This window comes from Variovorax sp. CF079 (genome assembly GCF_900101545.1).
In the GTDB taxonomy this organism is placed as follows: Bacteria; Pseudomonadota; Gammaproteobacteria; order Burkholderiales; family Burkholderiaceae_C; genus Variovorax.
The window spans coordinates 53,501-108,968 of the sequence record NZ_FMZU01000006.1 but is presented as its reverse complement, the minus strand read 5'-3'; the positions used below and the strand labels follow the sequence as shown (position 1 = coordinate 108,968).

Sequence of the window (55,468 nt, the reverse complement as noted above, 5' to 3'; positions counted from 1 at the left end):
CAGAGTCGCGAACTACGACCTTCTTCGGGGTTTCTTCACCGGCCAGGATCCGAAGCAATTCCTGTTCTTCACTCGCACGCCCAATGGCATCGAGGCTGGCAAGGCGCTTCTACAGCGTTTGAAGGAACGCTCGGAGAACCGTGACAAGGAGATCACCATCACCGCGTACGTGGCGCAGTTACGAGCGCTGAGCGCCTGGGGCCAGAAAGAACCTGCCGATCTTTCAGTGGTCAAGCATCCCGTGCTCATCGTCAATGGTGACGATGACCGGATGGTCCCAACGACGAACTCGCGCGACCTGGCGCGGCGGCTTCCGAACAGCACCCTGCTCATCTATCCCGATGCCGGTCATGGCGGAGTATTCCAGTTCCATGCCGACTTTGTGCCCAAGGCGCTCGAATTCCTTGCTCGATAGAAATCTGAGGACAGCTGTTATTCAGGGGCCTGGTCGCCGCAGACAACATTGATGCTTTAGGCTCTCACGAAGGTGAGCCGCGCCTCGTGCGCCAGCCCATCGCGAACGATGTCTCGGGCATCGTCGTCTGCAAACTCGAAGAGTGCATCGGGGATATCGTCCTCCTCGAGCGCGAAGAGGATCTCGATGGCCCCTTGCTGGGCTTCGGAGAAGGTGCCGACCTGGATCAAGCGGTTGAACTTCGCAGCAGTCTCCTTCGGCGCCAGCTGGCGCAACTCGAGCAACTCGAGCACGAGCTCGGTCTGCGATGGGGTGAGGGGCTTCGGGGCAGCGGAAGGTCCCCCTTCTCCTTGTCCAAGTACTGAATCACGCCAAAGATTCCACCATGGGCGCAGGTTCAGACCCGGGCGCCGGCGATCGACATTAGGCCGACTCCGGCGCGACTCCACCCGCTGCGCGCGCATCATCCTCGCCGGCATCGAGACCATCCACACGATCCGCAAAGGCCGGCTTGCGACCCGAAGGGCGCGTTACGCCCGCGGCCAGCCAGTTCTACGCACTCGCCCTCTGATTTGCTCCCGGCTTTGCCGCTTCCTTCCCTTGGCCTCCTCCGCATACTGCGACGGAGCAGCCATTGGCACTGCCTGGCCGCCGGATTCGACGATTGGCGTAGTGGCTTCTGGCGTGCTTCCTGCGGCAGGCCATGGCGGGGGCCCAGGTGTGACGACGCGCGGGCGCTGGGCCGCCAACCGCACGCGCGCTCCTGCCGAACGCGCCACCGGGGCAGGCGTTGCGTCGACGAACCGACGGCGGATGGTGATTGCATCGCGGGCGCGCTGCGAGGGCCTCGCTGCACCCAGCAAGACGACGGTCACCGTCCGTCCACGGGCTTCGGCACGCATGGCCAAGCAGCGACCTGCATCGTTGGTAAAGCCCGTCTTCGACAAGAGCACATGCCACCCCGGTGCGCCGACGAGCCGGTTGGTGTTGCGCACGGTCCAGCGCCGACCGCCGACCAGCACGGTATGGCTGCGCTGGCTCGTGATATGCGAGATTACGGGATAACGCGCGGCTGCGCGCAGCACCTTGACCATGTCCTGCGCGCTCGACACGTTGTTCGGCGACAACCCCGTCGGCTCCTCGATCAACGTGCTGGTCAGGCCGAGTGAGTGAATCTTCCGCCGCGTGGCCGCAGCGAACGCCGCCAACCCTCCGGGATAGTGGCGAACCAGTGCCGAGGTCGCGCGGTTGTCAGAGGCGAGGAGCGCCAGTTCGAGCAAGTTGCCACGCGGCACCACGGATCCGACCGGGATGCCCCCGCGGCTGTGCCTGAAGCGGTCCGTGTCCGCCGCCTCGATCCGCAGACTCTCGTACGGGTCCTGCTGCGCATCGAGCACCACCATCGCCGTGATCAGCTTCGTCAGCGACGCAATCGGCGCGGCGCTCGCGGCGTCCTTGCTCAGCAGCACCTCGCCGCTGGCGTCGTCTACGACCATGACATGCGCCGAGGCAAATTCGGTGCCTGCCCGCCCGGTGGAACAGACCAAGAGCAGGCTCCAGGCGAGGGCGTAACGCAGGAGCATGATCGGGTACTCCTCGGCCGGAATAAGGCCGATGTCCTATTAACGCGAGGGTGGCGAATTGGACTACAACGGCGGCGTGGCAGCCATCGCCGATCAGCGCAAATTCCCAGTATGTCCCAGCGAGTATCTGCCAGGCTGCGGCCACACCGTCAGCCCGTGCGGTTCGCGACCGACCTTAATCTTGTCGACGCTGCCCGTCGTGGTGTCAAAGCGGTACACCACATCGTCGTACCGGCCGGAGAGCCACAGGTGTTTTCCGTCGGCGCTGACGTTGCCCATGTCAGGGCTGCCGCCTCCCGGCACGGGCCAGGTCTTGGTGACGGTACGGGTCGCGAAATCAATGACCGAGACGCTGCCCTTGCCGCCCGGCGTGCCGTGGATCTTGTTGGTGCCACGGTTGGCCACGTACAGGCTTGTGCCGTCGCGGCTGGGGTACAGGCCATGCGCGCCGATACCGGTGGCTATGAAGCCGATCTGCTTGAACGATTCGCCATCGACCACATGGACACCGTCGTCCATCATGTCGGCCACGAAAAAAACCTTGCCGTCCGGCGATACCCGTATGTCTTGCGGCATGCCATGGGTAGTACGGATTTCGCCACCAACCTGGCCCGGGGCGGGTATCTTGGCGGGCTTCTTGCCGGGTGTCGCGATCCGCGCGAGGACATCCGGCCGATCGAAGTATTTGCTCAGCTTGAGGGTGCCCACGATGCTGCGATTCACTAGGTCGATCTTGGTGACCGCCCCGTCAAACTCGCAGGTGAACAGCGCGAACCTGCCGTCGATCGAGAAGTCGGCGTGATTGATGCCGTCGCACTTCGGCGTGGCAATCGAATACTGCAACTTCATGCTGCGTGGGTCACGAAAGTCCAGACGCTTGTACGCCTCGGCCACCACGATGGCCGATTGACCGTCTGGAGACCAGTACATGTTGTACGGGTCTTCCACCGGGATCGGTTGACCCGGTTTGCCGGTATTGGGATCGATCGGCGTCAGGCTGCCATCGCGCCGACCTTCTGCATTGTTGGCTACCCACAGCGTGCGCAAATCCCACGCAGGCACCACGTGCTGCGGGTTGACGCCCACCTTGAACGTATCGACCACTTTCAGCGTGGCCGGATCGATCACCGACACGGTATTGGACGTGTGGTTGGGCACATACACCCGCTCCAGGGCCCCAGCGACCGCCGGGCTCATGCGGTTGGCACCCGTCTCGCTGTAAAGATTGCTCCGGTCGGGTACAGCCGGCATGCCCGGCACCGTCGCCACGGGGCTGTTCTGCGTGGAAGCGCCGGATGGCGGCGCGTTCGCCGGGGTCGCGACGGCCTGGTTTGTGACCCACCAAGCGGCCGCCGACACGGCGACCATCCCGGAAACGACGACAACGGGATTCTTGCGCATGCTCAAGCCCTCCACCGGTTCACACATCATGGAATGAAAGTGGCGCGCTCAACGCGAAGCACCCCGCGCGGTGCGAATGGCGGCCACCGTTTTCGCCACAATCAAATCGACGCCCAACTGACCCAGCGCAGCGCTGGAGGCGCGCGGATCGCCAGCGACGCCATTGGCCGCGCCTTCGAGCGGGTCACGTGCCATTTGATCTGGCCTGACCAACGTGGCGTCGATGGCCATCATGAGCGAAGTATCGGCCGTGCCCGCATGCATGCCGATCTGCGCATCGCTCAATCCTTTGGCTTTGAGTGCCTGCACGTAGTCGGTTTGCGTGATCCGGTAGTAGTCCCCGATGAAGTGGGCACGGGCAGGCGTCGCCGCCCAATCGTGATTCAGGCGCGTCGCCAGCGCCTTGAGCTGGGCCTGATAGCCGCCGTGATCACCGATCAGCACCATGTCGACGAAGCCATGCTGCTTGAAGCTGCGCGCGGCGCCATCCAGTACGCTCTTGAAGGCGTCTTCCGGCACCGAAATCGTGCCGGCAAAGCGCATGTGTCCAGCAGGCGGGGATATGCTGCCTTCGGGCACATAGGTCAGCACCGGCGCGACCAAGGTATGACCCAACGATGTGGCAATCCTGCCTGCCAGCACCTTGACCCGCACATTGTGCTTGCCCAGCGCCATGTGTGGTCCGCTCTGCTCGGTGCCGCCGACCGGAATGATGATCGTGGTCGTGCCGGCGTGGATGGCATCGCGGATCTCGGTCGAGGTCAACTCCTCGAGATAGACGCTGCTGGAGGCGGACCACGCAGCGGGGCTGAAAACGGCCACCCAAAGAGTGAGCAAGGCAAACAACGTACGCATCAATAGTTGGTGTCTAGTGGTTGATGAAGGGATCTCCACTCCCCACTGTGGCACAAGAGAAGCCTTGTGCTTGCTCGATCGCAACAGGGAAAGTGTGGATAGCTTCCGCGCGAAAAGGCTCATTGTGAAGCGGCGATAGACTCTGCGACCGCTGCCTGAGTGCTTGTCCAGTTCCTCTCACTCCCGCATCGTGTACACGATGACCAGATAACTGACCGGGACCTCCTGGATTTCCTCGATCCCATGCAGTGGTCCGTCGGATGGTCCATTCCTTGGTGTAAGCGAGCGCCGAGTCAGCGTCGAGCTTCCAGTTCAGGTGAGTGACGCTTTTCTTCAGCACGTCGATGGCATGGGGTCATGCATCGTCCCTCATGAGCAGCCTTGCATCGCCGTCAACACAGATCACGATCATCTGCCTCAGTCATGGCGAATGGCTATCGTCTTCAAGACGGTGAATCCATGCAGCGCCTCGAGACCCTTTTCCCTTCCGTATCCGCTGGACTTCATGCCACCGAATGGAAGCTCCACGCCACCCCCCGCCCCATAGTTGTTGACAAACACCTGTCCACATCGCAGTTTCCGTGCGAGCCGCATCTGCCTGCCCCCGTCTCGCGTCCAAATGCCTGCAACGAGGCCATAGTCGGTCCCGTTGGCAAGCCGGATCGCATCGGCCTCATCGTCGAAGGGCATGGCTGCGAGTACCGGCCCGAAGATCTCCTCCTGCGCGAGACTGTGTTCGTGCGGCACATCTCGCAACAGCACTGCCTCCTGGTAGAAGCCAGCGGCGGCAGCATCCGCGTGCAACTGGCCTTTCGCCATGACCCGTATGCCATCTGCCTCCGCCCTCTGGATGAATCCTTTTACCTGTTCGAACTGCTTGCGGTTGATCAGCGGCCCCATCTCGAGCTCCAGCACCGGGGGCCCCGCTCGCAGCGCGGCGAACCGATCCGCGAGGCGACTGAGGACTTCCTCGTAGATGCTCCGCTGCACAAGCAGGCGGCTGCCGGCTGAACATGTCTGTCCGGCGTTCTGTACGATTGCGTCGACGATCACCGGCAGTGCCGTTTCGATGTCGGCGTCCTCGAAGACCAGTTGAGGCGACTTGCCCCCGAGTTCGAGCGTTACAGGGCAATGGCGCTTGGCGGCGGCGGCGGCCACCAGTCGGCCGGTCTGCGCGGACCCCGTAAAGGAGATGTGGTCGATCCCCTCATGAGCCGTCAGGCACGCGCCAACCTCGTGTCCGTAGCCCGTCACTACATTGATGGCGCCTGGAGGGAAGCGGATTTCCGCCGCGATCTCCGCCAGCCTCAGCAGCGAAAGGCTCGCATCTTCAGCAGGTTTGACCACGCATGCATTCCCTGCCGCCAGCGAGGCAACCACCGTTCGACCGAATATCTGCATCGGATAGTTCCACGGGATGATGTGCGCAGTCACCCCGTGAGGTTCCCTGAGTGTGAGTACGGTATAGCCTCGTTCGTACGGCAGCGTTTCACCATGCAACTTGTCGCAGGCGCCTGCGTAGTATTCGAAATAGCGGGCCAAGGCGACGACGTCGGCACGCGCCGTTTTCATGGACTTTCCCGTATCGCAAGCTTCGAGCGAAGCCAGTTCCTCCGCTCGCTCGGATACAGCTGCCGAGAACTTGTAGAGCAGCCGCCCACGCTGCGCCGCGCTCAGGATGCCCCATGGCCCGTCGAACGTTTCCCCGACGGCGGCCCGGGCCGCGGCGATGGCAGCCCCCGCGTCGGGTTCTCCGCCTCGAGCGATCTCGCCCATGGTTTGGCCGTTGGACGGATCGACGACGGGAATGTAATCGCCCGTGCTCGGGACAATCCAGGTGTTGCCAATGTAGTGCTGCATGCGCATGGTTCGACTCCCAGACAGAGGTTTGCGACAAGCAAAACCCCTACTCGACTTTCTGCCCGGCATCCCGCGGTTCAATCCAGGCGCCGGCCTCACTGCAATGACTACGCTGGTCACCCGGCGAGCCCCGACCTTCAAATGGGTTCAACGCGTTCAGTCAGCAGCGATGCCAACTCGGGCACCAGGGCACGCGGGCCCGCTTCCTGGACTCCAAGCCTGAGCGTCGAGGCGACCGAATCCGCGATTTCGTGAAAGGCTCGCTGATCGGAAGCCATCTCGACGTAATACCGCAAGTCTTTCAGCGCGTTGGACATGTAGAACTGGAGTCCCGTCGGATCACGATCGATGATGTAGGGTCTCATGCGGTCAAGCGCGGCTCCGCCACCCCCGCCACCCGAGAGGACCTCAACGAACAGCGAGGGATCGATTGCTACCCGCGCCGCACATGCCGCGGCCTCTGCGATCACTGCGGCCGCGCCGAGCGAGACAAAGTTGTGCAGCAACTTTAGCGCGTGCCCGGCGCCCACAGGCCCCGCGTGCACGATGCTCTCCGCGAAGCATTCGAGCACCGGCCTTACCCCAGCGAGCACCTCGGCATCCCCTCCGACCAGAAGATTGAGTCTTCCTTCGCGTGCGTGTTGCGCTGTGCGGGTCATGGGCGCATCAATGAAGCTGGACCCGACAGCCGTCACAGCTTCCGCCATGCGGGCCGTGGAGGCAGGAACAGAGGTTGAACAGTCGATCACGACCGATCCCGCGCGCAATCCCTCCAAGACGCCCCCACCCTGCGTGAGGACCGCTTCGACCTCGGGTGAGCCGGTCACGCAAAGGATCACGATATCGCTTGCTTCGGCGAGGGCCTTGAGGCTCGGGGTCGTCTTGGCACCCTGCTGCGTCAACTCTTCCAAGGGCTGATTGCCCGGATGCTCCAGCGCGGTCAGCGTGTAGCCATGGGCAACCACGTTTCTCGCGATCCCGTGGCCCATCAGGCCGACACCAACGATCCCTACCCGATCCTTCACGTCCGTTCCTTCTTCCGGGCTAGCCAGAATTTCGGGGAGACAGATGTGCAATCGAGGCGATCTCGACCAATGCGTCCGGCTTTACCAAACCGCACTGAATGCAGAATCGAGCGGGCTTTGTCCCGGGAAAGAACTCTGCATAGACGGAGTTCACCGCAGCATAGTTCGCCCAATCGGTCAGGAATACGTAGTTGAAGGCGACGTCATCCATCGACCCGCCGGCGACCTCTATGATGGATCGAATAGTCTCGAGAACGTGGCGTGTTTGCGCTGCCGCATTGCCAACGTGTACGACGTTGTTGTTTGCATCCAGGGGCAACACGCCCGACGTGTAGACGACGCCGTCGGCCCTGGTGCCAGGCGAGAATGGCGCGATAGGGTTCCCGGAGCCGACGGGGACAAGAACTTCTTTTGGCATGGCGATCGTGGTGTAAGCGTGAGATCAGTTAAGCGCCGTCGGCTGATGCCGTTTGCTGAGCCTTGAGCCAGTCGTCCGCGCGAGGTAGTCCTCGCGGATTCGATCGGTGCAGCTCGTAATACGGGACCAGGGGACTGAATATTTCGTAGAGCCGAACCAGTTCGGCTACCGGATCTGCGTTCAGATCGATGCGCAGATCGATCAGCGGTCCCTCTCGATTGCCGAAAACCGCCATGTCCGAGGATCGTTGTCCGCCGTGCTGGCCTCCAGCATCCCGGCCCCCCTCCAGGCTTGCGAGCAGTCGGCGGGCAAATGGCAGGTCTTTGGATGCCTCGTACGCGGCAGCCATTGCCTCTATCGTTGCGGCGCTGGTCAACACATTGCCCAGCACAGCAAAGTTGTCGCCGATGATGTGGCCTGCGTATGGGAAGCAGCTCTCGCCAGTGAACGCAGCTATCCGGCCGTGGTTGTCGATCGCAGCCAGCTGGCGATTCGCAATGAACTCGTCGCTGCCAATCATTGCTTTCATGGCTGCTTGCGCATCCAATCCATTCTGGATCATGACCGCGCCAACTTTCTGGCATCGCCCTACGGTGCTGATGCCCAGGCAGAGTCCCATCATTGGTATGTGGCGGTAAAGGTCGAGTCCGCCCGCTGCGATCGTACGAGTGGTCTTGGCGACGCCGAAGTGACCGGTCTGCGGGTCACGCGCGACGATTGCGAATGTCATGCAGTCTTCCCAAGAAGTTGGATTACTCGCCGAATTTCACCGGCGTTGTTTCGAGCGTTTTCCGGATGGTTTCGGCGTCTCGCGCTGTGATTCGTGCCATCTCTGACGCAGCCAACGGCTGAAGGCCAAGTCCGAAGCCAGACAGCCGCTCCTTCATTTCCGGCTCCGCCAGCACTTTCGCCAGCGTCTCGCTGAACTTGACGACCGCTTCTGCCGGAATGCCCGCTGGCGCGAAGAATCCGAAGTTGATGTCTTGAACGTAGCCCGGGATGAATTTGGCGATCGGGTCGACGCCTGGAACCAAACTGGATGACGATGCCGAGGTCACGGCTATCGCCCTCAGCTTTCCGGCTCTGATGTTCTCGGTGATCACCGGCGACGGGGTGCTGAAGAAAGCCTTGATATCGCCAGCCAGCGCCGCCTGGACCACCGGCGCGGTACCTCGAAATGGCACGTACACCAGCCTGACGTTTGCACTTCGCGCAAGTACAGCTGTTGCGATTTCTACGATTGGGCCACCGCCTCCGATGTCGAGCCCCGCGGGCTGCTTTCGCGCCCATTCGATGAATCCCGGGAAATCCGCGACAGGCGTGCTAGCGTGGACGAATAACCCCATGGGGGTGCTTCCGATCCCCATGACCGGCACGACGGATCTCAATGGATCGAAGTTCTGGTCCTTGCTTACCAGTGGCACCTGGACCACGCCAGTCACCGTCGTGTACAAAAACGTGTATCCGTCGGCCTGGGCATTGGAGGCTGCGAGTATGCCGACCGCGCCAGCTCCTCCACTTCGGTTTTCAACGAAGACTTGCTGCCCGAGGATCGCGCTCATACGCTGCGCGAGGTAGCGAGCAATCGCGTCGCCGGGGCCGCCAGCAGGAAAGTTGAGGATGATCCTGACTGGCTTGCGAGGCCAGAGCTCTGCTCGCGCGATGGCGGAGCAGGCGACCCCCATGGTTGCCACCAGGATGCTGCGGCGATTTAGCAACATGATTCCTCCGACAGGCGTGTTGACAAAGTTAAGCTGACGTCGTCCAGCAGATAGCCACAAACTTGCTCACCAGCTTCGATCCGGCAACTGGAGTCATCTCCAACGAGTTCAGAAGCTTGCGGATTCAGAATTAGTATTCTGATTCTGTTATTGGTGAGTGTCAAGCCGTTTCGACCTGACTCAGGCGACCCGGAACACGACTGGCACAAAAGTTCTATACAAAGTGACACGATGCGACCTTCCCAAATCCCGTTAGCTGAGATCGAAGCATGGGCCTCCCAGGGGTGCCTGCCGGAGATGAAGCCCTCACGGCAAAAGCGCAGTGCGAATACAGCTGCCGCACTGATCGAAGCTGGCCGCAAATTGCTCCACGACCGCTCTCTGGAAGATTTGTCCATCGAGGCCGTTTGCGCGAGCGCGAAGACGACTGTGGGTGCGTTCTATGGTCGATTCGAGGATAAGCAGCACTTCTTCCTGACGTTGCAGCGCGTGCAGACGATGCGAACGGAGCAGTCGATCCGGGAATTTGTTGCTCGCCACCCGCCTGGCGCGTCCTCGCTCGACGCCCTTTGCCGTGCCATCGTGGACGAGGCGATTGGAAACTTCCGGTCGAACCTCGGCGTGATGCGTGCCTCTTTGCAGCACAGCAAAGAGGGTATGTGGGAAGTCATCAAAAAGTCGGGAGATCGCTATCGCGTGATCTTGGTCGAGCTACTGAGCCCTTACCTGTCATCAGTCCCGCCTGGTGAGCGTCGCCTTCGGATCCTGTTTGCTTATCAGGCGCTGGCCGGGGTGCTCGTCCACGCGGTGCTCAACAACCCTGGACCGCTGGGCCTTGATGATGACCAGATCCGTGATGAGCTTTTTCGGCTGGTAAAGGCCTACCTGCTTGCCGAGTAGTCGTTCGGCAGACGAGACCCGGCAAGCGAGCGCTGCGATCGGAGCTGAAATCCTGCGGCGGAGCTACAGTGCCCCTGGCCACTACGCTGCAAGACTACCCTCGCCTTACGGGACATGAACACCGCTTCTTGCGCACCGCATGACTTTGAGCCACAATCAGAATGATAATTCTCATTCTTTTTTGCGACTATGCACCAAGTCAATCAAGGAAGGGGCAAGTGGCCCGCCAGCAGCACCTCCAGGAAGGGGGCGCCAAACGTAATCGTGGTACTGACTGACGACGTTGGATACGGGGCGTGCAGCACCTTCGGCGGCCCAATCGCCACCGAGAACCTTGACGCTCTAGCCTTAGGCGGGCTACGTTTTACTCAGTTCCACACCACTGCCATGTGCTCACCAACGCGCGCGGCGCTCCTGACAGGACGCAATCCGCATCGGGTGAGCATGGGGAGGGTAACCGCACGTCCGTCGTACTACGACGGCTACACCAGCGTCATTCCAAAATCTGCCGGGACCATCGCCGACGTGCTGCGGGCTCATGGCTACAGCACCGCCATGTTTGGGAAAGGCCACATCACACCGGAATGGGAGATGGGTCCGCTCGGGCCTTACGATCGATGGCCCACGGGCATGGGGTTCGACTATTTCTACGGATTCCTTGGCTTTGACACAAACATGTGGTCGCCAGATCTGGTAGAGAACACGTCTCATGTGCAACCCCCTAGGGGTGACACTCGCCACTTCGACGAGATCATGGCGGATCGCGCAATCGATTGGATCGCGCAGCAGAAAGCCGTCGCCCCGGAAAAGCCGTTTTTTGTCTACTACGCCACTGGTACGGCACATTCACCCCATCATGCGCCGCAGAAATGGCTTCAGAAGTACCGTGGGAAATTCGACATCGGGTGGGATGCCGTCCGCTCGGAAACCTTCGAACGCCAGAAAGCCTCGGGAGTTATTCCCGAAAGTGCGCTTCTCACGCCTCGGCCAGACAACCTGCCAGCCTGGGCCTCGCTCTCCGCCCAACAAAAGGCTCTTGCCACGCGGCTGATGGAGGCATACGCCGCTGCTCTGGATCACTTTGATTACCAATTTGGCCGCGTGGTCCAGACGTTGAAGGACTGGAAAGAGTTCGACAACACCTTGATTCTGTTCATTCAAGGCGATAACGGCGGCAGCGCGGAAGGAGGGTTCAACGGCTTGCTGTTTGAGCAGTCCTGGGCGAATGGCTTTGATGAGAAGCTTGAAGACCAGCTAGAGCTGATCGACAAGATCGGTGGACCTGATGCATACAACCATTTCCCCGCCGCTTGGGGATGGGCGATTAACTCCCCGTTCCAGTACTACAAGCAGGTTGCATCCCATTTCGGAGGTACACGAAATGGCCTGGTAGTTTCCTGGCCGAGCCGGTTGAGCGATCGAGGCTCGATTCGGACACAGTTCCATCACGTGGTGGATGTTCACAGCACGGTTCTGGCTGCTGCCGGCATCGAGCCGCCCAAGACCATCAACGGGGTTGTCCAAGACTCCCTGGACGGGGTGAGCATGCTGTATGCGTTCGATAGTCCCGAGGCAACTTCCAGTCGAAAAACCCAGATCTTCGAATCGATGCAGAACTTCGGGATCTATCACGACGGGTGGATGGCGTGCACTACTCCCGAGAATGATCCGTGGGAAAGTTTTGCTCTGAGAAGAACCAGAGCACCCGACGACCGACGGTGGGAGCTCTATGATTTGCGTGACGACTATAGCCAGTCGATTGATTTGGCGAACCAAAGCCCGCAGAAACTTCAGGAGCTCAAAGAGCTCTTTTGGATGTTGGCGGCAGAAGGCAAAATTCTTCCCATTCATTCGCCAACAGAAGGCGCCGAGGGACGACCCAGCCATGGAGCATCACGCAACTCATTCAAGTTTCGTCGCCGCTTGCGAAATCTGCACGCCGACGCAGCGCCTCACACAGTAGGCCGTTCGTTTCGCATAAGCTGCGACGTCGTCGTGGGGGCGAATGGTGGGCACGGAGTACTCGCATGTCACGGCAGCTCGATCAACGGCTACGCTTTCTATTTCCTGCACGGCGTCCCGGTTTTCTACTACAACGCGATTTTTCCAAGTAGCTGCAGTGTGACTGGCGTGAAGCTTTCACCTGGTCGCCACACATTGATCGGCAAGGTCGATCTAGACGAGAGGAAACCTGGCTCAGCTGCATCAATCTCTATTGAAGTTGATGGGTTCTTAGTGGCAACCGGGCGCATCGATCGGACGTTAAAGTCCTTTCTCAATCAGAATGGCTTCAACATCGGAGGCGACAGTGTGAGTCCCGTGTCGCCTGACTACCGGCTGGAAGAGAGCGAATTTGATGGCGAGCTCCCTTACCTGATCGTGGACCTAGACTAGCGAATTCGCCGCCAGGAATCGAACCTGGATCTCAGCCTTCGGAGGGCCGAATTCTATCCGTTGAAATACAGCGAGATGGGGCTCCGGCCAGCGACCGGAGCCGGTCATTATCGCCCATCAGGCGGCGGCCTTGCAGGCTGCGTCGACAACCATCGACGGGCGCTCGAACCCCAGGCCAGCCAGGTAGACGCGGAAGATGTGGCGGCCGGCCGGCACGAGATCGAAGGCCTCGGGCTCCAGCAGCCAGTCCTGGATCAGCCCGCTGATCACTGCATGCAGGCCGTAGGCCGCGGTCTTGACCGGAATCGGCAGCTGAATGTCCGCCTGGCGCGCCGCGTGCTGCAGCGCATTGCCGAAATCGACCACGCATTCGTTGCGCGCGCTGCGATGGCGCTGCAGCACCGCGTCCATGTCGCTGGTGTATTCGACCTTGAGCGTGGCGACCTCGAACACGCGCCGCACCTGCGGATCGCTGACCATCAGGCTCAGGGCCTGGACCATCACCCGCTCGATCGCCGCCAGCGGATCCTCGCCTGTCGTGCTCGCCTCACGCGTCGCCGCCTCCAGCGGCAGCGTGACGCGTTCCATCATCGCGTTGAAGAGGTCCGCCTTGTCCTTGAAGTGCCAGTAGATCGCGCCACGCGTGGCGCCGGCCTGCTGCGCGATCTGCTGCAGCGAGGTCTGCGAAACGCCTTGGCTTTGAAACAGCACTTCGGCAGCATCGAGCAGCCGGTGCCGTGTCGCCTGCGCCTCTTCCTTGGTACGTCGGACCACTATGCCCCCTTATGGATATGAGGTTAATGACTATACATGCATGAATGTATGTAAACTAGAGGACCTCCCGATGGCCTGACTCGCCGTGATGCTTTAGGCACCCGCGCCGCGACGTACCGTCCCCCTTCTTTGCTCAAAGGAATCGCATGCCTGTACTGCATGTCTCGCGTCATTCGTTGTTTTCGCCGCGCGGCGCGGCCGTCACGGCCGCGGTCGCTGCGGTGCTTGCGCTCGCGGCCTGCGGCAAGAGCGGAGCACCGGCCGCCGCCGCCCAGGGTGGCGGCGGCGCACCGCCGCCGCCCGAAGTCGGCGTGGTGGTCGCCACGCCGACCGATGTCGGACTGGTGACCGAGCTGCCCGGCCGGCTCGAAGCTTCGCGCGTGGCTGAAGTGCGCGCCCGTGCCGCCGGCATCCTGCAGCAGCGGCAGTTCCGCGAAGGCAGCGACGTGAAGGCGGGCCAGCCGCTGTTCCGCATCGACCCCGCGCCCTACGCCGCTGCCGCGCAGAGCGCCGAGGCGAGCCTGGCGCGCGCCGAAGCCAATGCGGTGCAGGCCAAGGCACTGGCCGAGCGCTACAAGCCGCTGGTGGAAGCCAACGCGGTCAGCAAGCAGGAATATCTCAATGCCGTGGCCGCGGCCAAGACCGCCGAAGCGGATGTCGCGGTGGGCCGCGCCTCGGTGCAGACCGCCAGAATCAATCTCGGCTACGCGAGCGTGACGGCGCCGATTTCCGGCCGCATCGGCCGCGCGCTGGTGACCGAAGGCGCACTGGTGGGCCAGGGCGATGCGACCGCGCTGGCCGTGGTCCAGCAGATCGACCCGATGTACGTGAACTTCACCCAATCGGCCAGCGACGTGCTCAGACTGCGCCGCGCGATGGAGGCCGGCCAGTTCAAACGCGCCAGCGGCGCCGACGCGGCCAGCGTGCGCATCCTGCTGGAAGACGGCAGCGAGTACGCGCTGCCGGGCAAGCTGCTGTTCTCCGACCTGACGGTCGATTCCACCACCGGCCAGGTCACGCTGCGCGCCGAAGTCCCGAATCCGAAGGGCGAGCTGCTGCCCGGCCTTTACGTGCGCGTGAAGGTGGAGCAGGCCCAGGTCAGCAACGCGATCACCGTGCCGCAGCAGGCGGTCACGCGCACCCAGCAGGGCGACACGCTGACGGTGGTCGATGCCGAGGGCAAGATGCACAAGCGCACGGTGAAGATCAGCGCGGCCCAGAACAACCAGTGGATCGTGCTCGATGGCCTGAAGGCCGGCGAGCAGGTCATGGTCGACGGCTTCCAGAAGCTGATGATGATGCCGCCCGGCGCGCCGGTGAAGGCAGTGCCCTGGAAAGCGCCGACGCCGGCTTCCGCCGGCTCTGCGAACGCTGCTCCTGCTGCCGCGGCAGCCGCTTCGGCTCCCGCCGCGAAGCAGTAAGGAGCGTCCCCGCATGGCCAAATTCTTCATCGACCGCCCGATCTTCGCGTGGGTGATCGCGCTGTTCGTCATCGTGGTGGGCGCCGTGTCCATCACGCAGCTGCCGATCGCGCAGTACCCGCCGGTGGCACCGCCGGCCATCGTCGTCAACGTCGCCTATCCCGGCGCCTCGGCCCAGACGCTGGAGGACAGCGTGCTCTCGGTCATCGAGCGCGAGATGAACGGCTCGCCGGGCCTCATCTACATGGAATCGGTGGCACAGGCGGACGGCACCGGCACCATCACCATCACCTTCGAGACCGGCACCAACGCCGATCTCGCCCAGGTGGACGTGCAAAACCGGCTGTCGCGCGCCACGCCGCGGCTGCCGGCGGCCGTGACGCAGCAGGGCGTGCGCGTGGACAAGTCGCGCAACAACTTCCTGCTGTTCACGATGCTGTCCTCCGACAACCCGGCGATCGACACCACGGCGCTGGGCGACTACGCATCGCGCAACGTGGTGCCCGAGCTGCAGCGCGTGGCCGGGGTAGGCCAGGCCCAGCTCTTCGGCACCGAGCGCGCGATGCGCATCTGGATCGACCCGGCCAGGCTGCAGGGCTACAACCTGTCGGCGGCCGAGGTCAACGCGGCGATCCGCGCGCAGAACGCGCAGGTGTCCTCCGGCACGATCGGCGACTTGCCCAACGTGGCGGGCCAGGCGATCGCGGCCACCGTGGTGGTCAACGGCCAGCTCACCACAACCTCCCAGTTCGGCGACATCGTGCTGCGCGCCAACACCGACGGCTCCGCCGTCCGGCTCAAGGACGTGGCGCGCATCGAGCTCGGCGGCCAGGGCTATGCCACCTCGGCACGCCTCAACGGCGAGCAGGCGGTGGGCATCGGCGTGCAGCTCGCTCCCGGCGGCAACGCGCTGCAGTCGGCCAAGGCAATCCGCGCCAAGATGACCGAGCTCGCGCGCTACTTCCCGCAGGGCGTGAAGTGGACCATCCCCTACGACAGCTCTCGCTTCGTGAACATCTCCATCACAGAGGTGGTGAAGACGCTGTTCGAGGCGGTGGCGCTGGTGTTCCTGGTGATGTTCCTGTTCCTGCAGAACTGGCGCTACACGCTCATCCCGACAGTGGTGGTGCCGATCGCGCTGCTGGGCACCTTCGGCATCCTGCTGGCGCTGGGCTTCTCGATCAACGTGCTGACCATGTTCGGCATGGTGCTGGTGATCGGCATCGTGGTGGACGACGCGATCGTGGTGGTGGAGAACGTCGAGCGCATCATGAGCGAGGAAGGCCTCTCGCCGCTGGAAGCCACGCGCAAGGCGATGCGCCAGATCTCCGGCGCCATCATCGGCGTGACGGTGGTGCTGATCTCGGTGTTCGTGCCGCTGGCCTTCTTCGCCGGCTCCACCGGCAACATTTATCGCCAGTTCTCGGCGGTGATGGTGGCCTCGATCGGCTTCTCGGCCTTCATGGCGCTGTCGCTCACGCCGGCCCTGTGCGCCACGCTGCTGAAGCCGGTGGAGGCCGGCCACCACCACGAGAAGCGCGGCTTCTTCGGCTGGTTCAACCGCAGCTTCGCCCGCACCGCCAAGGGCTATGAGAGCCTGGTGGCGCGCATCCTCAAGCGCGCGGCGCGCTACCTGGTGATCTACGTGGCCATCATCGGCGCGGTGGTGCTGGTGTACCGGCAGCTGCCCACCTCCTTCCTGCCGCAGGAAGACCAGGGCTACATCATCGTCAACGTGCAGCTGCCGCCGGGTGCGACGAAGGAGCGCATGCTGTCGGTGATGCAGGATGTCGAGAAGTACATCCTGAAGCAGCCCGAGGTGGAGAGCATGGTCGGGGTGCTGGGCTTCAGCTTCTCGGGCCAGGGCCAGAACGCCGGCCTCGCCTTCGTGACCCTGAAGGACTGGGAGCAACGGCACGACCCGAGCCATTCGGCCGAGGCGGTGGCCGGCCGCGCCTTCGGGGCGCTGTCGGGCATCCGCGATGCCTTCATCTACCCGCTGTCGCCGCCGCCCATCCCCGAGCTCGGCAACGCCAGCGGCTTCAGCTTCCGCCTGCAGGACCGTGGCGGCGCGGGCCACGAGGCGCTGGTCAACGCGCGCAACCAGCTGCTCGGCATGGCCGGCAAGAGCCCGATCCTGACGCAGGTGCGCCCGGACGGCCTGGAAGACGCGCCGCAACTGCAGATCGACCTCGACCGCGACAAGGCGAACGCGCTGGGCGTGAGCTTCGACGCCATCAACAGCACGATGTCGACGGCGCTGGGCTCGACCTACGTGAACGACTTCCCGAACCAGGGGCGCCTGCAGCGGGTGGTGGTGCAGGCCGACGCGCCGGCGCGCATGCAACCTGACGACCTGCTCAGGCTCAACGCCAGCAACACCAAGGGCGAGCCGGTGCCGCTGTCGGCCTTCGCGAGCACGCGCTGGATCACCGGCGCGCAGCAGACGGTGCGCTACAACGGCTACCCCGCGGTCCGCATCTCGGGCTCGGCGGCGCCGGGCTACAGCTCGGGCGCCGCGATGGCGGAGATCGAAAAGCTCGCCGCGCAGCTGCCGCCGGGCTTCGGCTACGAATGGACCGGCCAGTCGCGCGAAGAGAAGCTCGCCGGCGCGCAGGCGATCATCCTCTACGCCTTCTCGATCCTGGCCGTGTTCCTGTGCCTGGCCGCGCTCTACGAGAGCTGGACGATTCCGCTGTCCGTGATCATGGTGGTGCCGCTGGGCGTGCTGGGCGTGCTGCTCGCGACCTTGCTGCGCGCCTATTCGAACGACGTGTACTTCCAGGTCGGCCTGATCACCATCATCGGCCTGTCGGCGAAGAACGCGATTCTGATCGTCGAATTCGCCAAGGACCTGCAGGCGCAGGGCAAGGGCGTGGTCGAGTCGGCGCTGGCCGCCGCCCATCTGCGGTTCCGCCCGATCATCATGACCTCGCTGGCCTTCGGCCTCGGCGTGCTGCCGCTGGTGCTGGCCACGGGCGCGGGCTCGGCGAGCCAGCGCGCGATCGGCACCGGCGTGATCGGCGGCATGGTGACCGGCACCGCGCTCGCGGTGATTTTCGTGCCGGTGTTCTTCGTGGTCGTGCGTAGCCTGTTCAAGGGCAGCGAGCGCCAGCACGAGGTCGACAAGCGCCACGCGCAAGCCGCGGGCATCGAGGAAGCCCCAGCCCATGACTAAAAAGAAATTCGTCTCCACCGCGCTGACCGGCGCCGCAGCCATGGTGCTGGCCGGCTGCTCGCTCATCCCGGCGTACGAGCGCCCTGCCGCGCCCGTGCCGGCCGTCTACCCGGGCGCGCAGCCCGCCAGCAGCGCGCAATCGCCCGCCTCCACGCTCGCCTGGCAGGACTTCTTCACCGACCCGCGCCTCGCCAAGCTGATCGAGACCGCGCTGGCCAACAACCGCGACCTGCGCGTGTCCGTGCTCAACATCGAGCAGGCGCGCGCGCAGTTCCAGATCCAGCGCGCGGCCCAGTTTCCCGCGCTCGATCTCACGGCCAGCGGCTCGCGTTCGAGCCCGAACGCGCTCCAGGCGATAGGCGTGGGCGGCAGCGTGGCATCGAGCTATTCGGTCAACCTCGGCATCACCGCCTGGGAACTCGACTTCTTCGGCCGCGTCGCCAGCCTCAAGGAGCAGGCGCTGGCGCAGTACCTCGCCACCGAGGAATCGCGCAAGGCGGCGCACATCAGCCTGATCGGCGCGGTCGCCAGCGGCTGGCTCACGCTGATCGCGGATGACCAGCTGCTCGAGCTCACGCGCCAGACCCTGGTAACGCGCGAGGAGTCGCAGAAGCTCACGCGCATGCGCTTCGACAGCGGCGTGGTCTCGGAGATCGACCTCCGCCTGGCCGACACGCTGGCCGAATCCGCGCGTGCGTCCTACGCCGAGCAGCAGCGCCTGCGCATGCAGGACGAGAACGCACTGGCCCTGCTGCTCGGCGCGCCGGTGCCGGCCGCGGCCACCGAAGGCGGCCGCGGTCTCGATGCGATCGCGCCGATGCCGGACCTGCCGGCCGGCCTGCCCTCCGACCTGCTGGGCGAGCGGCCCGACATCCGCGCCGCCGAACAGCAGCTGATCGCGGCCAATGCCAACATCGGCGCGGCGCGCGCGGCCTTCTTCCCGCGCGTCACGCTGACCTCGTCGATCGGCACCGCGAGCAGCGAGTTCTCGGGCCTCTTCGACAAGGGCTCCAAGGCGTGGTCCTTCGCACCGCAGATCACGTTGCCGATCTTCGATGCGGGCCGCAACCAGGCCGGGCTGGATTCGGCACGGGCCGGCCGCGAGATCGCGGTGGCGCAGTACGAGAAGTCGATCCAGACGGCCTTCCGCGAGGTCGCCGACGCGCTCGCCGGCCGCGCCACGCTCGGCGAGCAGCTGCGGGCCCTGCGCGCGCAATCGAACGCCGAGGAGGTCCGCTTCAAGCTCTCCGATTTGCGCTACCGCAACGGCATCGCGAGCGCACTCGACCTGCTCGATTCGCAGCGCTCGCTCTACAGCGTGCAGCAGGCGGCGGTGCAGACCCGGCTGCTGCAGTTGCAGAGCCAGGTTGCGCTCTACAAGACACTGGGCGGCGGCTGGGCTACACGATGAGAGGGTCAGAGAGGCGCCCCCGGGGCGCCTCTCTATAATCTCCGGTTGATTTCGAAAACGCCCCCGAAGAGCCCCCGATATTGAGGACGCCAATGAGCGACGACCCGCACTACCAGGCCACAGAAGACGCCCACACCGGCCCGATCAAGAACCCGAAACAGCTGCTCCTCGCGGTCTTCTTCTCGTTCATCGCTCCCATCCTGATCATCGCGGGCCTCGTCTCCTACGTGGTCTCCGGCACCCATCCCTCGGGCGATGCGCAAGGCGACAACATGTCGCTCTACGGCGTGTCGAAGGAAGCGCGCGATCGCGAGATCGCCGAACGCCTCAAGAAGGTCGGCTCGATCGAGATCCGCGATGCCAACCGGCCGCTCGCCGCCGGCGAAGCCGTGTTCAAGGCGCAATGCGTGGCCTGCCACGGCGCGCCCGGCATCCCGACCGCTCCGCACCTCAACGATGCCGCGGCCTGGGGCCCGCGCATCGGCCAGGGCTACGCCACGCTGCTCGAGCATGCGCTCAAGGGCAAGGGCGCCATGCCCCCGCAGGGCGGCGGCGACTTCGAGGATGTCGAGATCGGCCGTGCGGTGGCCTACCTGGCCAATTCGGGCGGCGCCAAGTTCCCGGTGCCGGACCGTCCCGCGGCAGCGGCACCCGAGGGTGCGGCGTCCAATGCCGCGGCTGCAACAGCGGCCAAGTAAGAAAGCCCATCTCCTCGAACAAAGAGCCCGCATGCGGGCTCTTTTTCATTGGCGCGCGAGATGGATTCAGCGCGCCGGCTGCTTGACCGGCTGGCCCGCCGCCGGGCTCATGACATGGCCGAAGCGCGCAGGCAGTTCCGCGGCGCGCACGTTCTCCGGCGCCCAGCGCCCCGCTTCGACCGCCTCGGCCGCCACGCCGACGTCCTGCGTATGGACCAGCCCGAGGCCGAGCGGCGCCACCAGGTAGAGCTTGCCCTCCTCGTCGAGCAGGCAGGCCGAGGGCTCTACGCCCAAGCCGCTGTGCGAACGGACCGAGAAGTCCTCGGCCACGCGCCAGATCCATGGCGCGGCTTCGAGCTCGACGTACACGCGCTGCGGGCCGTTCTGGAAGAACCACTGGCCGCGCTCGTCGTGTTCGTAGTTGCGCTGGATGAAATCGATCAGCTTGTCGTGCTTGAGCAGCGAGCCCTTGGCCACCGGAAAAGGCCCCATGGCCTGGGTGCGGTCGTCACGCATGTACCAGTTGCCGCGCGCGTCCAGGCCGAGCCAGCCGTAGCAGTGCGGCACGTTGGGCCACTTGGCGAGCGCCTGTTTGACGATGTCGTCCATGGCGCTCATTCTGGCGCGGATCGGGCCGCGCGGCTGTAGTTCAAGCGCTCAAATGCTGTGCAAGCCAGCCGCCGACTCGCTCCGGCATGCCGCGCACATGGCCGGGCGGCGCGCCCAGCGGAAAACCCACATGGCCGCCATGGGCCGGCTGCCACAACGTGACGTGGCGGCCGACCTCGTCCTGGCGCGGCAGGCTGGCCGCCGGCACGAAGGGGTCGTTGGTGGCATTCACCGCCAGCGCGGGAATGCGGATCGCGTGCAGATGCGGCTTGGCCGAGCCCCGCGTCCAGTAGTCGTCGGTGTCGCGAAAGCCGTGCAGCGGCGCGGTGAACACGTTGTCGAAAGCGTAGAGATCCTGGGCCTCGAGGAGCTTGTCGCGGTCGAACAGGCCCGGATGCTGGGCCAGCTTGGCCAGCGCCTTGGGCTTCATGGTCGACAGGAACATGCGCGTGTAGACCAGCCGGTTGAAGCCGCGGCCGATCGCCATGCCGCCGGCGGCCAGATCGAGCGGCGCCGAGATCGAGGCCACGGCGCTGACCAGCTTCGAGGCCTCGTCACCCGCCTCTTCGGTCCAGCGCAAGAGCGCATTGCCGCCAAGCGAGACACCTGCCGCCAGCATCGGCCCGCCATGCTGCGCGTGCAAGCGCCCGAGGATCCAGCCGATCTCCTCATAGTCGCCCGAGTGGTAGGCGCGCGGCGCGAGATTGAGTTCGCCGCTGCAGCCGCGGAAATGCGGCACCGCATAGTCCCATCCGCGCACCATCGCAAAGGCCGCGAAAGCCTCGGCGTAGTGGCTCTTCGACGAGCCCTCGAGGCCGTGGAACAGGATCAGCAGCGGCTTCGGCCCGGAACCGGCCGCATCGAGAAAGTCCACGTCGATGAAGTCGCCGTCCGGCGTGCCCCAGCGCTCGCGCCGATAGGCCGGCAAAGGGGCCTCCACGCGGCGCGCATAGAGCGCGGGCCAGATGGTTTGGAGGTTGCCGCCGGGCAGCCAGAGGGGCGCGACGTATTGCATGTCAGTGAAGCGTCTGCGGGGCAGCGTCGTCCTCGTCTTCGGGCGCGTGCACGCTGCCCGGGCTTGCATGGTGCGCCACCATGCGCCAGCCCTGGGCGGTCTTGTGATAGACGTTGGTGGCCAGCACGAAGGCATGGCGCGGCCCCTCGGCGGTAAGCACCTCGATGCGCTCCAGCACGTTGTGCACCGCGCTCGCGAGCGATTCGACCCGGCGCACGCGTGCCGGCGTGGCGTGGATCGCGCCATTGGCGAACATGTGCTCGAAGGCGGCGCGGATCGCCTCGGTGCCCACCAGCCGCGGGCCGCCGGGATGGACGCAGAACACCTCGTCCTCGTCGGCCCAGCAGACCATCAATGCATCGATATCGCCGCGCTGCAGCGCTTCGTAGAAGGCGGCCTCGACGTCGTCGGCGGTGCCGCCGACGGCAGCGGCGCGGAGTTTGGTCTTGGGCATGGCAGAGGAAACAGGCAACTGACGGTGATTGTGCGGGGTCCTTGCACCAAAGCCGGCCACGACCGCACAGACCAAACGCTCCATTTTGGACCATTTGGTCCAATTTCTACCGACGGAAACCTGCAAGTGGTTGATTTTAAAAGACTTAACCAAATGGCACGGCCTATGCATAAGACCGTCGGCGCGCGTCCTTCGGCGTTGCGCCCACAGCCCATCCCTCACCTTCGGTCCAGGAGCGCAACGCATGAACGTCGGCATCTTCATCCCCATCGGCAACAACGGCTGGCTGATCTCGGAGAACGCTCCGCAGTACAAGCCGAGCTTCGAACTCAACAAGCAGATCACGCAGAAGGCCGAGCACTACGGCGTGGACTTCGCGCTCTCGATGATCAAGCTGCGCGGCTTCGGTGGCAAGACCGAGTTTTGGGATCACAACCTAGAAAGCTTCACGCTGATGGCCGGGCTGGCCGCCGTCACCTCGAAGATCAAGCTCTTCGCCACGGCGGCCTCGCTGGTCATGCCGCCGGCCATCGTGGCGCGCATGACCTCCACCATCGACTCGATCTCCAACGGCCGCTTCGGGCTCAACCTCATCACCGGCTGGCAGAAGCCCGAGTACTCGCAGATGGGCATGTGGCCCGGCGACGAATTCTTTGCGACCCGCTACCGGTACCTGTCGGAATACGTGCAGGTGCTGCGCGAGCTGTGGACCACTGGGCAGTCCGACTTCAAGGGCGAGCACTTCAAGATGGACGACTGCCGCGTGAGCCCGAAGCCGCAGGCCGACATGAAGGTGATCTGCGCCGGCCAGAGCGACGCCGGCATGGACTTCTCCGCGAAGTACGCCGACTACAACTTCTGCTTCGGCAAGGGCGTCAACACGCCCAAGGCCTTTGCGCCGGCGGCCGAGAAGCTCATCGAGGCGACGAAGAAGACCGGCCGCCACGTGACCTCCTACGTGCTCTTCATGGTGATCGCCGATGCCACCGACGAAGCCGCGCGCGCCAAGTGGGAGCACTACAAGGCCGGCGCCGACCAGGAAGCGCTGGCCTGGCTCACGCAGCAGAGCGCGGCCGACACCAAGTCGGGCGCCGACACCAACGTGCGGCAGATGGCCGACCCGACCTCGGCGGTCAATATCAACATGGGCACCCTCGTCGGCTCCTATGCGACGGTGGCGCGCCTGCTCGACGAAGTCGCCGAGGTGCCCGGCACCGAAGGCGTGCTGCTGACCTTCGACGACTTCGTGCTCGGCGTGGAGGCTTTCGGCGAGCACATCCAGCCGCTGATGAAAAGCCGCACGCACATCGCGAGCCCCGTGCCTTCGCGCGTCGCCGCCGAGCGCCTGGCCGCCTGATTCGAAGTGACCCCGCCATGAAGAACACCACCATCGCCTCCAGCACGCCGGTGGGCGTGCCGAACGCACCGGGCGCGCCCGCGCCACTGGTGCTGCCCGCCCGGCCCGAACCGCTGGGGCTGCATGCCGCCAACTCGGCGCTGATCGTCGTCGACATGCAGAACGCCTACGCCTCGATCGGCGGCTATGTGGATACCGCCGGCTTCGACATCTCGGGCGCGCAGGGCGTGATCGCCAACATCGCGCGCACCATCGCCGCCGCGCGCGCGGCCGGCATGCTGGTCGTGTTCCTGCAGAACGGCTGGGACGCCGATTACGTGGAAGCCGGCGGCCCCGGCTCGCCCAACTGGTACAAGTCCAACGCGCTCAAGACCATGCGCAAGAAGCCCGAGCTGCAAGGCAAGTTCCTCGCCAAGGGCGGCTGGGACTACGCGCTCGTCGATTCGCTCCGGCCGCAGGCCGGCGACATCGTCATTCCCAAGACCCGCTACAGCGGCTTCTTCAACAGCACGCTCGACAGCAGCTTGCGCGCGCGCGGCATCCGCAACCTGGTCTTCACCGGCATTGCCACCAACGTGTGCGTGGAGTCCACGCTGCGCGACGCCTTCCACCTCGAGTACTTCGCCGTGATGCTCGAAGACGCAACGCACGAGCTCGGCGGGCCCGCTATCCAGCAGGCCGCGGTCTACAACGTCGAGACCTTCTTCGGCTGGGTCTCGAAGGTCGACGATTTCTGCAGCACCTTCGCGCCCGAGGCCGCCACCCAACCCGCAGCGGCCGAAGCGGCCACTGCCTGATTTCACTTTCCCGAAAGGAGCAACGAACCATGCCCAAGCAAGCCATCATCCCGCCCGGCACCGGCGTGCCGCTCGCACCCTACGTTCCCGGCACGCTCGCCGACGGCGTGCTCTACGTGTCGGGCACCCTGCCCTTCGACAAGGACAACAACGTGGTCCATGTCGGCGACGCGAGCGCGCAGGCGCGCCATGTGCTCACCACCATCCAGGGCGTGGTCGAGGCCGCCGGCGGCACCATGGACGACGTGACCTTCAACATGATCATGATCAAGGACTGGGCCGACTACGCGAAGATCAATGCGGTCTACGCCGAGTTCTTCCCCGGCACCAAGCCGGCGCGCTACTGCATCCAGTGCGGGCTGGTGAAGCCCGACGCCTTGATCGAGATCGCCTCGATCGCGCACGTGGGCAAGAAGGCCTGAGCATGCCGCTGCACTACGAGGTGCACGGGCCGGCCGAGGGCGAGGCCGTGCTGCTGTCCTCGGGCCTCGGCGGCTCGGCGGGCTTCTGGCAGCCGCAGCTCGCTGCACTGATCGGGGCCGGCCACCGCGTGATCGCCTACGACCAGCGCGGCACCGGCCGCAGCCCCGCCGACCTGCAGGCCGACTATGCGATCGCCGACATGGCGCGCGACGTGATCGAGATCCTCGACGCCACCTCGACGGCGCGCTGCCACCTGGTGGGCCACGCGCTCGGCGGCCTGGTCGGCCTGCAGCTCGCGCTCGACGCACCCTCGCGCGTGGCCAGCCTCGTGCTCGTCAACGCGTGGTCGAAGCCCAATCCGCATTCGGCCCGCTGCTTCGACGCGCGCCTGGCGCTGCTCGGCGCCTGCGGCCCACGCGCCTATGTCGAGGCGCAGCCCATCTTTCTCTACCCCGCCGCCTGGTGCGCCGCCCACGCGCAGCGCGTGGCCGACGAAGTCGAGCATGCGCTCGCGCATTTCCCCGGCGAGGCCAACATGCGCGCGCGCATCGGTGCGCTGCGCGCCTTCGATGTCGACGCGCGGCTGGTCGAGATCGCCGCGCCCGCGCTGGTGGCAGCCGCCACCGACGACGTGCTGGTCCCCTGGACCTGCTCGCAGCGCCTCGCCGAGGGCCTGCCTCACGCGAGCCTCGAGTGCGTGCCCCATGGCGGCCATGCACACAGCGTGACCGAGGCCGAGCTCTTCAACCGCAGCCTGCTCGCCTTCCTGGCGCGCGTGGGCGCACCTGGAGTCCCCGCATGAAACCCTCCCTGGACGACGACGCCCTGGCACTTCTTTTCACCGAGGCCCGCTCGCACAACGGCTGGCGCCCTGAGCCGGTCTCCGACGCCTTGCTCGAACAGGTCTACGCGCTGGCGCGCACCGGGCCGACCTCGGCCAACTGTTCACCGGGCCGCTTCGTCTTCGTGCGCACGCCCGAGGGCAAGGCGCGCCTGGCGCCGGCCTTGTCGAAGGGCAATCTGGCGAAGACGATGAGCGCGCCGGTCACCGTGATCGCAGCCTGGGACAGCGCCTTCTACGACAAGCTGCCCACGCTGTTCCCGCATGCCGACGCCAGAAGCTGGTTCACCGGCAGCGTCGAGGCCGCCCGCGAAACCGCCTTTCGCAACGCCACGCTGCAAGCCGCCTACCTGCTGCTCGCCGCGCGCGCGCTGGGGCTGGATGCGGGGCCGCTGTCCGGCTTCGACAGGGCGAAGATCGACGCCGCCTTCTTCACCGGCACGCCCTGGACCACCAACTTCCTGATCAACCTGGGCCACGGCGACCCCTCGAAGCTGTTCGGCCGCCTGCCGCGCCTGGACTTCGCAGAAGCCTGCGCGCTCGCCTGAGGAAAGCACCGCCGCCATGAACGCCTTGCCCAAGAGCGATTACCGCGATGCGATGGCCCGCCTCGGCGCGGCCGTGCATGTCATCACCACCGACGGCCCCGGCGGCCGCGCCGGCTTCACCGCATCGGCCGTGTGCAGCGTGACCGACGAGCCGCCGACGCTGCTGGTCTGCCTCAATCGCTCGGCCTCGGTCTACCCGGCCTTCCAGGCCAACGGCGTGCTCTGCGTGAACGCGCTGGCCGCGGGGCAGCAGGCGCTGTCGGGCCTGTTCGGCGGCAAGACGCCGATGGACGAGCGCTTCGCCGCGGGCCGCTGGAGCCGCAAGCGCACCGGTGCGCCGGTGCTCGAGGACGCGGCCGTGTCCTTCGACTGCCGCGTGTCGCAGGTGACGCGGGTGGGCACCCACGACGTGCTGTTCTGCGAGGCCGTTGCGATCGCGATCGGCGGCACCGCGCACGGCCTGATCTACTTCGACCGCCGCTACCACGACATCGTCGCCGCGCCGCACTGAGCGCGCGGCGCGCTCAGCGCGTGGTGATGCCGCTCAAGACGATGCGCTGCACGTTGTCCACCGTCTCTTCGAAGAACTCCGGGTCATCCAGCGTACGGCCCGTGATGGCCTGCACCTGCACGCCGAAGTCGGCGTAGTGCTGCGTGGTGGCCCACAAGGCGAAGATCAGGTGATGCGGATCGACCGGCGCGAGCTTGCCGGCGGCCACCCAGGCGCGGATCACTTCGGATTTGCGCGTTACCAGGTCGCGCAGCTCGCGATCGAGTTCGTCGCGCAAGAGCGGCGCGCCCTGGATCATCTCGAGGCAGAACAGGCGCGAGGCATCGGGCTGGTCGCGCGAGATCACCAGCTTGCGCCGGATGTAGTCGCCAATCGCCTGCCGCGGGTCCTGCTCGGCGTTGAAGCCGCGCAGCGGCTCCAGCCACACGGCGAGCAACTCGCGCAGCACCGAGACGTAGAGCTCCTCCTTGTTGGCGAAGTAGTAGAGCAGGTTGCTTTTCGAGACATCCGCACGCGCTGCGACCTGGTCGACGCTGGTGCCGTGCAGGCCGAAGCGCGAGAAGAGCCCGAGCGCCGCGCGCAGGATCGCCGCGCGCTTGTCCTCGATCTGGCGCAGCCGCCGGTTCACCGACGTGACGCTGCGCGCCACGGGCGCGCGCTTCGGATGCACGCGCTTGGATGGCGGCGCTTCGACGGCCAGCGTGGACGGCGGCTTGATGCTGCTGCTGCGAGTTTTCGGCATGTGTTGCTTTGCTTCTTTCTCCACCCGGGATTCTCGTTGTCTGCGATGCAGCCCGCATGCACGAGTCATACCGCCCATGGTACGCACCATGGCAACACCCAGCGCACGCATTCGCCGTGCCGCACCGCTGCCCGCGCACCACGCCGATGCAGCAAAGCGCATTTGTCCATTTGGTCCAACTGGCATGGACGTTGCATGTCGAAGCGCCGCCACCGTCACACCGAAGGATTGAAAGCATGACCCTGCTGTCCGTACCGATCATCGATCTGGCGCCCTTCTTTTCCGGAACGCCCGAAGGCAAGGCCGAGGTGGCGCGCAAGGTCGACGAGGCCTGCCGCAGCATCGGCTTCCTGGTCATCACCAACCACGGCATCGCCCCCGAACTCATCGCGCGCGTCTCCGCGGTCTCGCGTGAATTCTTCGCCTTGCCGCTGGCCGACAAGCGCAAGGTCGATCGCCCGCGCGACGACGCGGTGCGCGGCTACAGCGCGGTGGGCGAGGAAGGGTTGTCGTACAGCCTCGAAGAAGCGGCGCCGGGCGACCTGAAGGAGTCCTTCTCCATCGGTCCCTCCAATGTGCCGGCCGACGACTACCACCGGGGCGTTGCGGCCGGCCCGCACTTCGAGCCCAATGTCTGGCCCGATCTGCCGGGCTTCCAGCCGGCCTTCGACGAATACTTCGAGGCGATGAGCGATCTCTCGCGTTCGCTGATGCGCATCTTCGCGCTCGCGCTGGAACTTCCCGAGACCTTCTTCGACGACAAGATCGACAAGCACATCAGCATGTTCCGCGTGCTGAGCTACCCGCCGCAGACCGAGGCTGCATTGCCCGGCCAGCTGCGCGCCGGCGCGCACAGCGACTACGGCAGCCTCACCGTCGTGCTGCCTGACGACAAGGGGCTGCAGGTCTTCAACAAGGCCGGCCAATGGGTCGACGTGCCGATGGTCGAGGGCGGCCTGGTGGTGAACATCGCCGACCTCATGATGCAGTGGACCAACGACCTGTGGGTCTCGACCCTGCACCGCGTGGTCAACCCGCCGCCGGATGCGGCCGCCACCAACCGCCGGCAGTCGCTGGTGTTCTTCCACCAGCCCAACTACGACGCGATGGTCGAGTGCCTGCCGAGCTGCCTCGCGCCGGGCGAGGCGCCGAAGTACGCGCCGATCTCTTCCGGCGACCACTTGAAGTCGAAGTTCCTGAAACAGACGACCTTCGGCGGCACCAAGGTGACAGCCTGAACATGCCTCATCTTTCCTACGTCAACGTCTTCGCGAAAGACGTCGTCGCGCTCAGCGGCTTCTACCAGCGCGTGTTCGGCTTCCCCGAGATCGAGGCCATCCGCTCGCCGATCTTCCGCGGCCTCGACGCGGGCAAGGCCAAGCTGGGCTTCAACGCCTTCGATGCCTACGAGCTCTTGCAGCTGGCCGAGTTCTCCGACACGCGCGGGGTCAAGTTCCTGCTGAACATCGATGTCGATTCGCAAGTGGAAGTCGACCGCATGGTGCCGGTCGCCGTCGCTGCCGGCGCCACGCTCGTCAAGGCGCCCTACGTCACCTACTACCACTGGTACCAGTCGGTGCTGCTCGACCCCGAGGGCAATGTGTTCCGTATCAATTTCATGATGAAAGGTCCGAGTGATGTTGCGTAAATCGATTCCTTGCGCGGTCGCAGCGCTTGTCGCGGGCGCCGCGCTGATCGGCCCGGCGGTGGCCGCCGACGGCTTCACCCTGAAGGGCAAGCCGAAGATCGCGATGCTGTACTTCGGCCCCAAGAACGACGGCGGCTGGACGCAGGCCTTCGACGAAGCGCGCATCAAGGTCGAGAAGGAAACCGGCGAGAAGATCCAGTTCGTCGAGAACGTGCCGGAAGACGCATCCGCCATCAAGCCCGCGGCCGAGAAGTTCATCCAGCGCGGCGCCAACATCATCATCGGCACCGCCTTCGGCTATTCCGACAGCTTCAAGGAGCTCGCGGCCAAGTACCCCGAGGTGGCCTTCCTCAACGGCTCGGGCACCAGCAACGGCGCCAACCTCGAATCCTTCTACGGCCGCACCTACGAGAGCCAGTACCTCTGCGGCATGGCTGCAGGCGCAGCCTCGAAGACCGGCAAGCTCGGCTTCGTCGCGGCCAACCCCTTCGGCGTCGTCAACTGGACCATCAACGCCTTCGCGCTCGGCGCGCAGAAGATGAACCCGAATGCCACGGTGAACGTGATCTACACCGGCTCGTGGAACGACCCGGTCAAGGAACGCGCCGCCGCGGCCGCGCTGATCGACCAGGGCGCCGACGTGATCGGCCAGCACGTCGACAGCCCGACGCCGCAGATCGTGGCGCAGGAGCGCGGCGTCTACGGCACCGGCCATCACCGCGACCTGCGGCAGTTCGCGCCCAAGGCCACGCTGTGCTCCTCGGTCTGGGTGTGGGACAAGTTCCTCACGCCGGAGCTGAAGAAGATCATGGCCGGCAACTGGAAGCCGGCGCAATACGGCGCCTTCATTCCGATGAGCGCGGGCGGCACCGACATCGCGGGCTTCGGCCCCGGGGTGCCGAAGGACAAGGCCGCCGCGATCACAGCAGAACGCGACGCACTGCTCAAGGGCAAGCAGATCTATGCCGGCCCGCTGGCCGACCGCGACGGCAAGGAGCGCGTCGCCAAGGGCGCCGTGCTGTCCGATGCCGATCTCTGGAAGATGGACTGGTTCGTCAAGGGCGTCGTCACGCAGAAATGACCACGGCGCTGCAGCTCCAGGGCATCCACAAGTCCTTCGACGGATTTGCGGCGCTGACCGACGCGCACTTCTCGGCGCGCTGGGGCGAGGTGCATGCGCTCTTGGGCGAGAACGGCGCTGGCAAGTCCTCGCTGATGAACATCGCGGCCGGCCTTTATGCGGCCGAGGCCGGCACGATGTCGGTCGACGACAACCCGGTGCGCTTCAGCGGGCCGCGCGATGCGGCGAAGGCGCGCATCGGCATGGTCCACCAGCACTTCCGGCTGGTGCAGCCCTTCACGGTGGCGCAGAACATCCTCCTGACCGCGCCGCGGTCCGAGCGCTTCGAAAGCCATGGCAAGCGCCTGCGCCGCGTCGAAGAGGCGATCCGCGTCAAGGCGCGAGAACTCGGCTTCGACATCGACCCGGCGCAGCGCGTGGACCGGCTGTCGGTGGCCGAGCAGCAGCGCGTCGAGATCCTCAAGGTGCTCTTGGCCGGCACGCGCATCCTGATCCTCGACGAGCCCACCGCCGTGCTGACCGACCAGGAGGCCGAGCGCCTGCTCTCGACCGTGCATGGGCTCGCGCGCCGCGGCGCGGCGGTGGTGCTGGTCACGCACAAGATGGCCGACGTCAAGCGCCATGCCGACCGCGTGACCGTGATGCGCGGCGGCCGCACGGTCGCGACGGTCGACCCGCAGCAGATGCCGGTGGGCGAGCTGGTCCGGCTCACGGTCGGCGAATCGATCACCGCGCCCGCAGCCGGGTCGACGCGCGCGACGCCGGGCCCGGTGCGGCTCACGGTGCGCGGATTGCGTTCGCCCGAAGTGCAAGGCCGCCGCGTGCTCGACGGCATCGACCTCGACCTGCGCGCGGGCGAGATCTACGGGCTGGCCGGCGTCGGCGGCAACGGCCAGGGGGAACTGGCGGGCGCGATCATGGGCCTGCCGGGCCGGACCGAAGGCGAGATCGCGCTTGATCGCCATGGCGATCTCAAGGCGACGCCGACGACGGCGCGCCGTGCACTGGGGCTGGCGACCATTCCCGCCGACCGCTACGGCCTCGCGCTCGCGGGCGGCCTCTCGGTTTCCGAGAACTACGGCATCGGACAGGTCCACAGCGGGCGCTACGGCTCGGCCTGGCGCCTGAAGCGCCGCGAGATGGACCAGGACGCGCAAGCCGCCGTCGCCGCCTTCGACGTGCAGGGCGTCCGCTCGATCGCGCAGAAGGCTGCGCTGCTGTCGGGCGGCAATGCGCAGAAGCTGGTGCTGGCGCGCGAGTTCGGCAAGTCGCCGCGGCTGGTGCTGGCCCACAGCCCGAGCCGCGGGCTGGACGTGCGCGCCGGCGCCGAAGTGCATGCGCGGCTGCGCGCCGCGCGCGATGCCGGCGCGGCCGTGCTCCTGATCAGCGAAGACCTCGACGAGGTGCTCGCACTGGCCGACCGCGTGGGCGTGATGACGCGCGGCCGCATCGTGGCCGAGTTCGCGCAGCCGGCGGACCGGCAGGCCATCGGCCAGGCGATGGTGGACCATGGCTGAGCCCTCGCTCGCGATGCCCATTGCGCACCTCGCGGACACACCGGCGGCGGCATCCGCGCGCCAGCCCTGGGGCGCGCGCCGCTATGCGCTCGAGATCCGCCAGCACATGGCCTGGCATTGGCAGGCGCTGATCCTCGCCGCCGCCATCGGCGTGGGGCTCCTGCTCTCGGCCGCCATCCTGGTGGCCGCGGGCGTGCCGGCCGGCGAGTTGCTCAACGAGTTCATCGTCCAGACTTTCCTCGATGGCCAGAACTTCCGCGCCGTGCTGTTCCAGGCGGCGCCGATGATCCTGGTCGGGCTGGCCGGTGCGATGGCCTTTCGCGCACGCTTCTGGAACCTCGGCCTCGAGGGCCAGATGATCTGGGGTGCGATCGGCGCCACGGCCGTTTCCCTCTTCGAGATCGGCCCGCCTTCCTTACGCCTGCCGCTGATGTTCCTTGCCGCGCTGGCCGCCGGATTGCTGTGGGTGCTGGGCCCGGCGCTGCTCAAGCTCAGGCTGGGCGTCAACGAGATCATCTCGACCTTGATGCTCAACTACATGGCGGCCAACTTCCTGCTGCACCTGGTGTACGGCAGCTGGAAGGACCCGAAGGACAACTTCCCCTATTCGCCGCAGTTCCGCGCCTTCGAGCGCTTGCCCGATCTCTTCTCGGGCGTGAACAGCGCGATTCTGCTGGCCGCCGTCGTCGCACTCCTCGGATGGTGGCTGGTCGGCGTGAGCCGCGCCGGCCTGTACCTGCGCTTCGTCGACGCCAACCCGCGCATGGCGCATGCAGCCGGCGTGCCGGTGGCGCGCGTCATCTACGGCGCGGTGCTGCTCTCCGGCGCGATGGCCGGCCTCGCGGGCTTCGCCGTCACCGCGGGGCAGGAGGGCCGGCTCACACAGGCCTTCTACCAGGGCTATGGCTTCTCCGGCATCCTGATCGCCTTCCTCGCGCGCAACAACCCGCTGGCCGCCAGCGTGGTCGCGCTGATGGTCGCGGCGCTGTTCGTGACCGGGCGCAGCCTGCAGGTGTTCTACCAGGTGCCCTTCTCGATGGTGCAGCTGATCCAGGCCGTGATCGTGGTGTGCGTGGCATCGAGCGACTTCTTCATCAGGCATCGCCTGCGCCGCGTGGGCACCGGAGCAGCGTGATGGACATCGTCCTCAACTGGCTCGCCAACACGCCGGATTTCGCAGTGCCCTATGCGCTGGCCGCGCTGGGCCTGATCGTCTGCGAACGCGCGGGCGTGCTCTCGCTAGGCGCCGAAGGGCTGATGCTGGTCGGCGCGCTGGCCGGCATCGGCGCGCAGCTGGCCTTCGGCGAGCCGGCGGTGTCGCTGCTGCTGGCCATGCTCGCGGCTGCCGTCGTCTCGCTGCTGTTCGCGGTGATGGTGATCTGGCTGCGCGTCAACCAGGTGATCGCGGGTCTCGCGCTCGTGTTCTTTTGTCAGGGGCTCACGGCACTGGTCGGCACGCTGGCCCAATGGACCAACCAGGCCACGCCCGGCATCGGCACGATGGCGCTGTGGCCCTTCTCCTCGCTGCCCGTCGTCGGGCGCCTGTTCCAGCAGAACGCGATGGTCTGGCTCACGCTGCCGATCTTCGCGGCCGTCACCTGGTTCCTGCTGCGCACCGATGCGGGCCTGCGGTTGCGCGCCGTGGGCGAGAACCCGCAGGCCGCCGATGCGGCCGGCATCTCGGTTTCGGCCTGGCGCTTCGCGGCGGTGCTGGCCGGCTCCGCGCTGGTCGGGCTGGCCGGCGCCTACATCTCGGTGGTCAGCACCAAGCTGTGGATCGCCGGCATGACCGGCGGGCGCGGCTGGATCGCAGTGGGCCTGGTGATCTTCGCGCGCTGGTCGCCGTGGAAGGCGCTGGCCGGCGCGCTGCTCTTCGGCTGCATCGAGGCGCTGATCCCGCAGCTGGCCGCGGCCGGCGTGCAGCTGCCGCAGTACTTCGTGCTGATGACGCCCTATGCAGTGACGCTCGGCGTGATGGTCTGGGTGGCGCTCGCCCGGCGCGGCGACGACGGCGAACCGGGCGCCCTGGGCGTGCCCTATGTGCGGGAGGAAAGACGATGAAGGCCTACGTCTACGAGCAGCCGCGCGAGCTGGGCGAGGGCTTCGAGGACTATCTCGACCCGGCGGCCACCGCCGTGATCTCGATCGACATGCACCGCGGCCATCTGGATGAAGGGCCCGACTGCCCCTGCCCGGCGCCGCGTGCACGCGAGTTGGTGGCGCCGATCGACGCCTTCCACGACCTAGCCCGCGCGCTGGGCATACCCATCGTGCACGTCAAGTCGGTGCTCCGGCCCGGCGGCGCCGACGACCTGCGCGGCATCCCGGCCGCATGGCGGCGCACCTTCCCGCTGCATGTCGGGGAAATTCCGAATGCCGATGCGCACGCGATCGAGGGCAGCCGGTGGACCGAGTGGGTCACGCGCGTCGAGCCCGGCGACCTGCGGGTGGAGAACAAGCGCCGGCTCTCGGCCTTCTATCCGACCGACCTCGACTTCCTGCTGCGCAACCAGGGCATCCGCACCGTGGTGCTCAACGGCGGCTTCACCGACTGTTGCGTGCTCAACACCGCCTTCGACGCCAACAACCACAACTACCGCGTGATCGTGCTGCGCGACCTGGTGCGCGGCACCGACGCGCACCTGGAGGCCGCGGCGCTCAGTATGGTGTCGCTGCACCTGGGGCTGGTGGTGGAGGCGGCGGACCTGCTGGCGCACTGGCAGCAGTACTCCTCGTTCGAAGTTCATCCATGACATCCATTCCCCTCATCGATCTACACGGCAACATCGACTCCGAGGCGCCTCTTGCGCGCGAGACTGCGGCGCGTCTGTGCGAGGCGCTCAGCACCATCGGCTTCGCCTACATCGCGGGCCACAACGTCGCGCCCGCCTCGCGCGACGCGGCCTTCGCGGCCTCGCGCGAGTTCCATGCCTCGCCGCTCGAACGCAAGCAGTCGATCGCGATCAACGGTTTCCATCGCGGCTACATGGGCATGGCCACTTCCACCATCGTCACCTCCTCGGTGGCGAAGGTGACGCGGCCGAACATGAGCGAGTCGCTGATGCTCATGCACGAGCTGCCGCCGGACGATCACCGCCTGCTGGCCGGCCTGCCGCTGCAGGGCCCCAACCAGTGGCCCGGCTGGGTGCCGGACTTCCAGGTGCGCATCGAGCGCTACATCGCCGAAGTCGACGCGCTCTCCCGCTACCTCGTGCAGCTGATCGCCATGAGCCTGGGGCTGCCGGCGCATGCGCTGGATCATCACTTCGACCATCCCACCACCTTCCTGCGCCTCTTGCACTACCCGCCGCAGCCGCCGCTGGAAGACGAGCAGATCGGCTCGGCCCCGCACACCGACTACGGCGTCATCACGCTGCTGGCGCAGGACGACGCGGGCGGCCTGCAGGTACGCCCGCGCGGCGGCGACTGGATCGAGGCGCCGCCGATTGCGAACACCTACGTGCTCAACGTCGGCGACATGCTCGCGCGCTGGACCAACATGCGCTTCGTCTCGACGCCGCACCGCGTGATCAACCGCTCCGGCGGCGACCGCTATTCGCTGCCCTACTTCTTCGACCCGGGCATGGACGCGCTGATCGAATGCCTGCCGACCTGCACCGACGAGGCCAACCCGCCGAAGCATGCGCCGGTGCACTACGGCGACTACCTGCTCGACCGCCTGAACCGCAACTACGACTACCGCCGCACATCGGCCGGCGATGCCGTCACCGCCTGATCCTTCCACTGCCGCCCGAAAGTCTTCCCATGCTCGCTCTTCAAAATCGCCGCGACCTCCTCCTGCGCAGCCTCGGCGCCGCCGCCGGCCTCGCGCTGCCCGCCCTGTCCTCCTTCGCCGCCGCGCCGCTGGTGGTCAACACCTACGGCGGCCGCTGGGAGAAGTTCTGGCGCAGCGACCTGCTGCCGATGCTCGACAAGACGAGCGGCGTGCAGCCCACGCTCGACGTCGGCCTGGGCAAGAACTTCATCGCCAACCTGCGCGCCGCCGGCATCGAGAAGCCGCCCTACAGCGTGCTGATGGTCAACGAGAACATCGCGAGCGTGGTGCGTGGCGAGGGCTACTTCGAGCCCATCCCTGCGGCCAAGGTGCCCAACCTTGCGAACGTCTACCCCAACCTGCGCAACCCGGGCGACAACGGCGTGCGCGGCATCGTCTCGACCATCGGCATCGGCTACCGCAAGGACCTGGTGAAGACGCCGCCCAAGTCCTGGACCGACCTCTGGAGCAACCCCGAGTTCAAGGGCAAGATCGGCCTCTACCAGATCGGCAACACGGCCGCGATGCTGTTCCTCCTGATGACCGCCAAGATCTACGGCGGCTCGCAGGACGCGATCGACCGCGCCTTCGTCGAGATCAAGAAGCTGCTGCCCTTTACGCAGGCCGACTGGAGCGGCACGCTCTCGACCATGCTCACGCGCGGCGACGTGACGGTGGCGGTGATCGACTTTCCCGAGATCGTCGCGCTCAAGAAGAAGGGCGTGCCGGTCGAGATGGTGGTGCCGAGCGAGGGCGTGGTGGCCTTCGAGCAGTCCTTCAACATCCTCAAGAACGCGCCCAACAAGGAGGATGCCTACAAGTACCTGAACTTCATCCTGCAGCCCGAGGTGCAGGAGATGATGGCCAAGGAATTCTTCACCTCGCCCACCAACACCAAGGTGCAGCTGGCATCGGCGATGGCGGCCGACGTGCCGGTCAGCGGCCAGGCCATGGCCTCGATCGTCGGTTTCGACTGGAGCAAGGTCAATCCGCAGCTGCCGGCCATCACCGACCGCTGGAACCGGGAGATCAAGTGAGCGCGGTGCTGCCTGCCGGCACGCGGCCGGCGGATTCGGACGCGGCCGCCGCGGTGCGCGCGCGCCGCATGACGCGGCTCACGCTGCAAGGGCTCTGCAAGAGCTTCCAGGCCACGACCGCGCTGCACGCGCTGGAGCTTCACACCGAGCCCGGCGAGTTCATCTCGCTCCTGGGCCCGAGCGGCTGCGGCAAGACCACCACGCTGCGCTGCGTGGCCGGCTTCGAGTACCCCGACGAGGGCGCAGTGCTGCTCGACGGCGAAGACATCACCGGCCTGCCGCCCGAGCGCCGCGACATCGGCATGGTGTTCCAGAACTACGCGCTGTTCCCGCATCTCACGGTGCGGCGTAACCTCGCCTTCGGCCTGGAGATGCGCAACGTGCCCAAGGCCGAGATGGCGCGTCGCATCGACGCGGTGCTGGCGATGGTGCAGCTAACGAGCATGGCCGAGCGCTATCCGCGCCAGCTCTCGGGCGGCCAGCAGCAGCGCGTGGCGCTGGCCCGCGCGCTGGTGATCGAGCCGCGCCTGCTGCTGCTCGACGAACCGCTGGCCAACCTCGACGCAGTGCTGCGCGAGGACATGCGCGTCTTCATCCGCGAGCTGCAGAAGCGCGTCGGCATCACCACGCTCTACGTCACGCACGACCAGGCCGAGGCGATGGTGATGTCCGACCGCGTGGCGGTGATGCTGGGCGGCCGGCTGCAGCAGTTCGACGTGCCCGAGGCGATCTACCTGCGCCCGCGCAGCGTCGATGTCGCGCGCTTCATCGGCCGCTCGAACCTGATCGAAGGCCGCGTCGAGTCGAAGCTGCCCTACGAAGGCGCGTGGCTGCGCTTTCGCATCGAGACTGCGCTCGGCACCGTGGAGGCCGACCATGACCAGCCGCTCGCGCCCGGCCAGGCCGTGCACGTCACGATCCGGCCCGAGGCGATCCACTTCGACGGCAGCGGCCCCTACCAGGGCCTGGTGGCCACCAGCTACTTCCTCGGCAGCAGCGTGGAGCACACGGTGCAATGCGCGGGCGGCCAGACGCTGCTGGTGCAGACCGCGCCGGGCCAGCGCGTCGCGGCCGGCGCCTCGAGTGGCATGCGTTTCGAGCCGGGGCACGCCTGGATCATCGCGGGGCAGGAATGAGCGCCATCGCCTCCGCCGCACCGGTGCCACGCGCGATGCAGGCCGTGCCGCTCGCGCGCCGCGCCTTCTGGCTGATCGCGCCGGCGCTGCTGCTGATCGGCGTCTTCCTGGTTCTGCCCTACCTCAACATCGCGCTGATGAGCCTGCGCCCGCCGGCCGTCGGCGCACCCTACGGCGCGGGCCTCACGCTCGCCAACTACGGCCGCGCGCTCTCCGACGGCTACCTGCTCGGCGTGTTGGGCGACACGCTGCTCCTGGGCCTCACCGTCACGCCGATCTGCCTGCTGCTGGGCTACCCGGTGGCCTACCACCTCGCGCGCACGACTTCGCGCTGGGGCAGCGCGCTCTACGTGCTGGTGCTCTCGCCGCTGCTGGTGGGCGTGGTGGTGCGCAGCTTCGGCTGGCTGATCCTGCTGTCGGGCAACGGCGTGGTCAACCGCGTGCTGCTCGACCTCGGCCTGGTCGAGACCGGCCTGCAGCTGATGAACAACCGGCTCGGCGTGACCATCGCGCTGGTGCACGTGTTCCTGCCCTTCATGATCCTGCCGCTGGTCGGCGTCATTCAAAGCATCGACCCGTCGCTCGAAGCGGCCGCGCGCTCGCTCGGCGCTTCGCGGCTCAAGGTGTTCTGGCGGCTCGTGCTGCCCTTGTCGTGGCCCGGCATTCAGGCCGGCACGATCCTGGTCTTCGTGCTGGCGCTGAGCGCCTACGTGACGCCGGTGATGCTCGGCGGCGCGCAGGTCAAGACCATGTCGGTGCTGGTGGTGCAGAACCTGATCGACAACTTCCAGTGGCCCTCCGGCGCGGCACAGGCGCTGGTGCTCACGGCATGCGGCATGGCGGCGGTGGCGCTCTATGGGAAGTTGACTGGCCGCTTCATGAAGGGCCTGGCATGACGCGCCGCGCACCGCTGTCGCATCGCATCGCCGACGGCTTCGGCCTCTTCTGCGTCGGCGCCGTCTACGCCTTTTTGCTGCTGCCGATCGCGATCATCGTACTGATGTCGCTCAACGCCGGCGAGTTCATGACTTTCCCGCCGCAGGGCATCTCGCTGCGCTGGTTCGGCGCGCTGTTCGTCAACGAGGCCTTCATGCGCGCCATCCGCAGCTCGCTGCTGCTGGCGGCGATCGCGACGCTGATCTCCTCGGTCATCGGCATCGCCGGCGCGCTCTACGTGGTGAGGTATGCGCAGCGGCTGCGCGAGCCGCTGCGCATGCTGCTGATGATGCCGCTCATGCTGCCCGAGATCCTGACCGCCATCGCGCTGCTGTTCTTCCTCTATGCGAGCGGCATCGGCACGCGCACGATGTTCGGTCTGGTGGTCGGCCACGTGCTGGTGACCCTGCCCTACGTGTTCACCAACGTCGCGTCGGCGCTCTACAACCAGGACGCCTCGCTCGAGCAGGCGGCGCGCAGCCTCGGCGCCTCGCCCTGGCGTGCCTTCCAACGCGTGACGCTGCCGCTGATCAAGCCCGGCATCATCACCGGCGCGCTGTTCGCCTTCGTGATCTCCTTCGACCTCTTCAACATGTCGCTGCTGTTGAAGGGCATCGGCATGACGACGCTGCCGCTGCAGCTCTTCGACTACCTGCGCTGGGACTTCGACCCGACCGCGGCCGCCGTGTCCACGGTCAGCATCGTGCTTACGCTGGCGGTGGTGGTGTGGGTGGACCGGACGGTGGGGCTGCGCTCGCTGCGCTTCGGCTAGCGCGCACGCAGCCAGCCCTCCGCCACCGCGCGCAGCTCGCCCTGCGCCGCCTGCCACACCAGCTCGGGCGCGGCCACGTGCACGCCCGGCGGCGCGATGCGCAGCGCGACGTCGACCAGCTCCGCCACCTTGGTCGCGCGCACCGGCTGCTCGCTGGTCGGCACCATGAAGCGCGCGATGGACAGCATCCAGGCCGCCAGCCGCTCGGCCGGATTCGCGAAGCGGGCCGCGGCGGGCTTCTGCGCCGAGCGCACGATGATCACGCGCTCGAAGCCCAGAGCGACCACCGCCTCTTCGTCGAGGCTGGCGAGGCCGCGCTTCAGCGCTTCCGGCAGCCGGCCCTGGTCGTGCGGCTGCACGATGGCCAGCGTGCGCACGCCGCAGGCCCGCAGCCAACGGGCGAGCGCGGGCAGCTGCGCCGGCTCGGGCGTCCACAGCGCGCGTTCGCGGTCGTAGTAGAGACGCGGCGTCTCGAACAGGACCAGCGCCGTATCGGCCGCGACGAGCGGCCACTGCGCGATCTCCGCAACCGGTGCGAGCAGGGTCTCGACGCCGCGCAGGCCGTCGCGAATGGGTTCGCGTGCGAGCACGCGCGTGTGGTCGAAGCGATGCCGGCCCGCCAGGCGCCGCACCAGTTCCTGCCCCAGCGCGCCGGTGGCGCCGGCGATCAGCAGCGTGCCCTCGCCCGATGCGATGGGCTGCGCTCCACGGCTCGCGGCCTGCAGGGCTTGAAGAGGGTCGGCCGACATGCATCTATGCTAACTTCGCCCACTTCGCACCTCGGAGAGTTCGACATGGTGAAACGCTGGCTCTTGATCATCCTCACGGCGCTGTCGCTCGCAGGCTGCGGCTACAACGACTTCCAGCGCCTCGACGAGGCCAGCAAGTCGGCCTGGAGCGAGGTGCTCAACCAGTACCAGCGCCGCGCGGACCTGGTGCCGAACATCGTGGCCACGGTCAAGGGCGAAGCCAACTTCGAGCAGGAAACGCTGACCAAGGTGATCGAGGCGCGCGCCAAGGCGACCTCGATCCAGGTCACGCCCGAGACTCTCAACAACCCCGAGGCCTTCAACAAGTTCCAGCAGGCACAGGGCGAGCTCTCCAGCGCACTGTCGCGCCTGATGGTGGTGGCCGAGCAATACCCCAACCTCAAGGCCAACCAGGCCTTTCGCGACCTGCGCGTGACGCTGGAAGGCACCGAGAACCGCATCACCGTGGCGCGCAACCGCTACATCCAGACGGTGCAGGAGTACAACGTGCTCGCGCGCAGCTTCCCCACCAACATCACGGCCAAGGTGTTCAGCTACGACGCGAAGCCCAACTTCAGCGTCCAGAACGAAGCCCAGATCTCGACGCCGCCGACGGTGGATTTCGGCGCACCCAAGAAGTAACTTCTTAGATGACGGCCGCCCGCATCCGGCGCGCGCTGACAGCCCTCTTCCTGGTGGCCGTCGGGCTCGCCGGCGCACAGGCCCAGGACCTGTTGCCGGTGCCGGCGCTCAGCGCGCGGGTGATCGACCAGACCGGCACGCTCGATGCCTCGCAGCGCCAGGCGCTCGAAGCCAAGCTCCAGGCCTTCGAGCAGCAGAAGGGTTCGCAGATCGTGATGCTGATGGTCGCGACCACGGCGCCCGAAGACATCGCGAGCTACGCCAACCGCGTCGGCAATGCCTGGAAGATCGGCCGCAAGGAGGTGGGCGACGGCATCCTCGTCATCGTCGCCAAGAACGACCGCAAGATGCGCATCGAGGTCGCGAAGACGCTCGAAGGCGCGGTGCCCGACATCGCGGCGGCGCGCATCATCGACCATGCGATGAAGCCGCGCTTTCGCGAGAACGACTTCGCGGGCGGACTCGACGCGGCGGCCGACCAGCTGATCGCGCGCGTCAAGGGCGAGGCGCTCCCCGAGGTCGACAGCAAGAGCGGCGACTTCGGCAACGATGCGCGCGACGACACCGGATTCGACTGGCAGGACCTCGCCATCTTCCTGTTCTTCGGCGTGCTGATCGGCGGACCGATCGCGCGCGCCATCCTCGGCAAGGTGCTGGGCCCGCTGGCGCTGGGCGGCGCGACGGGCGTGCTCGTGATGGTGCTGACCTCGAGCCTGGTGGTCGCGGTGCTCGCTGGCCTTGGCGCGCTGCTTTTCACGCTGCTGTCGACGGCCTTCGGTGCCGGCGCCGGCCGGCGCGGCGGTGGCTTGGGCGGAGGCGGCCTCGGCGGCTGGGGCACCGGTGGCGGCGGCTGGAGCGGCGGCTCCTCGGGCGGCGGGGGCTTCAGCTCCGGCGGCGGCGGCGATTTCGGGGGCGGCGGCGCCTCGGGGGACTGGTAGCGATGGCCGGCCCATCCTTCTTCTCGAAGCTCGCGCGCCTCTGGCGCCATCGCTGGATCGACGCGGCCGACGTGCGGCGCGCACTGCCGCCGGAAGCACTCGAGCGCCTGGGCCGACGGGTCGCGGCCAGCGAGCGCCGGCACAGCGGCGAGGTGCGCATCTGCGTCGAGGCAGGCCTGCCGATGTCCTACCTGTGGCGCGGCGCGCCGGCACGCGAGCGCGCGATCATGATGTTCGGCAAGCTGCGCGTGTGGGACACCGCGGACAACAACGGCGTGCTGATCTACCTGCTGATGGCCGAGCACGCGATCGAGATCGTGGCCGACCGCGGCATCGATGCGCACGTGAGCGCCGAGGAATGGGCTGCGATGGCGCAGCGCATGACAGCCGCTTTTCGCGAGGGCCGTTTCGAGGACGGGCTCACGCAGGCGTTGGAAGAGATGTCGGCGCTCTTGGTCGCGCACTTTCCGCTGGCCGAGGGCCAGGCCGACCGCAACGAGCTGCCCGACGAGCCGGTCATCCTGATCTGAGGCTCAGCGACGGCCCTGCGCATCGAGCAGGCGGCGGTTCACCGCATGCGCTGCATCCAGCTCCGACTGCAGCGCACGCGTGACCCGCGACAGCGTGCGCAGCCGCCGGTTGCCCTCGCGCAGCCGCTCTGCCAGGCCCTTGGCAACGCCCAGCATCAGGCGGGCCGCGGCGCCGGGGTGCGTCTCGATCAGCTCCAGCAGCGAGGTACGCGACAGCACGCCGAGCTTGACGTCGGTCAGCGCCGTGCAGCTCGCGGAGCGCGGCCCGCCGTCGATCACGCCCATTTCGCCGACCAGGCTGCCCGGGGCGATGACCGAGATCACGACCTCGTCGCCGGGGACGCCGTTGCTGCTGACCACACGCAGCTGGCCATCGAGCACCAGGACCATGTAGTCGTTGTCGACCGCATCGCCTTCCTCGAACAGCAGGGTGTCGGCCAGCAGGTGCAGCGGCCGCATCGCATCGACCACGACCCGCGCCTCGTGCAGCCCCATGCCGGCCAGCGGTGCGGCCTGCATCAGCAGATGAACGGCGTGCTCGCGCAGATCGACGCCGGGACGAGGGTTGCGGTGATCGTGCATGGATGGGAGTGCCGAGTTTCTCAGAACTGCGTCATTGGGTCCTGCAGTTTGCCGCGGTGCGCTCAGGTAGCGGCCGAGGCTGAGAACTTCTTCTCTATCTGCGCGATGCGTCTTCATGCGGGCAGCAGCGCCGCCAGCGTCTGCAAGGTATCGGCCTCCTCCACCGGCTTGTCCTCGCGCCAGCGCAGCATGCGCGGAAAGCGCACCGCGATGCCGCTTTTGTGGCGCGTGCTGCGCGCGATGCCTTCGAAGCCGAGCTCGAACACCAGCGTGGGCTCGACGCTGCGCACCGGCCCGAAGCTCTCGATGGTGGTCTTCTTGATGACCGCATCGACGCGCGCCATCTCGGCGTCGGTCAGGCCCGAGTAGGCCTTGGCGAAGGGCACGAGCCTGCGTTCTGGCGCTTCGGGCGGCCCGTCCCAGACGGCGAACGTGTAGTCGCTGTAGAGGCTGGCACGGCGGCCATGGCCGCGCTGCGCGTAGACCAGCACTGCATCGACGGAGAGCGGATCGATCTTCCACTTCCACCACAGCCCCACGTCCTTGGTGCGGCCGACGCCGTAGTGCGCCTCGCGCTGCTTGAGCATCATTCCTTCGACGCCCATCGAGCGCGCGGCTTCGCGCTGGCGCGCCAGGTCCTGCCAGCTCTCGCCGTGCAGCATGGGACTGGCAACGAGCGAAGGGTGCTGCGCGGCGGCCAGCAGATCGTCGAGCAGCACGCGGCGCTCGGCCTGCGGCAGCGCGCGCAGATCGCGGCCCTCCCATTCGAGCAGGTCGTAGGCCAGCAGCACCGCGGGGATCTCGCGCAGCAGCTTCGGGCTGAGCGTCTTGCGGCCGATGCGCTTCTGCAGCTCGGCAAAAGGCTGGACGCGACCCTCGCCAATAGGCGAGGTCGAATCCCTGCGCCAGACCACCACCTCGCCGTCGAGCACCGTGCCGTCGGGCAAGGTCTCGCCCATCTGCGCGAGCTCGGGGAAGCGCTCGGTCACCAGCTCTTCGCCGCGCGACCACAGCCAGACCCGGCCGGCGCGCTTGACCAGCTGGGCGCGGATGCCGTCCCACTTCCACTCGACGAGCCATTGCGAAGGCGGCCCGAGCGCCGCATCGAACTGTTCGAGCGGCAGGTTGAAGGGATGCGCGAGAAAGAAGGGATAGGGCTGTCCGCTGGTCTGCTGGTCGAGCTCGCCGCTGCTCTCGGGCGCGATCAGCGCGGCGTAGTCGGCCGCGGTGGGCTGGCCGGCGATGTGCGTGTAGCCCATCAGCCGCTGCGCGACGCGCTTGGGGTCGAGCGCACCGACCGCGGACAGCGCCTGCGTGACCTGAAGGCGCGAGACGCCGACGCGGAAGCCGCCGGTGATGAGCTTGAAATAGACCAGCCGCTCCTCCGGCGCGAGGCGGCGCCATTGCGCACGCAGCGCGTCGGAGAGCTGCTCGGGCGCCATGCCGCGCAAGGGCAGCAGGTGCTTTTCGACCCAGACCGCGAGCCCCAGGTCGTGCGCATCGGTCGGCGACGGCAGCAGCAGCGAAATGGTTTCGGCCAGGTCGCCGACCGCCTCGTAGCTTTCGACGAACAGCCATTCCGGCAGGCCGGCGGCCTCCTGCGCGAGCAGCCGCAGCAGCTTGGTGGGCACCAGCTGCCGCGGTTTGCCGCCAGCCAGGAAGTACACGGTCCAGGCCGCGTCGGCCGGCGCGGCGCTTAGCAGATAGCGCTGCAGCGCGGCCTGCTTGGCCAGGCTCGAGGTGCTCGCATCGAGCTCGCGATAGAGCGCGGCGAACTGCTTCATGGGAGGGCTGTTTCTCCTTCCCCTTCCGGGGGAAGGCCGGGATGGGGGCTCGCGGCCGTCGGAGCACCCTCCATGTCCTCATCTCCATATTCGGTCTTGAAGCCCTGCGCCTGCAGCCCGTTCTCCGAGAGCCAGCGCACCATCACCGCCACGCTGCCGTGCGTGACGAACACGCGCTCGGCCCCGGTGCCGGCGATGGCCTGCTGCAGCCCCGGCCAGTCGGCATGGTCGGACATCACGAAGCCGCGATCGACACCGCGCCGCCGGCGCGTGCCGCGCAGCTGCATCCAGCCGCTCGCGAAGCCATCCGAGTAGTTGCCGAGGCGCCGCATCCACGGCGTGCCATGGGCCGAGGGCGGCGCGAGCACCAGCGCGCGCTGGAGCAGCGCGGCATCGACGCCGGGATCGGTCACGCGCAAAGTCGGCGGCAGCGCCACGCCGGCCGCGCGGTAGACCGCATTCAAAGGTTCGACCGCGCCGTGGACCACGATCGGCCCGATGCCCGCATCCACGCCGTGCAAGATGCGCTGCGCCTTGCCGAAGGCATAGCACAGCAGCACCGAGGCGCGGCCCTGTTCGGCGTTGGCGCGCCACCAGTCGTTGATCTCGGCGAACAGCTCGGCTTGCGACGGCCAGCGGTAGATCGGCAGGCCGAAGGTGGATTCGGTGATGAAGGTGTCGCAGGGCACCGGCTCGAAGGCCGTGCAGGTGCCGTCGGGCTCGGTCTTGTAGTCGCCGGAGGCGACCCAGACGCGGCCGCCGTGCTCGAGCCGCACCTGCGCCGAGCCCAGCACGTGGCCGGCCGGATGCAGCGAAAGCTTCACGCCCTGGTGGGCGATGGCCTCACCGTAGTCCAGCGTCTGCAGCGTGATCTCGCCCAACCGCGCGCGCAGCGTGCCGGCGCTGTCGCGGTGCGCGAGGTAGTGGCCGTGGCCGGCGCGCGCATGGTCCGAGTGCGCATGCGTGATGACGGCGCGGTCGACCGGCCTCCACGGATCGACGTAGAAATCGCCCGGCGGGCAGTAGAGGCCTTCGGGGCGGGCGATGACCAGGTCGTCGGGCATGGCGCAGATCGTAGGCCGATGCCCCATCCGTCGCGCAGACGGGCCGACGCGAAGCGCTGTCGGCGGCAGCCTACTTCTTCTTTTGAGCGCCCATCATGTCCAGCACGTTCATCTTCATGCCGTTCGACATCACCATGTCACCCGGCTTCTGGCCCGCCTTGCAGGGCCCGACCCACTTGGCCTCGATGATGGCCGTGCCCTCCTTGCGGCCCGCGAGCGGCGGGTTGTAGCTGGAGCGGCTTTCCATGCGGTAGCCGGTGCCCATGTCGCCCGAGACCACCGAATGCGTGGTGGCGGTGGTGGTGCCGATCTTGCACACCGAGTCGACCACCATCTTGCCGCCCTCGGTGCGCATGTCCTGCTTCGAACAGGCTTGCTGGCCTGTGCTGCTGCCCATCTCGCGCATGGCCTTGTCGGTGGCGGCGTCGATGCATTGCTGGGTCTGCATCGGGGGCGCCTTGGAGGCACCGTCGTCCGACTGGATCGTCATTTCCCACAGGCCGGGCTTGCGCGGCGGATAGTCGAGTGCGCACGCCGCGCCGGCGTACAGAAGGCAGATCGCAGCGGCGACGCTCAAGCGGGTGGGAATTCTCATCGTGTGCTCCAGCAAAGACGGATTGGAAATGAAAGCCAGCCGCTTTCTAACCCACATGCCGGATCGGCGGAATAGAGCAATCGGCCGGCAGCCCCCAGCCTTCAGCGAGGTTGACGCGGCGGGCAGTCCCGTGGCCTGATTTCCTACAAGCGGGAGATGGTGCATCTCCTAGGGTGCGACAACCGACAGGAGCAAACGAGATGAAAAAAGCAGCCATAGCAGGCGGCGGCATTCACTCCGACCGCATCGACATCAGCACCGCCCGCGAGCTCGACAAATGGTCCAGGAAACTGGACGTCACACACGATCGCCTGCGCGAAGCCGTCCGCGCGGTGGGCAGTCGCGCATCGGACATCGAGTGGCATCTGCGCGGAAGCCGCCAGGCCGGCGCCGGACGGCATTCCAGCGCATCGCACTGACATCCGCCCTCAACCGGACTCGGGAACCCGCCTTAGATCCTCCAACCAGACCTCCGCTTCCGAATCGCTGGGCGCGCGCCAGTCGCCGCGCGGCGAGAGCGATCCGCCCGAACCGACCTTGGGCGCGTTCGGCACGCACGAGCGCTTGAACTGGCTGATCTTGAAGAAGCGGTAGAGGAAGGTGCCGAGGTGGCGCTTGATGTCGGCCAGCGCGTACTCGTTGCGCGCCGGCTGAAGCTCGTCCTCGGGCCAGCGGCCGCGCGTGCGGTCGCCCCAGGCCGCATGCGCGAGGAAAGCGACCTTGGTCGGCCTGAAGCCGTAGCGCAGCGTGTAGTAGAGGTGGAAGTCCTGCAGCTCGTAGGGGCCGATGACGTCCTCGGTCCGCTGGCCGGGCTGCGCCGACGCCTCCGCGCCGTCGGCGGCAGCGGTTGGAATCAGCTCGGGGCTGACCTCGGTCTCGAGGATGTCGCGCAGCACCGCGCTGCCCTCGGCGCCCAGCACCTGGGTTGCAGCAACCCAGTGCACCAGGTGCTTGATCAGCGTCTTGGGCACGCTCGCATTCACGTTGTAGTGCGACATGTGGTCGCCGACGCCGTAGGTGCACCAGCCCAGCGCCAATTCGCTCAGGTCGCCGGTGCCGACGACGATGCCGTTGTGGTGGTTGGCCAGGCGGAACAGGTGGCTGGTGCGTTCACCGGCCTGCACGTTCTCGAAGGTGATGTCGTACTGCGGGACGCCCTGGTCGAAGGGATGGCCCAGGTCTTCCAGCATCTGGCGGCAGCTCGGACGGATGTCGATCTCGCGCGCCGTACAGCCGATGCTGGCCATGAGCCGGTGCGCCTGCGCCAGCGTGCGCCCGCTGGTCGCGAAGCCGGGCATGGTGAAGCCGAGGATGTTGGCGCGCGGCAGGCCGAGCCGGTCCATCGCCTGCGCACAGACCAGCAAGGCATGGGTCGAATCGAGCCCGCCCGAGACGCCGATCACGAGCTTGTCGATGCGGCTGGCCTCCAGCCGCTGCACCAGCGACTGCACCTGGATATTGAACACCTCGCTGCAGCGCTCGTCGCGCCGCGCCGGATCGGCGGGCACGTAGGGAAAGCGCTCCACCGTGCGCAGCAGGCTGCGCGGCACTTGAGGCGGCGGCGCGAGGTCGAATTCGACGGTGCGCCAGTTCGCCAGCGCGCTCTTGTGCTTCTGGACCGAGGTGCCGAAGCTGTTCTGCCGCATGCGCTCGCGCGACAGGCGCTCGAGGTCGACGTCGGCCGCGATGAAGTGCGAGCGGTTGCTGAAGCGTTCGCTCTCGGCCAGCATGTCGCCGCTCTCGCAGATCAGCGCCTGCCCGTCCCAGGCCAGGTCGGTGGTCGATTCGCCGATGCCCGCCGACGAATAGAGGTAGGCCGCGAGACAGCGCGCCGACTGCAGGCTGACCAGCCGATGCCGGTAGTCCGACTTGCCGATCGTGATGTTGGAGGCCGAAAGATTGACCAGCACCGTCGCACCGGCCAGCGCCGCGTAGCTCGACGGGGGAATGGGCACCCACACGTCTTCGCAGATCTCCACGTGCAGCTTGAAGAGCGGCATCTGCCGCGACCGGAACAAGAGCTCGGTGCCGAAGGGCACGCGTTCGCCGCCGAGCTCGACCTCGGTGGAGAGCGCGCTGTCGGCGCCGTTGAACTGCCGGCCTTCGTAGAACTCGCCGTAGTTCGGCAGGTAGGTCTTCGGCAGCACGCCCAGCACCCGGCCGCCTGCGACGACGGCGGCACAGTTGAAGAGGCGGTGGTCCACGCGCAGCGGCAGGCCGACAACGGCGACGGCGCCGATGTCGCGCGAGGCCGCGGCGACCTCCAGCAGCGCGCGCTCGCAGGCATCGAGCAGGGCCGCCTGGTGGAACAGGTCGTCGCAGGTATAGGCCGAGAGGCCCAGCTCGGGGAAGGCGACCAGCACCGCGCCGTCGGCCGCCGTCTCGCGGTACATGCGGATGGTCTCGGCCACGTTGAACACCGGATCGGCCACGCGATTGCGCGGCACCGCCACGGCGAGGCGCGCGAAACCGTGGGTGTAGGGATTGAGGAACTCGTGTTCGGTCATGGGCCGGATTGTGGGCCTTATGCCAGCGCCTGCCCGGCAGGCTCGGCAAAAGCCTTGGCCTTGGCCCGAATGCCGGCGCTCTTGCGACGAGGCCGCCTAGAGCGAAAGCAGGCGCTGCAGGAAGGCGCGATAGCGCCGCAGCGCCATGCGCAGCTGCTCCGTCGACGCCCGCTCCACTTGGTCCGTCTGCCCCTCGAGCGCGCCGCGCTGCTTGGAGAAGGTCTGGCTCAGGTTGTCGAGGACCTGGCGCACCAGCTCGTCGGCCTTGCGCACCGCCTGCTGGGGGTCGTCGACGAAGCCGATCTGGACCGCATCCCAGCTGGCGCGAAAGTCACGTGCCACGTCGGGAGAGAAAAGCGGATCCAGCGACTCGTCGCTGCTCCCGGCGGGCGCCTGCTTCTCGGCCGCGGGCTGCTGCAGGTCGTCCGTCGCGATGCCTCGCTGCCCGTGCACCGGTTGATCCGCCTGGCCGACCACCCCCGCCGGGTTGTCGACGAACTCGGCCTGCAAGCGCTTCCAGTCCCGGCTGAACCTGGCGGCTTCGCCCGGCGCGAGCGCCACGAGGTCCAGGGCTTCGACGCGCGCTTCGCGCCGCCTGAGCTCGGCCTCGGCCTTGCTGCGGCTGCCGAGCTCCTCGACGGCATGACCGTACTCCGAGCCGAAGCGGTCCGCGAGCCGGCGCGACTGTCGTCTTCGATAGGAAAAATAAGCGGCCAGCGCGGCCAAAACGAGGATCACGACGATCCCGAGGGCCAGCCATGCCTGCGTATTCGTGGCATCCATACGCATCTCCCTTCGCATCGGGACACTCGCGGTCCACCTCGATCGGCGGTCATCGCGGGCGTCTCCTTGGGGATGCTGTCCGGCGGCCGCGCCAAGTCAGCGGCGCAGCGGACATTCAACTGTGGGAGGGTACCTACAGCGGCAGCGCGGCATGCGGGGCGCGCGCATGCAGGCTCACCAGGCCGTCCACTTCGCCTCGCTCTTCGCGGAAGCCACCGTGCGCTCGATGAAACGCACGCCGCGCGCGCCGTCCTCGACGCGCGGGTAGTCGGCTTCCAGCGGATCGGCCGCAAGGCCCGCGAGCCGCGCGCGGATGTCGCCCACGACGCCGCCGTACACGTTCGCGAAGGCTTCGATGAAGCCCTCGGGGTGGCCGCTGGGCAATCGGCTCGCGCGCTTCGCCGCCTCGCCGAGCCAGGGCGATCCGCGTGTCAGGATGCGGCGCGGTCCGTCGTGCGGCAGGTGCAGCAGTTCGCTCGGCTGCTCCTGCCGCCACACCAGCGTGCCCAGCGTGCCGGAGACGCGCAGGCGCAGGTCGTTCTCCAGGCCGGTGTTGACCTGCGAGGCGATCAGCACGCCGCGCGCGCCGCCCTGGAAGCGCAGCAGCAGGCTGCCGTCGTCGTCGAGCGCACGGCCCGGCACCAGCGCGCTCAGGTCGGCGCAGAGGCTCTCGATCTCGAGGCCGGTCACGGTCGCGACCAGGTTCTCGGCGTGCGAGCCGATGTCGCCGATGGCGCCGGCCGCACCGCTCATGGCCGGGTCGCTGCGCCAGGCGGCCTGCTTGTTGCCTTCGCTCTCGAGCTGGGTCGAAAGCCAGCCCTGGTTGTATTCGACCACCACCTTGCGGATCTCGCCGAGCCGGCCCGAGCGCACGATCTCGCGCGCCTCGCGCACCATCGGGTAGCCGGTGTAGTTGTAGGTGACCGCGAACATCGTGCCCTTGCGCGCCACCGCGGCGACCAGGGCATCGGCCTGCGCGCGCGTGTGGACCAGCGGCTTGTCGCACACCACGTGGAAGCCGGCTTCGACGAAGGCCTGCGCGACCGGGAAGTGCACGTGGTTGGGCGTGACGATCGAGACGAAATCGATGCGCTCGTGTTCCGGGCGCTTCAGTTCGTCGTCGAGCAGGCTTTGCCAGTCGCCATGGTTGCGGTCGTCCGCCAGCAGCAGGTCGCGGCCCGAAGCCCGGGCCTTCTCGGCGCTCGACGACAGCGCACCGGCCACCAGCTCGGCCTGGCCGTCGAGCGCGATCGCCTTGCGGTGCACCGCACCGATGAAGGCGTCGCGCCCGCCGCCGACCATGGCGTAGCGCAGCCTGCGAGAAGGGATCTCGGTCATCGGCCTCAGAACGGTGAATTCGGGTGGTAGAAGTCCTTGGCGTTCTCCTTGGTGATCAGCACCGAGGGAATGATTGTCGTCGCCGGCAGCTTCTCGCCCTTCAGGCGCGCTTCGGCCGTGAGCTTGATCGCGTCGTAGATGAACTTGGGCGAGTAGCTCACGTCGGCGTCGATGCGCTTGTCCTTGCCGTCGAGGATGGTCTTGACCATGCCCTTGGCGCCGGCGCCGCCGAAGATGATCTTGATGTCGTCGCGCTTGGCCTGCTCGATGGCCTTGAGCACGCCCACCGCCATGTCGTCGTCGGCGGCCCAGATCGCATCGAGGTTCTTGAAGCGCGTGAGGTAGTCCTGCGTGACCTTAAAGGCATCGTCGCGATTCCAGTTGGCGTACTTGGCGTCGAGCAGCTTGATGTCGGGGTAGTTCTTCATCACGCCGTTGAAGGCGTCCATGCGCTCGTTGTCCAACGTGGTCGCGATGCCGCGCAGCGCGACGACGTTGCCCTTGCCATTGAGCTTCTTCGCGATGTACTCGGCCGGAATCTTGCCGAAGGCGGTGTTGTCGCCGGCGACATACGCGTCCTGTGCGCTGGTGTCGGTCAGGCCGCGGTCGACCACGGTGACATAGGTGCCCTTGGCCTTGACCTGGGCCACCGGCTTGGTGAGCGCGGCCGATTCGAAGGGGAAGATCACCAGCGCGTTGATCTTGGTCACAGTCGACAGGTCCTGCAGCTGGTTGGCCTGCTCGGGCGCGTTGGCCGCCGTCTTGATCGTGATCTTGAGGTCCTTGTGCTGCTTCTCGAGATCCTTCTTCGCCTGGTTGGCCCAGTAGTTGATGCCGCCCATGAAGCTGTGCGTGGCGGCGGGGATCGAGACGCCGAGGTTGACCTTCTCGGCGCCGAAGGCCGGGAAGGCCGCAAAGCTCGCGGCTGCGACGGCGGTGAGTGCGATGCGTCGGGTGATGAGAGTCATGCTTGTTGTCTCCGTGGTTGAAAAAGGGGAAATGAAAAGCCGGGGGCTCACCTTCTGCCTCGCTGAAGAAAGGCGACGACGATGATCACGATCCCCTGCACCGCGGCGTTGAGGTACACGCTGATGATGCTGGTGAGGTTCAGGATGTTGCTGATGACCGAGAGCAGGATGGCGCCGATCACGGTGCCGGTGATGCTGCCCGCGCCGCCCTTGAGCGCGGTGCCGCCGACGATCACCGCGGCGATGGCTTCGAGCTCCCACAACAGGCCGGTGGTCGGCGACGCAGAGCCGAGGCGCGGCACGTAGAGCAGCGTCGCGATGCCGACGCAGACGCCGAGCAGCACGTAGGTGAGGATCTTCACGCCGTCGACGCCGACCGCCGCATAGCGCGCGACCTGCTCGTTGGAGCCGATGGCCTGCACATAGCGGCCGTAGGCGGTGCGGTTCAGGATCAGGCCACCGATGACGGCGACGATGAGGAACACCCACACCGGCACCGGAATGCCCAGCAGGCTCGCGTAATAGACCGGCGCGTAGAGGTCCGACAGATCGTTGTCGAGCGTGAGCGCGCCGCCGTCGGCGAAGTAGGTCAGGTAGGCGCGGAAGATGCCGAGCGTGCCCAGCGTCACGATGAAGGGCTCGATGCGCCCCTTGGTGATGAGCAGGCCGTGCGCGAGCCCGAACGCCGCGCCCAGCGCCACGGCGAGCACGGCGCCGAGCACCACCGCGAGGAGCGGCGAGCCGAACATGGGACCCATCGCGTTGATGAACATGATCACGCAACCCGCGATCAGCGCCGCCATCGAGCCCACCGAGAGGTCGATGCCGCCCGAGATGATCACGAAGCACATGCCGACCGCGATGATGCCGATGAAGGCGGTGCGCGTGAGCACGTTCATCGCGTTGTCGAGCGTGGCGAAGTCGCCGTTGAGCAGCGTGCCGGCGATGCACAGCAGCACCAGGCCGATGACCGGGCCGAGGCCGTGCAGGCGCTCGGTCCAGCGCGGCTTGCTTTCGCTGCGGTGCGCTGCGGCGGCAGCCGTAGCGGCTTCAGGCGTGGCTTGTTGCGGTTCCGGTGGCATGAGCGATGAGCTCCTCTTCGGTCAATTGATCGGCATCGAGCGTCGTGACGAGCCGGCCCGCGCGCATCACCGCGACGCGGTGGCACAGGCCGATCAGCTCCATCAGCTCCGACGAGACGACGATCACGGCCAGCCCCTCGCGGGCCAGGCGCTGGATCAGGAAATAGATGTCGCGCTTGGCGCCGACGTCGACGCCGCGCGTGGGCTCGTCGAGCACCACCACCTTGGGCTGCGGCTGCAGCACCTTGGCGAGCGCGAGCTTCTGCTGGTTGCCGCCCGAGAGCGAGGAGGCGCGCGCGTCGAGGTCGCCGGTCCGGATGCCGTAGTCCTTCACGGCCGTGGCCAGCGCGCTGCGCTCGGCCTCGGGGTGCAGCCAGGGCGTGGCATAGCGCTCGAGCGCCATCAGCGTGAGGTTCTGGCGCAGGCCGAGGTGCACGTGCAGGCCCTTGCCCTTGCGGTCTTCGCTCAAGTAGGTGAAGCCGTGCTTGGCGGCATCGCGCGGGTTGCGCAGCTGCACGGGCTTGCCGCCGATCTCGACACTGCCGCTCGCCGGCCGCAGCCCCATCAGGCCTTCGAAGAGCTCGGTGCGGCCGGCGCCGACCAGCCCGGCGAAGCCGAGGATCTCGCCGGGGCGCACCTCGAAGCTCGCATCCTCGGCCCAGCCGGGCACGCTGAAGTGGCGCACCTGCATCGCAGGCGCCGCGTCCGCGACCACGGCATCGCGCGGCGGATACAGGTCGGCGAGTTCGCGGCCTACCATCAGGTTGGCCATCTGGTGGCGCGTGAGTTCGGAGGTCGGCGCGCGCGTCACGAAGCGGCCGTCGCGCATCACGATCACTTCGTCGGTGATGCGCTCGACCTCGTCGAGCTTGTGCGAGATGTAGACGACGGTCACGCCGTCGGCGCGCAGCTGTGCGATCAGCTTGAACAGACGCTCGGTCTCGCCGGGCGTGAGCGTGGCGGTCGGCTCGTCCATGACGAGCAGGCGCGCGTGGCGCGAGACCGCCTTGGCAATCTCGACCAGCTGCTTCTCGGCGACGATCAGGCGGCGCACCTTGGTGCGCGGGTCGACCTGGAGGCCCACTGCGGCGAGCGCAGTCGCCGCTTCGCGCTCCATCGCAACGTCGTCGAGCAACCAGCCTTTTCTCTTTTCGTGGCCGAGGAAGATGTTCTGCGCCACGCTCAGGTCTTCGGCCAGGTTGAACTCCTGGTGGATCAGCACGATGCCGAGCGCTTCCGCATCGCGCGAACTGCCGAAGTGCTGCGGCTCGCCGTTCACGCGCACGACGCCACCGGTGATCGATTCGTAGCCGGCAAGGATCTTCATCAGCGTGGACTTGCCCGCACCGTTCTCGCCGAGCAGGCCGTACACGCGGCCCGGTTCGATGGCGAAGCTCACGCCGTGCAGCACCTGCACCGGGCCGAAGGCCTTCACGACCTTGTCGAATTCGACGGCGACGCTGCGCTTGGGCTGCTGCTGCGTCATGGCGCGACCCCGCGAACCTTCAGCGTCTCGTGCATGGCCAGCACGCCGGCGCCGATCAGCCCGGCCTGCGTGCCCAGCGGCGTGTACTGGATCTCGAGATGCCGTGTCGAGAGCGCGAGCGAGCGCTGGTACACGCTCTGGCGCAGGGCCGCGAGGAACAGCGGTCCAATGTGCGTGATGCCGCCGCCGATGAACACGTGCGAGGGATTGAAGAAGTTCACGATCGACGCCAGCATCTGGCCGATCAGGTTGCCGGCGCGCTGTACGATCGCGTTGGCCGCCGCATCGCCGGCACGGCTGGCCTGGCCGACATCGATGGCATCGATGCGGCCCTGCGCGCGCAGCCGCTCGGCCAGCGCGGCGCTCTCGCCGGCTTCCGCAGCCTGTACCGCCATGCGCGTGATGGCCGGGCCGGCCGCCATCGCCTCGACGCAACCGACATTGCCGCAATGGCAGCGCGGGCCTTCCTGGTCGACGCAGATGTGGCCCACGTCGCCGGCTGAGCCCGCGGCACCGCGGTACACCTCGCCGTGGCACACGATGCCGCAGCCGATGCCGGTGCCGATCTTGATGACGAGGAAGTTGGAGAGCGAGCGCTTCAGGCGCCAGAGTTCGCCGAGCGCCATCAGGTTCACGTCGTTGTCGACGAAGACCGGCGCCGCGTAGTCCTCGCGCAGGTAGTCGCGGATCGAGAAGCTGTCCCAGGCCGGCATCAGCGGCGGGTTCACGAGCTGGCCGATCTCGAAGTTGACCGGGCCCGGCACGCCGATGCCGATGCCGATCACCTGCTTCGCGTCGAAGCCGCATCGGCTCAGCAGCTCGCGCATCAGCACGCGCACGCGGGCCAGCACCACGCCGGGGCCTTCGCGCACGTCGGCCGGCTCCGCATGCTGGGCCAGCACCGTGAGGTCGGGCCGCAGCACCGCGACGTCGAGGCTGGTGGCGCCGATGTCCACCCCGACCAGCACGCCGAGGCCCGCATGGAGCTGGAGGTTCTCGGCCCGGCGGCCACCGGAGGAGCGCTGCAGGCCGGCCTCGGCCAAGAGGCCCTGCTCGACCAGGCCGGCGATCAGCGCGTTGGCCTTGCTCTTGGAGAAGCCCAGCTTTTCGGCCATGCCATGGCGCGAGCCGCCGGCCGACCAGAAGGTCGTCTCCAGCAGCCGCATC

The 55,468-nt window shown here is 66.9% G+C and carries 55 protein-coding genes and 1 tRNA gene (1 of these 56 only partly in view); 29 read left to right on the top strand and 27 right to left on the bottom strand.

From position 1 onward, the window contains the following. Positions 1-415 carry the final stretch of an alpha/beta fold hydrolase gene (locus BLS74_RS09705; RefSeq protein ID WP_244503831.1) on the top strand. The gene continues 437 nt to the left of window position 1, outside the view, so only the last 415 of its 852 coding nucleotides appear in the window; its start codon lies beyond the left edge, outside the window; the stop codon is at positions 413-415. A gap of 56 nt (positions 416-471) precedes the next feature. Here BLS74_RS09705 and BLS74_RS09700 read toward each other — a convergent pair whose 3' ends face one another. The 9 genes from BLS74_RS09700 to BLS74_RS09660 form a co-directional block, all read right to left on the bottom strand. Further along, entirely contained in the window at positions 472-708 is a 237-nt protein-coding gene (locus BLS74_RS09700) for a hypothetical protein (RefSeq protein ID WP_093105009.1), read from the bottom strand. 237 nt (positions 709-945) lie between these two features. Then, complete coding sequence (locus tag BLS74_RS09695; RefSeq protein WP_093105006.1) at positions 946-1,998, bottom strand: serine hydrolase; 1,053 nt, start codon at positions 1,996-1,998, stop codon at positions 946-948. Between the two features lie 93 nt (positions 1,999-2,091). Further along, entirely contained in the window at positions 2,092-3,249 is a 1,158-nt protein-coding gene (locus BLS74_RS09690; protein WP_244503830.1) for a YncE family protein, read from the bottom strand. A 198-nt stretch (positions 3,250-3,447) separates the two neighbouring features. Continuing rightward, complete coding sequence (locus BLS74_RS09685) at positions 3,448-4,254, bottom strand: creatininase family protein (protein ID WP_093105001.1); 807 nt, start codon at positions 4,252-4,254, stop codon at positions 3,448-3,450. Between the two features lie 417 nt (positions 4,255-4,671). Next, positions 4,672-6,120: an aldehyde dehydrogenase family protein gene (locus BLS74_RS09680; protein WP_093104998.1), complete on the bottom strand. Its 1,449-nt coding sequence runs from the start codon at positions 6,118-6,120 to the stop codon at positions 4,672-4,674. Positions 6,121-6,251: 131 nt separating this feature from the next. Beyond that, the gene (locus tag BLS74_RS09675) at positions 6,252-7,139 is read right to left on the bottom strand and encodes an NAD(P)-dependent oxidoreductase (protein WP_093104995.1); all 888 of its coding nucleotides are present in this window, start codon (positions 7,137-7,139) and stop codon (positions 6,252-6,254) included. A 19-nt stretch (positions 7,140-7,158) separates the two neighbouring features. Further along, positions 7,159-7,557 carry a pyrimidine utilization protein C gene (gene rutC / locus BLS74_RS09670; RefSeq protein WP_093104993.1) on the bottom strand — a complete coding sequence of 133 codons (399 nt, stop codon included), beginning with the start codon at positions 7,555-7,557 and terminating at the stop codon, positions 7,159-7,161. Positions 7,558-7,585: 28 nt separating this feature from the next. Continuing rightward, positions 7,586-8,287, bottom strand: a complete 702-nt coding sequence (locus BLS74_RS09665) for a DUF1028 domain-containing protein (RefSeq protein ID WP_093104990.1) — start codon at positions 8,285-8,287, stop codon at positions 7,586-7,588. Positions 8,288-8,309: 22 nt separating this feature from the next. Next, positions 8,310-9,278, bottom strand: a complete 969-nt coding sequence (locus BLS74_RS09660) for a Bug family tripartite tricarboxylate transporter substrate binding protein (protein WP_093104987.1) — start codon at positions 9,276-9,278, stop codon at positions 8,310-8,312. A 231-nt stretch (positions 9,279-9,509) separates the two neighbouring features. Here BLS74_RS09660 and BLS74_RS09655 point away from each other — a divergent pair, with 231 nt between their 5' ends. Together BLS74_RS09655 and BLS74_RS09650 are read left to right on the top strand one after the other, a co-directional pair. Then, positions 9,510-10,178, top strand: a complete 669-nt coding sequence (locus BLS74_RS09655; protein WP_093104985.1) for a TetR/AcrR family transcriptional regulator — start codon at positions 9,510-9,512, stop codon at positions 10,176-10,178. Between the two features lie 189 nt (positions 10,179-10,367). Next, the gene (locus tag BLS74_RS09650) at positions 10,368-12,572 is read left to right on the top strand and encodes an arylsulfatase (RefSeq protein ID WP_093104982.1); all 2,205 of its coding nucleotides are present in this window, start codon (positions 10,368-10,370) and stop codon (positions 12,570-12,572) included. Between the two features lie 3 nt (positions 12,573-12,575). Here BLS74_RS09650 and BLS74_RS09645 read toward each other — a convergent pair. Both BLS74_RS09645 and BLS74_RS09640 read right to left on the bottom strand, forming a co-directional pair. Further along, positions 12,576-12,647: transfer RNA gene (locus BLS74_RS09645), tRNA-Arg, on the bottom strand. 42 nt (positions 12,648-12,689) lie between these two features. Further along, entirely contained in the window at positions 12,690-13,346 is a 657-nt protein-coding gene (locus BLS74_RS09640; RefSeq protein ID WP_170855557.1) for a TetR family transcriptional regulator, read from the bottom strand. Between the two features lie 146 nt (positions 13,347-13,492). Between BLS74_RS09640 and BLS74_RS09635 the strand changes: the two genes are divergently transcribed. The 4 genes from BLS74_RS09635 to BLS74_RS09620 all read left to right on the top strand — a co-directional run bounded on the left by BLS74_RS09635 (position 13,493) and on the right by BLS74_RS09620 (position 20,054). Next, complete coding sequence (locus BLS74_RS09635; protein ID WP_093104977.1) at positions 13,493-14,767, top strand: efflux RND transporter periplasmic adaptor subunit; 1,275 nt, start codon at positions 13,493-13,495, stop codon at positions 14,765-14,767. A gap of 13 nt (positions 14,768-14,780) precedes the next feature. Next, positions 14,781-17,945, top strand: coding sequence for an efflux RND transporter permease subunit (locus BLS74_RS09630; RefSeq protein WP_093104975.1), 3,165 nt, complete (start codon positions 14,781-14,783; stop codon positions 17,943-17,945). Then, positions 17,938-19,356, top strand: coding sequence for an efflux transporter outer membrane subunit (locus BLS74_RS09625; protein ID WP_093104972.1), 1,419 nt, complete (start codon positions 17,938-17,940; stop codon positions 19,354-19,356). The genes BLS74_RS09630 and BLS74_RS09625 overlap by 8 nt, the downstream gene beginning before the upstream one ends. A gap of 92 nt (positions 19,357-19,448) precedes the next feature. Continuing rightward, a complete protein-coding gene (locus tag BLS74_RS09620; RefSeq protein ID WP_093104969.1) occupies positions 19,449-20,054 on the top strand; it encodes a c-type cytochrome in 606 nt (201 codons plus the stop codon). Positions 20,055-20,120: 66 nt separating this feature from the next. On the opposite strand, the gene BLS74_RS09615 is transcribed toward BLS74_RS09620, so the two are convergent. The 3 genes from BLS74_RS09615 to BLS74_RS09605 are packed head-to-tail and all read right to left on the bottom strand — an operon-like array spanning position 20,121 to position 22,132. After that, positions 20,121-20,663: a DUF2946 family protein gene (locus BLS74_RS09615; RefSeq protein WP_093104966.1), complete on the bottom strand. Its 543-nt coding sequence runs from the start codon at positions 20,661-20,663 to the stop codon at positions 20,121-20,123. 40 nt (positions 20,664-20,703) lie between these two features. Beyond that, the gene (locus tag BLS74_RS09610; protein WP_093104963.1) at positions 20,704-21,678 is read right to left on the bottom strand and encodes a YheT family hydrolase; all 975 of its coding nucleotides are present in this window, start codon (positions 21,676-21,678) and stop codon (positions 20,704-20,706) included. Between the two features lies 1 nt (position 21,679). Continuing rightward, positions 21,680-22,132: a YybH family protein gene (locus BLS74_RS09605; protein ID WP_093104961.1), complete on the bottom strand. Its 453-nt coding sequence runs from the start codon at positions 22,130-22,132 to the stop codon at positions 21,680-21,682. 244 nt (positions 22,133-22,376) lie between these two features. Between BLS74_RS09605 and rutA the strand changes: the two genes are divergently transcribed. From rutA to rutF, 6 genes are read left to right on the top strand one after another with little or no spacing between them, the layout of a single operon-like run. Beyond that, complete coding sequence (gene rutA, locus BLS74_RS09600) at positions 22,377-23,489, top strand: pyrimidine utilization protein A (protein ID WP_093104958.1); 1,113 nt, start codon at positions 22,377-22,379, stop codon at positions 23,487-23,489. A gap of 17 nt (positions 23,490-23,506) precedes the next feature. Beyond that, a complete protein-coding gene (rutB, locus tag BLS74_RS09595; RefSeq protein ID WP_093104955.1) occupies positions 23,507-24,286 on the top strand; it encodes a pyrimidine utilization protein B in 780 nt (259 codons plus the stop codon). 29 nt (positions 24,287-24,315) lie between these two features. Next, positions 24,316-24,708: a pyrimidine utilization protein C gene (rutC, locus tag BLS74_RS09590; protein ID WP_093104953.1), complete on the top strand. Its 393-nt coding sequence runs from the start codon at positions 24,316-24,318 to the stop codon at positions 24,706-24,708. Between the two features lie 2 nt (positions 24,709-24,710). Next, positions 24,711-25,511: a pyrimidine utilization protein D gene (gene rutD, locus BLS74_RS09585; protein ID WP_093104950.1), complete on the top strand. Its 801-nt coding sequence runs from the start codon at positions 24,711-24,713 to the stop codon at positions 25,509-25,511. Next, entirely contained in the window at positions 25,508-26,098 is a 591-nt protein-coding gene (locus tag BLS74_RS09580; protein ID WP_093104947.1) for a malonic semialdehyde reductase, read from the top strand. Before rutD ends, BLS74_RS09580 begins: the two co-directional genes overlap by 4 nt. Before the next feature lie 16 nt (positions 26,099-26,114). Beyond that, entirely contained in the window at positions 26,115-26,609 is a 495-nt protein-coding gene (gene rutF, locus BLS74_RS09575; protein WP_093104945.1) for an NADH-dependent FMN reductase RutF, read from the top strand. 13 nt (positions 26,610-26,622) lie between these two features. On the opposite strand, the gene rutR is transcribed toward rutF, so the two are convergent. Further along, positions 26,623-27,351: an HTH-type transcriptional regulator RutR gene (gene rutR, locus BLS74_RS09570; protein WP_093104942.1), complete on the bottom strand. Its 729-nt coding sequence runs from the start codon at positions 27,349-27,351 to the stop codon at positions 26,623-26,625. A 236-nt stretch (positions 27,352-27,587) separates the two neighbouring features. On the opposite strand from rutR, the gene BLS74_RS09565 reads away from it, so the two are divergent. Genes BLS74_RS09565 through BLS74_RS09510 form a run of 12 tightly spaced genes read left to right on the top strand, consistent with a single transcriptional unit; the run spans position 27,588 to position 39,253 of the window. Further along, positions 27,588-28,589, top strand: a complete 1,002-nt coding sequence (locus BLS74_RS09565) for an isopenicillin N synthase family dioxygenase (RefSeq protein WP_093104938.1) — start codon at positions 27,588-27,590, stop codon at positions 28,587-28,589. 2 nt (positions 28,590-28,591) lie between these two features. Next, a complete protein-coding gene (locus BLS74_RS09560) occupies positions 28,592-28,999 on the top strand; it encodes a VOC family protein (protein ID WP_093104935.1) in 408 nt (135 codons plus the stop codon). Further along, positions 28,989-30,080, top strand: coding sequence for a BMP family ABC transporter substrate-binding protein (locus BLS74_RS09555; RefSeq protein ID WP_093104933.1), 1,092 nt, complete (start codon positions 28,989-28,991; stop codon positions 30,078-30,080). The genes BLS74_RS09560 and BLS74_RS09555 overlap by 11 nt, the downstream gene beginning before the upstream one ends. Continuing rightward, positions 30,077-31,597, top strand: coding sequence for an ABC transporter ATP-binding protein (locus BLS74_RS09550; protein ID WP_093104930.1), 1,521 nt, complete (start codon positions 30,077-30,079; stop codon positions 31,595-31,597). Before BLS74_RS09555 ends, BLS74_RS09550 begins: the two co-directional genes overlap by 4 nt. Next, entirely contained in the window at positions 31,590-32,732 is a 1,143-nt protein-coding gene (locus BLS74_RS09545) for an ABC transporter permease (RefSeq protein WP_093104927.1), read from the top strand. The genes BLS74_RS09550 and BLS74_RS09545 overlap by 8 nt, the downstream gene beginning before the upstream one ends. Beyond that, positions 32,732-33,658, top strand: coding sequence for an ABC transporter permease (locus BLS74_RS09540; RefSeq protein WP_093104924.1), 927 nt, complete (start codon positions 32,732-32,734; stop codon positions 33,656-33,658). The genes BLS74_RS09545 and BLS74_RS09540 overlap by 1 nt, the downstream gene beginning before the upstream one ends. After that, positions 33,655-34,350 carry a cysteine hydrolase family protein gene (locus tag BLS74_RS09535; protein ID WP_093104922.1) on the top strand — a complete coding sequence of 232 codons (696 nt, stop codon included), beginning with the start codon at positions 33,655-33,657 and terminating at the stop codon, positions 34,348-34,350. Before BLS74_RS09540 ends, BLS74_RS09535 begins: the two co-directional genes overlap by 4 nt. Continuing rightward, positions 34,347-35,333 (top strand): isopenicillin N synthase family dioxygenase, encoded by a 987-nt coding sequence (locus BLS74_RS09530; protein WP_093104919.1) that lies wholly within the window; start codon positions 34,347-34,349, stop codon positions 35,331-35,333. Before BLS74_RS09535 ends, BLS74_RS09530 begins: the two co-directional genes overlap by 4 nt. Before the next feature lie 29 nt (positions 35,334-35,362). Then, positions 35,363-36,409 (top strand): ABC transporter substrate-binding protein, encoded by a 1,047-nt coding sequence (locus tag BLS74_RS09525; protein ID WP_093104916.1) that lies wholly within the window; start codon positions 35,363-35,365, stop codon positions 36,407-36,409. Beyond that, positions 36,406-37,545, top strand: coding sequence for an ABC transporter ATP-binding protein (locus BLS74_RS09520; RefSeq protein WP_244503817.1), 1,140 nt, complete (start codon positions 36,406-36,408; stop codon positions 37,543-37,545). Before BLS74_RS09525 ends, BLS74_RS09520 begins: the two co-directional genes overlap by 4 nt. Continuing rightward, positions 37,542-38,441 carry an ABC transporter permease gene (locus BLS74_RS09515; RefSeq protein WP_212733652.1) on the top strand — a complete coding sequence of 300 codons (900 nt, stop codon included), beginning with the start codon at positions 37,542-37,544 and terminating at the stop codon, positions 38,439-38,441. The genes BLS74_RS09520 and BLS74_RS09515 overlap by 4 nt, the downstream gene beginning before the upstream one ends. Beyond that, a complete protein-coding gene (locus BLS74_RS09510) occupies positions 38,438-39,253 on the top strand; it encodes an ABC transporter permease (RefSeq protein ID WP_093104914.1) in 816 nt (271 codons plus the stop codon). The genes BLS74_RS09515 and BLS74_RS09510 overlap by 4 nt, the downstream gene beginning before the upstream one ends. Here BLS74_RS09510 and BLS74_RS09505 read toward each other — a convergent pair. Continuing rightward, on the bottom strand, positions 39,250-40,002 hold the full coding sequence (locus BLS74_RS09505) for a Rossmann-fold NAD(P)-binding domain-containing protein (RefSeq protein ID WP_093104911.1): 753 nt from the start codon (positions 40,000-40,002) through the stop codon (positions 39,250-39,252). The two genes, BLS74_RS09510 and BLS74_RS09505, sit on opposite strands and share 4 nt — an antisense overlap. Positions 40,003-40,047: 45 nt before the next feature. Between BLS74_RS09505 and BLS74_RS09500 the strand changes: the two genes are divergently transcribed. The 3 genes from BLS74_RS09500 to BLS74_RS09490 are packed head-to-tail and all read left to right on the top strand — an operon-like array spanning position 40,048 to position 42,112. Further along, the gene (locus BLS74_RS09500; protein ID WP_244503816.1) at positions 40,048-40,644 is read left to right on the top strand and encodes a LemA family protein; all 597 of its coding nucleotides are present in this window, start codon (positions 40,048-40,050) and stop codon (positions 40,642-40,644) included. 8 nt (positions 40,645-40,652) lie between these two features. Continuing rightward, positions 40,653-41,582 (top strand): TPM domain-containing protein, encoded by a 930-nt coding sequence (locus BLS74_RS09495; protein ID WP_093104908.1) that lies wholly within the window; start codon positions 40,653-40,655, stop codon positions 41,580-41,582. A gap of 2 nt (positions 41,583-41,584) precedes the next feature. Then, the gene (locus BLS74_RS09490) at positions 41,585-42,112 is read left to right on the top strand and encodes a TPM domain-containing protein (RefSeq protein WP_093104906.1); all 528 of its coding nucleotides are present in this window, start codon (positions 41,585-41,587) and stop codon (positions 42,110-42,112) included. A 3-nt stretch (positions 42,113-42,115) separates the two neighbouring features. Here the strand turns inward: BLS74_RS09490 and BLS74_RS09485 are convergent, their stop codons facing one another. The 4 genes from BLS74_RS09485 to BLS74_RS09470 form a co-directional block, all read right to left on the bottom strand. Next, positions 42,116-42,694, bottom strand: a complete 579-nt coding sequence (locus tag BLS74_RS09485) for a cyclic nucleotide-binding domain-containing protein (protein ID WP_170855556.1) — start codon at positions 42,692-42,694, stop codon at positions 42,116-42,118. A gap of 113 nt (positions 42,695-42,807) precedes the next feature. After that, positions 42,808-44,478, bottom strand: a complete 1,671-nt coding sequence (locus tag BLS74_RS09480; protein ID WP_093104900.1) for an ATP-dependent DNA ligase — start codon at positions 44,476-44,478, stop codon at positions 42,808-42,810. After that, on the bottom strand, positions 44,475-45,542 hold the full coding sequence (locus tag BLS74_RS09475) for a ligase-associated DNA damage response exonuclease (RefSeq protein WP_093104898.1): 1,068 nt from the start codon (positions 45,540-45,542) through the stop codon (positions 44,475-44,477). Before BLS74_RS09475 ends, BLS74_RS09480 begins: the two co-directional genes overlap by 4 nt. A gap of 70 nt (positions 45,543-45,612) precedes the next feature. Next, the gene (locus tag BLS74_RS09470) at positions 45,613-46,137 is read right to left on the bottom strand and encodes a DUF3617 domain-containing protein (protein WP_093104895.1); all 525 of its coding nucleotides are present in this window, start codon (positions 46,135-46,137) and stop codon (positions 45,613-45,615) included. A gap of 200 nt (positions 46,138-46,337) precedes the next feature. On the opposite strand from BLS74_RS09470, the gene BLS74_RS09465 reads away from it, so the two are divergent. Next, entirely contained in the window at positions 46,338-46,556 is a 219-nt protein-coding gene (locus BLS74_RS09465; protein WP_093104892.1) for a DUF3606 domain-containing protein, read from the top strand. A 9-nt stretch (positions 46,557-46,565) separates the two neighbouring features. Here BLS74_RS09465 and BLS74_RS09460 read toward each other — a convergent pair whose 3' ends face one another. The 7 genes from BLS74_RS09460 to BLS74_RS09430 all read right to left on the bottom strand — a co-directional run bounded on the left by BLS74_RS09460 (position 46,566) and on the right by BLS74_RS09430 (position 55,467). Further along, positions 46,566-48,644 (bottom strand): NAD(+) synthase, encoded by a 2,079-nt coding sequence (locus BLS74_RS09460; RefSeq protein WP_093104890.1) that lies wholly within the window; start codon positions 48,642-48,644, stop codon positions 46,566-46,568. Between the two features lie 96 nt (positions 48,645-48,740). Further along, positions 48,741-49,427, bottom strand: coding sequence for a hypothetical protein (locus BLS74_RS09455; protein ID WP_093104887.1), 687 nt, complete (start codon positions 49,425-49,427; stop codon positions 48,741-48,743). A gap of 174 nt (positions 49,428-49,601) precedes the next feature. After that, positions 49,602-50,765, bottom strand: a complete 1,164-nt coding sequence (locus tag BLS74_RS09450; RefSeq protein ID WP_093104884.1) for a Gfo/Idh/MocA family protein — start codon at positions 50,763-50,765, stop codon at positions 49,602-49,604. A gap of 5 nt (positions 50,766-50,770) precedes the next feature. Then, a complete protein-coding gene (locus BLS74_RS09445; RefSeq protein ID WP_093104882.1) occupies positions 50,771-51,733 on the bottom strand; it encodes a substrate-binding domain-containing protein in 963 nt (320 codons plus the stop codon). Positions 51,734-51,780: 47 nt separating this feature from the next. Next, positions 51,781-52,815 carry an ABC transporter permease gene (locus BLS74_RS09440; protein WP_093104879.1) on the bottom strand — a complete coding sequence of 345 codons (1,035 nt, stop codon included), beginning with the start codon at positions 52,813-52,815 and terminating at the stop codon, positions 51,781-51,783. Continuing rightward, the gene (locus BLS74_RS09435) at positions 52,784-54,301 is read right to left on the bottom strand and encodes a sugar ABC transporter ATP-binding protein (RefSeq protein WP_093104877.1); all 1,518 of its coding nucleotides are present in this window, start codon (positions 54,299-54,301) and stop codon (positions 52,784-52,786) included. The genes BLS74_RS09440 and BLS74_RS09435 overlap by 32 nt, the downstream gene beginning before the upstream one ends. Continuing rightward, entirely contained in the window at positions 54,298-55,467 is a 1,170-nt protein-coding gene (locus BLS74_RS09430) for an ROK family protein (RefSeq protein ID WP_093105444.1), read from the bottom strand. Before BLS74_RS09430 ends, BLS74_RS09435 begins: the two co-directional genes overlap by 4 nt. Position 55,468 lies beyond the last annotated feature (1 nt).

Excerpts from the sequence above, each read along its gene's own strand:
- BLS74_RS09680 (WP_093104998.1), bottom strand. The coding sequence starts at position 6,120 with ATGCGCATGCAGCACTACATTGGCAACACCTGGATTGTCCCGAGCACG.
- BLS74_RS09560 (WP_093104935.1), top strand. The coding sequence starts at position 28,592 with ATGCCTCATCTTTCCTACGTCAACGTCTTCGCGAAAGACGTCGTCGCG.
- rutD (WP_093104950.1), top strand. The coding sequence starts at position 24,711 with ATGCCGCTGCACTACGAGGTGCACGGGCCGGCCGAGGGCGAGGCCGTG.
- BLS74_RS09435 (WP_093104877.1), bottom strand. The coding sequence starts at position 54,301 with ATGACGCAGCAGCAGCCCAAGCGCAGCGTCGCCGTCGAATTCGACAAG.
- BLS74_RS09440 (WP_093104879.1), bottom strand. The coding sequence starts at position 52,815 with ATGCCACCGGAACCGCAACAAGCCACGCCTGAAGCCGCTACGGCTGCC.
- BLS74_RS09490 (WP_093104906.1), top strand. The coding sequence starts at position 41,585 with ATGGCCGGCCCATCCTTCTTCTCGAAGCTCGCGCGCCTCTGGCGCCAT.
- BLS74_RS09475 (WP_093104898.1), bottom strand. The coding sequence starts at position 45,542 with ATGCCCGACGACCTGGTCATCGCCCGCCCCGAAGGCCTCTACTGCCCG.
- BLS74_RS09605 (WP_093104961.1), bottom strand. The coding sequence starts at position 22,132 with ATGCCCAAGACCAAACTCCGCGCCGCTGCCGTCGGCGGCACCGCCGAC.
- BLS74_RS09555 (WP_093104933.1), top strand. The coding sequence starts at position 28,989 with ATGTTGCGTAAATCGATTCCTTGCGCGGTCGCAGCGCTTGTCGCGGGC.
- rutC (WP_093104993.1), bottom strand. The coding sequence starts at position 7,557 with ATGCCAAAAGAAGTTCTTGTCCCCGTCGGCTCCGGGAACCCTATCGCG.
- rutC (WP_093104953.1), top strand. The coding sequence starts at position 24,316 with ATGCCCAAGCAAGCCATCATCCCGCCCGGCACCGGCGTGCCGCTCGCA.
- BLS74_RS09665 (WP_093104990.1), bottom strand. The coding sequence starts at position 8,287 with ATGACATTCGCAATCGTCGCGCGTGACCCGCAGACCGGTCACTTCGGC.
- BLS74_RS09450 (WP_093104884.1), bottom strand. The coding sequence starts at position 50,765 with ATGACCGAGATCCCTTCTCGCAGGCTGCGCTACGCCATGGTCGGCGGC.
- rutA (WP_093104958.1), top strand. The coding sequence starts at position 22,377 with ATGAACGTCGGCATCTTCATCCCCATCGGCAACAACGGCTGGCTGATC.
- BLS74_RS09695 (WP_093105006.1), bottom strand. The coding sequence starts at position 1,998 with ATGCTCCTGCGTTACGCCCTCGCCTGGAGCCTGCTCTTGGTCTGTTCC.
- BLS74_RS09505 (WP_093104911.1), bottom strand. The coding sequence starts at position 40,002 with ATGTCGGCCGACCCTCTTCAAGCCCTGCAGGCCGCGAGCCGTGGAGCG.
- BLS74_RS09630 (WP_093104975.1), top strand. The coding sequence starts at position 14,781 with ATGGCCAAATTCTTCATCGACCGCCCGATCTTCGCGTGGGTGATCGCG.
- BLS74_RS09565 (WP_093104938.1), top strand. The coding sequence starts at position 27,588 with ATGACCCTGCTGTCCGTACCGATCATCGATCTGGCGCCCTTCTTTTCC.
- BLS74_RS09625 (WP_093104972.1), top strand. The coding sequence starts at position 17,938 with ATGACTAAAAAGAAATTCGTCTCCACCGCGCTGACCGGCGCCGCAGCC.
- BLS74_RS09685 (WP_093105001.1), bottom strand. The coding sequence starts at position 4,254 with ATGCGTACGTTGTTTGCCTTGCTCACTCTTTGGGTGGCCGTTTTCAGC.
- BLS74_RS09480 (WP_093104900.1), bottom strand. The coding sequence starts at position 44,478 with ATGAAGCAGTTCGCCGCGCTCTATCGCGAGCTCGATGCGAGCACCTCG.
- BLS74_RS09540 (WP_093104924.1), top strand. The coding sequence starts at position 32,732 with ATGGACATCGTCCTCAACTGGCTCGCCAACACGCCGGATTTCGCAGTG.
- BLS74_RS09525 (WP_093104916.1), top strand. The coding sequence starts at position 35,363 with ATGCTCGCTCTTCAAAATCGCCGCGACCTCCTCCTGCGCAGCCTCGGC.
- BLS74_RS09535 (WP_093104922.1), top strand. The coding sequence starts at position 33,655 with ATGAAGGCCTACGTCTACGAGCAGCCGCGCGAGCTGGGCGAGGGCTTC.
- BLS74_RS09495 (WP_093104908.1), top strand. The coding sequence starts at position 40,653 with ATGACGGCCGCCCGCATCCGGCGCGCGCTGACAGCCCTCTTCCTGGTG.
- BLS74_RS09650 (WP_093104982.1), top strand. The coding sequence starts at position 10,368 with ATGCACCAAGTCAATCAAGGAAGGGGCAAGTGGCCCGCCAGCAGCACC.
- BLS74_RS09445 (WP_093104882.1), bottom strand. The coding sequence starts at position 51,733 with ATGACTCTCATCACCCGACGCATCGCACTCACCGCCGTCGCAGCCGCG.
- BLS74_RS09550 (WP_093104930.1), top strand. The coding sequence starts at position 30,077 with ATGACCACGGCGCTGCAGCTCCAGGGCATCCACAAGTCCTTCGACGGA.
- rutB (WP_093104955.1), top strand. The coding sequence starts at position 23,507 with ATGAAGAACACCACCATCGCCTCCAGCACGCCGGTGGGCGTGCCGAAC.
- BLS74_RS09460 (WP_093104890.1), bottom strand. The coding sequence starts at position 48,644 with ATGACCGAACACGAGTTCCTCAATCCCTACACCCACGGTTTCGCGCGC.
- rutR (WP_093104942.1), bottom strand. The coding sequence starts at position 27,351 with ATGCCGAAAACTCGCAGCAGCAGCATCAAGCCGCCGTCCACGCTGGCC.
- BLS74_RS09515 (WP_212733652.1), top strand. The coding sequence starts at position 37,542 with ATGAGCGCCATCGCCTCCGCCGCACCGGTGCCACGCGCGATGCAGGCC.
- BLS74_RS09615 (WP_093104966.1), bottom strand. The coding sequence starts at position 20,663 with ATGGACGACATCGTCAAACAGGCGCTCGCCAAGTGGCCCAACGTGCCG.
- BLS74_RS09465 (WP_093104892.1), top strand. The coding sequence starts at position 46,338 with ATGAAAAAAGCAGCCATAGCAGGCGGCGGCATTCACTCCGACCGCATC.
- BLS74_RS09655 (WP_093104985.1), top strand. The coding sequence starts at position 9,510 with ATGCGACCTTCCCAAATCCCGTTAGCTGAGATCGAAGCATGGGCCTCC.
- BLS74_RS09485 (WP_170855556.1), bottom strand. The coding sequence starts at position 42,694 with ATGCACGATCACCGCAACCCTCGTCCCGGCGTCGATCTGCGCGAGCAC.
- BLS74_RS09580 (WP_093104947.1), top strand. The coding sequence starts at position 25,508 with ATGAAACCCTCCCTGGACGACGACGCCCTGGCACTTCTTTTCACCGAG.
- BLS74_RS09610 (WP_093104963.1), bottom strand. The coding sequence starts at position 21,678 with ATGCAATACGTCGCGCCCCTCTGGCTGCCCGGCGGCAACCTCCAAACC.
- BLS74_RS09430 (WP_093105444.1), bottom strand. The coding sequence starts at position 55,467 with ATGCGGCTGCTGGAGACGACCTTCTGGTCGGCCGGCGGCTCGCGCCAT.
- BLS74_RS09510 (WP_093104914.1), top strand. The coding sequence starts at position 38,438 with ATGACGCGCCGCGCACCGCTGTCGCATCGCATCGCCGACGGCTTCGGC.
- BLS74_RS09545 (WP_093104927.1), top strand. The coding sequence starts at position 31,590 with ATGGCTGAGCCCTCGCTCGCGATGCCCATTGCGCACCTCGCGGACACA.
- BLS74_RS09690 (WP_244503830.1), bottom strand. The coding sequence starts at position 3,249 with ATGCCGGCTGTACCCGACCGGAGCAATCTTTACAGCGAGACGGGTGCC.
- BLS74_RS09500 (WP_244503816.1), top strand. The coding sequence starts at position 40,048 with ATGGTGAAACGCTGGCTCTTGATCATCCTCACGGCGCTGTCGCTCGCA.
- rutF (WP_093104945.1), top strand. The coding sequence starts at position 26,115 with ATGAACGCCTTGCCCAAGAGCGATTACCGCGATGCGATGGCCCGCCTC.
- BLS74_RS09660 (WP_093104987.1), bottom strand. The coding sequence starts at position 9,278 with ATGTTGCTAAATCGCCGCAGCATCCTGGTGGCAACCATGGGGGTCGCC.
- BLS74_RS09635 (WP_093104977.1), top strand. The coding sequence starts at position 13,493 with ATGCCTGTACTGCATGTCTCGCGTCATTCGTTGTTTTCGCCGCGCGGC.
- BLS74_RS09530 (WP_093104919.1), top strand. The coding sequence starts at position 34,347 with ATGACATCCATTCCCCTCATCGATCTACACGGCAACATCGACTCCGAG.
- BLS74_RS09620 (WP_093104969.1), top strand. The coding sequence starts at position 19,449 with ATGAGCGACGACCCGCACTACCAGGCCACAGAAGACGCCCACACCGGC.
- BLS74_RS09470 (WP_093104895.1), bottom strand. The coding sequence starts at position 46,137 with ATGAGAATTCCCACCCGCTTGAGCGTCGCCGCTGCGATCTGCCTTCTG.
- BLS74_RS09455 (WP_093104887.1), bottom strand. The coding sequence starts at position 49,427 with ATGGATGCCACGAATACGCAGGCATGGCTGGCCCTCGGGATCGTCGTG.